The organism is Verrucomicrobium sp. BvORR106 (genome assembly GCF_000739655.1).
GTDB lineage: Bacteria > Verrucomicrobiota > Verrucomicrobiia > Verrucomicrobiales > Verrucomicrobiaceae > Verrucomicrobium.
Genome location: NZ_BATR01000020.1, coordinates 1 through 57161, shown reverse-complemented (window position 1 = coordinate 57161; position 57161 = coordinate 1). Strand labels below are relative to the sequence as shown.

The window sequence follows — 57161 nt, the reverse complement described above, 5'->3', positions numbered from 1 at the left end:
GCGGAATACTTGGGGACCACCCGAGACGGTCACGGCCAGCCATTTGCCATCGGGGGTGAGATCCAAAGCGGTCTTGGCAGGGGTCTGGCTCGAGGCGACGGTCGTGGAAGTCAGGATCCCGGTTTGCAGGTCCCATTCACAGAAGAGTCCCTGGCGGGAGATGCCCAACAACGCTCTAGGATCATCGGTGAACCGGATCCAACGAATCCCGCCCGGCGCGGTGAGCGGTGGGCCGGCAGGCTGCTGGGTTTCGCAGGACCAGAGCTGCGCGGTTCCATCCCCTTTGAGCACGGCCACCCGGCTCCCGTCGGGGCTGAATTCACCCGATATCGTTCCTGGCCAGAGCGTCAGCAACTGGGGGCCGCTCTGCATGGCGCAGCGGAACCGCTGTCGGTGCAGGATCTCCTTGGCTGGATCCCCCTTATCGAGACGGAGGGCTTCGAGGTACCACAACAGCGCGCCGAAGGCATCGCCATCCTCCACCATTTCATCGCCGGTCACCACGTCCAGCTGGACCAGCTGGCGGCGAGTCTCGGCCTCCTGGCGGGTGGTTTCCTGGCGGGCTGAGGCCTCAGCGGCCAGCGCCTTTCGGGTGACGGTCTCGGCCCGAGTGGCCCGCAGTGTGAGCCAGATGAGGATGGCGGTCGAGACACCAAGGACCAGAGCCAGTGCGCCGACAAACCGGAGCAGGATGGTGTTGCGCCTGGCAAACCTGGCCACCCGGTAGCGGGCAGTCGGGGCCTTGGCCTGGACGGGCTCCTGTTTGAGGAATCGCTCCAGATCCTCCATCAGCGCGGACACAGAGGGGTAGCGGCGTGCCCTTTCCTTCTCCAGGGCCTTCATCACGATCCAGTCCAGATCTCCGCGGAGCGTGGCCGGGGTGACTCCTTCTTCCTCCCATTCCGTGCCAACCGGAGGGGCAGGACTTTGCGTGCGGGCCGTCTTGTAGGCCTTGTCCAGCTCCTGGCTGGGACGCACTGGGGTTTCATCGCGCACGGCCCGGAGGATCTCCGCCAGATCATTGCCGCTGGCCCGCTCGGCGGCCAGGGGGGTGACCCCCGTCAGCATCTCGTAGAGCAGTACCCCCAGGGAGTACACGTCGCTCCGTGTGTCCACATCCATCCCCGCAGAGAGCGCCTGTTCCGGGCTCATGTATTGCAGGGTGCCCATCACCTGCCCTTGGGCGGTGTAGATGGTTTTTTCAGCCAGCGGCTGCTCCAGAGCCTTGGCGATGCCGAAGTCGATGACCTTGGCCACGGAGATGATGCCTTCGCCCATCACCAGCACGTTGGAAGGCTTGATGTCCCGGTGGATCACCCCTTTTTGGTGGGCATGCTGCACACCGCGGCACGCCTGAATGAAAAGGCGGATCCGCTGCTCCAGCGGCAGGTGGCGGGAGAACTCCGTGATGGGCTTGCCCTTGACCAGCTCCATCACGAAGTAGGGGCAGCCGGAAAACGTCGCCCCTGCATCATAAACTCGGGCGATGTTGGGGTGGTCCATCATCGCCAGCGCCTGCCGTTCCCCTTCGAACCGGGCGACGATATCGCGAGAGGCCATCCGGGGCTTCAACACCTTGAGTGCGACTTCCCGGTGGATGGGTTCCAGTTGGATGGCCCGGTAAACGATGCCGAACCCGCCCTCCCCGAGCAGTTCCTCCAGCTGGTAGCGGTCGATCTTGTCGCCCGGCTCCCACTCCTCCAGGGAGGACAGGGTGCGGGAGCTTTCCTCACTCTGGTCCAGCCAGTTCTTGGCAGGGGAGAGGAGGCAACTCAGGCAAAACGCCCCGGCAGCGGTCGGACCGAGAGGCCGACCACAACTGGCACAGGTGGCTGCTGGGGCTGTTGACTCCACAATTGAATCCGGTTGCTGGAAATCACCCCTGTCCCCATGGCGCGGCCCCCGCCGCTTATCGGCCGGCGAGGCCCAGAAGGTATTCTACCTCGTCGTTGAGAGAGTCGGAGTTGGAAAGCGTGTCGGTGATGTGCTTCAGCAGCAGTTCCCGGTAGCGGCCCCGGAGTCGGTGCACGGCCACTTTCACTGCGCCTTCGCTGATGCCCAGTTCCGTGGCCACTTTGGTGTAGCCGCCCGTTTCGGTGGCACCGCTCAGCAAGTAGGGTTGGAGCGCCAGAAAGGTCTTCTCTTTGCCGCTGGACTCCATCTCATCCTGCAGGCGTTTGATCACGGCAGAGACCAGGGTGGAGACCCACATCCGGTCATAGAGATGCTCGGGAGTCAACTCATCCACCAGCATGGCTTCATAGCGCTGCTCGGCTTCAGCCGCGTCCAGGGAGAACCGCTCCACACCACCCCCGCGCTTCAGACGGTTGCCATCACGCAGCACCCGTCCCACATAGCGCTTCAGCCCGCCCAGAAGAAAGGACCGCAGCCGCCCGCGCTGGGGATCGGCCCGGACGAGACTCTCATCCTGAATCAGGGAAAGGAGGAAACCTTGGATGTAGTCCTCGGCATCGTGCGTGGAGTATCCGCTTCGGCGAAGATAGGCGTACAGGGGGGGCCAGTAGGTCCGGCAGAGCTCCTCCAGCGCGGCGGAGGCATCCAGATCCCCATCTTCACGGGCGTTGGCCACCAGGGACCACCGCGTGGCCGGGAATACCTGTCCTCCCGTATGAACGTTGGCAGAGTCGGTCATGTAGTGGATGGGTACAGATCCAAGTCCAGATAGAGCGGGGGGTAAGCCATAATGCCAGTTACCACCTAAACGTGCAAGGAGCGCGCCAAAGTTTTGCCGCACTGAATATGTATCAGGGCTGCCACATTTTGCGGGTGTTGAATACCCAGATCCAGTTGACCGCCAACAGGAGCCATGCCCACAGCTGTGGCAACCACAAACCCGCAAAGGCCAGGAAAGCGAAGGGGAGGGCGCTGGACCACGCCTGCCAGGCGGATGTTCCGGACGCCAACGGCCCACCGCCGGCGATGAGGGCGGTCACCCGCATGGCAAACCCCACCGAAAAAATGATGCCGAGGCCTTTTTGCCACCATCCCGCGCTGGGCGGAGCCACCAAGAACACCAGGGCCACACTGGCAGAACAAAGAACGATCCCCAACAGTTGCGCGATCGAGGCAGACTTCACGACCGCACAGAAAGGAGCAATCGTGGAAAAAGCAAGTTCTCAGGTGAAGCGGTTGTGACAGAAAGGCGGTGGATCGCCTCGACCTTTTGCCGGATGTCACCGTCTCCCAGAAAATCTGCCTTTTTTCGTAACCAGGGCGGAATGGCGGGCAGATGCATGATGGAAACCCCTCTCCCTCCCCTGCTCGCGGTGGACATGCTCGCTGACCACAACCGCCCTAGATTCTCACGACGCTTCCGGCTCGGAAGCGGGCGCGTCGTCTTCCTTGCGGACGCCAGAAAGGGGCGCCACGTAGGTGAGCAGGTTTCCGGCAACCCATTCGATGCCGTTTTCCACCCGGAGCTGATTGGCGGCGAGGTAGCGCTTGTAGAAAGTCACGATCTGCTCATCGGCCAGACTGTCCTCGGGGCGTCCTTTGAGCGCCTCCACATGACCCTCGATGGTGTGGATGGGGACCCCGCTGCGTTTCACAGACGAGATGAAGCGGACAAAATCCGCAAACGGGCTGCGCAGCCCTTTGCGATCGCCCAGTCGTTCAAAGAGGACAATGAGCAACACCCCGGGCTTGTCCTCCGGCAGCCGGTACACAAACGAAGACTGGCCGATGAAAATCTTCCAGCCGACAGGCGAACCTCCGAAACGGGCTGCCGGTTGGTACAAGGTCGGCTGAGTGCCATGGGCCTCCAGCCACAGGGTGAAATCGTCTTTGGGAAAGAGCGGCATGGCGTGACACTTGGGCAGGACTGCTCCAGTATCCATACGGGACTGTTTCGAGGCAAACTTTGAATTCCATCCATTCATGATTTCACTCTCCGTCAATGATACCACCAAGGCTGCCGCTCTGGATTCGGCCCTGGCTTTTTCCGTGGTGTTCGAAGAGCACCGCCTCCTGGTTTCCCAGTCGGTCTCGTCCGGGTTCAAGGGGCTGGTCAATTCTCTGGATCAGCTCTCTGCCTACTCCCGGACGGTCGAAAGCCTCCAGGCGAGCATGGAGTCCATTGAAACGGCGAGGCAGAAGGCGCTGCTGAATCCCTTCTCCACCACGGGCACGACGGCCAACACCTCGACCGTGACAGCGGTCAACAGCGGGCTCAACACCCAGGCGGCCCCGTATTCCACCACCACGGGCAATGCGGTGACCAGCATCACCACCGCTCTCAATGGCACGACGGCGGGCACGCCGGAGAAAACGGCGGCAGAGGAGGCCAAAGCTGCGGCGGACAAGGCGAAAGCCGCCGTGGACAAAATCCGGGCGGGCAACGCCACCGGTGGCTTTGCCGATGCGGAGCAGGCGCTCACCGACGCCAAGGCCGCCAAGATCAAGGCGGATGCGGCCCTGGTCGATGCCAACAACGTCAAGTCCGCGGCCCAGACTACCTACAACACGGCGCAGTCGGCCCTGACCAGCGCCCAGAGCGCACTGGCAGCGGCACAGGCGGCCAATCCACAAGTCCCTGCCACCATCGCCGCAGCCCAGACGGCGGTGAACACCGCGCAGACCAACTTCAACAATGCCCAAACGGCGTTGAACGCGGCCAACGCCCGCGTCACTGCGGCCACGGCCGTTGTGACCGCTGCTGCGGCTGTGGTGACGGCGGCGCAGGGAGTGGTGGACTTCAAGGCCGAGCCCATCTGCCAGATCAAGCTTACCACCGCCCAGAAGTCCTATGACTTGGGAGATGGCAACACCCTGACCTCATGGGGGACGACCGGCTACATGACGCTGACGGGAGCGGATGGCAAAGGCATCTTGATCCAGCCCGATGGCTCCGTGGATCCCTTGGATGGGGCCGGCAACGGCTGGAAGTTCTCCAACACGAGCACGTTTGTGCTGCCGAACGAGACCAAGATCACCATCACGCCCAGCGCAGCGGGAGCGGTCATCTCGGCGACGAAAGGGCGCAATCACCTCGAACTCACGAACATCAAGGCCGGGTCCACGCCGGACGGCGTGATCACCCAGGATGGCCGCAAGTACGATGCCACAACCAATGACGGGTATCGGATCAACATGGGGGCCACCACGGCGAACTGGACGCTGGGGGCGAACACGCTGGGAGACGCGGGCAGCCGCGAGCAGGTGGCGGCCACGGCTTCCAACAACAAGTTTGTCCTGGATGCCTCCGATGTGGAGGTCCCGTCTGATCTGAAAGCTTTCCTGGATGAGATCGGATTCGATATCAGCCAGTATGACTCCGACGGGGACGGCAAGTTGAACGAGGAGGAGTTCTTCCAGGTGGCGAGCCTCCTGAATACGCTCGTCACGGAGATGCAGACCTCGTTCCAGCAGGTGCTGGTGGAGACGGCCAAGGCCAGTGAGGCGCTGATGGAGTTGAATCAGTTTCTTGAGCAGATTCAAAAGCAGGGATCGGATGACCAGTCCGACAGATCCGAAGCCTCTGCGGCGGAGAAGGATGTGCTGGCCTCGATCCAGAAACGTCTGGAATCCGCCCTCACGAATTTGCAAGCCTTGCAGGGCGGTGGATCTGGCGGGGTGGGCTTCAACGATGCCCAGCAGCTCCTGATCAACCTGGGCAAGGCGGCCCTTGGGCAAAGCTATGAGACGACGGGCACCAGCGCCCTGCCTCAGGTGGCAACGCCCTCGCCCTCCAGCACTCAAACCGATGAAACAACTCCCTCGGTCGATCCTGTCACCCAGGCCATGCGCCGGGCGAGCCTGCTCATCGGCGGATTGAAGATCGATGAAAGCCTTTTCCCCTCAGCGCCGGCCTCCCTCCCCGCGCTGAATGCAGAGGATGTGGACCTGCTGGCCACGCTGGCATCACTCGGACTGCCGATCAGCGGCGTGGATACCGAGGCACTGCTCACTCTGGTGGGCAAGCTGAAGGCAGAGCTGGCAGCGGGCGGTTTGGCCACCCTCAACGGGGAAGGCCTGCAGTTGTTGGAGTCGGTGAAAGCCAGCCTCGCGGATGTCGGGTTGATCGGGCTGACCGAGGAGAATTCCCAGTTCCTCAGCGATCTGGCGGCGCAGCTCCGGGGCCTGGGCATCGGGCTGGGGGACACCTTTGAACTGGAAGAGCTGTTAGGACGCCTGCGGAGTGGGCCGGAGATCTCGGAAAACAGCTCTGCCGGCACCGGACTCTCGACGGATGTGCGCAAGCTGACCGTGGCGGACGCGCAGCGTCTCGCCGCGATTCTCGGGCGTCTGCAAAACCGCGAGCTGGGCCTTTCCTCCGATGACCTCCGGCGGATCGAGACGCTTCAGCGTCTTCTTCTGAATGAGCTCCAGACGGAATCCAGCCCGGCGGCGGGCGGAGGAGAGTTTGGGGGTCGCGTGCTCACCCGTGCTGACATCCAGCTGTTTGAAGAATTGATGTTCAAGCTGCGGGGCGAGGATCCCGACGTGGTGCCGACGCCGTCCTCTTCGTCACCTTCTGTCGGAGGCAATCCCTTCCTGCAGAACCTGGATCTGCTGAAGACCATCGCGGGCAACTTCGAGACCGATCCCAAACTGCTGGAGACGTTGAAAGAGAACGTCAGCAAGTCGATCAAGACCTACACCGAACATCTCAACCGTGCGCGTGGCCTCTTTGTTGAAGCGCAGGAGAACGTTCAGGAGTTTGTGAAGATCGTCGCTGAGGATGACTCGCTGAAGGAGATCGTTCAGGACGACCGCCTCTCCGATGAGCAGCAGGAAGGTTTTGCCGACAAAATGCGTGACCTGCATCAGAAGTGGGGCATGGATTGGGGTTCCGATGCCAGTACTCCTACCGAGGAAGGCAAGCTGGTGACCCGCATGGCCCAGTCTGGCATGATGATCTGAACCCGAGGAAACAACCCCACCCACCACCCCTCCAAGTCATATGACGCCCGACGACCCACCTGCCACCGCAGAAGATCTTGCCGACCTGGCAAGACTGAGAGAGCAGACCGCCGCCCTGGTGGAGCAGATGGACGTCCTCCTGGCGGCTGGCACCATGGCCAACGCTGTTGCGGACGATCTCTACGAAGGTCTTGGTGTCAGGCCCGGAGTTGGCAAGCGCGTGCTGCTCGGCAACGGCATCCCTCCTGACGACCAGTACATTTACAGCACGTTTTTGACGGAGTTCGAGAACATCGAAGACACCGTCCGCAATTTTGAAAAACGAGTCAACGCACCGGTGACCCAAGCCGCTGGCCCCCGGGCCGTCGGCAGCCGCTATCGCATCTGACCGTCCGCGTTGCCACTTCAATCCAGAAATCCCACCCCAGCCCCCCCAAGATCATGGCTTACAGCACCTCCGCCTTCACAGATCTCACGCTGCACAATTTTTACATCAATGCCAATTCCGACGTAACGGCACTGCGCACGGAACTGACCAATGCTGTGGCGAAGTTCACGGCCGCGGGAATGCCCAGCCCGGAGGACATGTTGGAGGCCATTGATGCCCGCATCTCCAAGTTTGAAAAGGCGATTGTGGATGACCAGCCCGCCACCGTCGATCCGAACAAACCCTATGATCGGAACGCCCTGATCCGGGAGTTTCTTGAAGAAGTCTATTCCGTCATTCTCTATTGCCGGAACGGGGTCGTAGGTGCCGGCACCACTGCGGACCCTTACCACGAGAACAACAAGTACACCAACACGGTGCCGGACCCGGATGTCGCCCACAACCCCACTTTCGCCCTTCAGGGGATTTTTGCCGACAACGACACGGGATTCACGGGGCAATCCGAGGCCAATGCGGAGCAGAAGATCCTGAAGTTCTACTACGAGCTGATCACCCAGACGTTTGCGAAAGGGGACGCGCTGAAGACCAGGGCGAATCCGGACAACGTCTGGACTGTAGTGACCATTTCGCCGTACACGTCTCCGACAAATAACATGGTCTACGACCGGATCACGTCTGAATACATCGGCAAAGATTCCAATGGGGAAAACATCTACAAGACCTATCTGGTCCAGCAGGGGATAGATCTTTCTGTGGTGCAGAAGAGAGAGGTCAAGAATCAGGCAGGAATTGTGACGGACTTTGAGTTTATCTTCAAGGAAGGCGTCATTTTTGACGGGTCTGGCGGGGTGACGGCCCCAACCTTGCAAGAGGTTCAGATCATCACCGGCATCGATTCCAATGGTGCGAAGTACTACTATTATCAGGAGGGCGACGTCAAAACCGTCTCCAACTTCAAAGCTCTCTCCCCGACTGAGTACCTCTACTATTGGAACGAAGCCCGCATCCAGGTGCTCAAGGCCAAGCTCGCCTACAAGCAGGCCCTGGTGGAAGAGGTGCAGGAGGATCTGCGGCAAGCCAATGCCGCCTTGGCTGAACTGGAGAAGGTGGCGAACATCCGCAACCTGGACAAGGACGGCAACTACACCGGGGACCTGAGCGCTGAGACCATCCAGATGATGCTGTTCAACTCCCGGGCCAGCCTTCGCGGGGACTCTCTCTTTGACCGCGATGGCAATGACTATCTCCAAAACTGGGGCACGTGGCAGGAGTGCCGGATTAACCTCAAAAACTATATCGACCGCAAGTCCGCCCAGTCTCAGGACATGATGCTGGACTACCAGCAGGTCCTGAACCGCTACAACAGCGCCCTGGAGGTGCTGAGCAAGCTCCAGGAAAAACTGGACGGCTTGCTCAAGTCACAACTTCGCAACTTGTAATGTAACCCTCAAGGCCCCAAGGCCAGATTGTTTTTAGAAGACCCAACCACTTCAACCGAGCCAGCCAAATGAGCAACGCAACCACCGACTTTGACGACATCGAAATTCCAGACGCACCCATGCCGACCGGTCTGCCCTACGAGACCGCTGAGGAGTGGGAGGAGATGTTGACGAATTTTGGTGCCAACGGCCGGACCATGAGGGACTTCACCAATCTCACCCCTGAGAGCATGGAAGTCTTTTACATGGTGGCCTACAATCAGTACAACGCCGGCCAGTACGAGGAATCCTCCAAGGTGTTCCAGCTTCTGGCTGCTCTGGACCACTTCGACAAGCGCTATTGGATGGGTCTGGGTTCCAGCCGGGCGATGGAAGGAAATCACAAGGACGCCATCAAGGCCTTTGGATACCTGGGGTTCCTTGACGTTTCCGACCCTGTTCCTTCATTCCACTGCGCCCGGTCGTTTATCGCGACCGGCAAGATCAAGGAGGCGGAGGCGGCGCTGCGCGCCACCATCGCAAACTCCGAGGGCAAGGCGGAACACGCCGAGATCAAACAGCAGGCCGAGCACACTCTTGAACTGCTGCAGCAGGGGAACAAAGAGATCACCACCGCACCTTCTGAGTCATGAATATCTCCAACAATCCCAACATTCCGTTCATCAATCCCCAGGAACTTCTGGGTGGGGCGGACCTCAATGACATCAAGAAGGCTGCCAAGGACTCGGTGCTGAAGGCGCTGGAGATGCTTGGCACCGTCATTGCCGGCGTCGGCACCAAGGAGGGGGCTCCGGGGCTTGAGGCACCCAAGGCGACGCTCATGCAAAAGGTCACCGATCTGACGCTGAGAATTGCCCTGCTCCAGCAGGCCTTGGATGAACTCCAGACCCAGGTTTCCAGGACCGTTATCGACGGTCGCATGAAGGAGGTGGACCAGGCCCACAAGGAACAACTCCAGAACCTTGAGACACAGCTCAAGGAGATGAAGGAGGCGGTCGAGAAGCAGCAGGAGGCCAACAAAAAAGGCAATGTCTTCCAGGCGATCGCAAGCTGGGTGATGGCGGCTGTGGATATTATCTCTGCCGTCTTCAGCATCGTGGCCGCTGCCGCCAACTTTGTGGCGGGCAACTGGGCGGGTACGGTGGGCATGATTGCGGCTGCTGGGGCGCAGCTCTGTTCTGCAGGGTGTAACATTGCTCTGGCCATTGACGCCACGGACAAAGCCATGGGCGGGGACGGCGTGCTGAGTGAAGCTCAGAAGCAAGCCATCAACGGTGTCATGATCGGGTGCGCCGTGGTGGCTGGCATCGGCGGCCTCATTGGCGGCCTGGGCGGCATCACCATGGGCCTGAAGGAAGGCATGAAGGCAGCCCTCAAGGAAATCGGCAAGTCCGGCGTCCATCAGAGCATTGCTCAGACGCTGAAGGCTGCCTCCATCATGGCCAAGCAGGCTATGACGACCGCCATGCAAAACCTGGCCAACCCCCTCATCAGCAAGCTGGGCGGCACCATTGGCAAGCAGATGCTGGAAAACAGCATGAAGGAAATGGTGAAGAGCAGCATGAAGGAAATGGCCAAACAAGGCATCGAGGGCATGACCGAGGCCGTGGTCAAGGAAGCTCTCAAGGCGACCTACAAGGCCTGTGTGCAGGCGTTCCAAGCCACTGCGACCTGGGCCATTCACATGGCCGCCACGCAGGGGTTGGTCAAAGGGATCACCAAGATCACTGAAGGCGTCGTCAAGCTGGAGATTCAGGATCTGATGCAGCAGGCGGCCGATGCCATGAAAGAAGCTGAGCTGGCGGAAGCAGCAGCCAAGGCCCTGGAGGCCATGATCACGCTGCTCAAGAAGACGATCGAGGACCTGCAGGCCCAGCTCGAAGAGATGCTCAACGCTGCGATGGACACCATGTCCATCCTTTTCCAGGCCATCGATGACAGTGCGCAAACGATGACCCAACTCCACCAGACTCAGGCGGCCTGATTCGGAACCCAAGACCCCTAACCTGCCCAGATCATGAGTGTCAGCATTACCAGCACCAACTCCCACGTCTCCAGCACCTCGTTCAACCCGCAGCTTGATATCAACGATCCGTCGCCCACCAAAAAGGGTGACGAGTCGCTGACCGTGAGCTTTACCGTCGGCAAGGAAAATGGGGCATTGGGCGAAGGTTTCCGCATCACCCTGGAGCTCCCTCTGACGGGGGAGATCCCGATCAATGAGCTGGAGCAGGCTTGCAAGGATCTGGGTATGACCCCCTTGGAACTCTATGCTGCCCTTGGCGGCCTGTTCCAGGCGGGGAAAATGGCCAGCCATGTGGGGGATCTTGTCTCCCGGCTGGGTGTGGATGGAGCAGAGGCAAACATCGGGGCGGTGGCCAATCTGTTTGACCATGTGGCAGAGGCGGCGGACACCGCCGCCAAAAGCCTCTATGCGATCATCGAAGGCGGCAATTATCCTGACTTCACCGATTTCTTGAAGCTGATGCTTCAAACGGCGATGGAGTTGCGGGAGTTTGCCTCCGAAGCAAAGACCAACGCCCTCAATGGTGAGTACGATCTCATGATGACGCAGGCCAGCAACATGCGGGACATTGCCCAGAAGAATTACGATGCGGCGTTGAAGCAGATTGCTGCGGAGAAACAGCAGGCGATCTTTAGCATCGTGGGTGGTTGCCTCAGCTTCATCGGGGCGATTGGCGGCTTCGCCGTTGGCCCGGCGGCCAGCCAGGCGGGCAGCAGCCTGAGCCAGATTCTGGAAGGGGCTGGCAACATTCACACGGAACAACTGAAGCTGGACGGTGCTCTGCTGAAAAAGCAGGCCGAGCTTCTGGAAGCCGCAAACAAGGCTCTCGATGGAGAGTGCAAAAAGCTCCAGAACCAGCAGTCCATTGCCGAAGAACTGAGGGACATTGCCAAGTCTCTCCAAGACATGGTGCTGAAGCTCTACCAGGATTTCATGAACGCCCAGATGCAGGTGTTGCAACACTCCAACATCTAAGGGGTTACCTGCTCTGATTTAGTTCACATCCTGACTTCGGACCATGAACGTCAATGCCGACATCCGGGGGCTCGTCGGAGCCTTCTCCTCCAAACAGGGAGCTTCCGAGTCCGTCTCCGAAGGCATGCGGCAGGAAGGTTTGTTCCGGGGTCAGGAAGTGGTGCAGCAGGATGCCACCTCTGCCCTGGCCGACGCGGCGGAGGAGATGAGTTTTGCCGCCGCCGAGAAGGTGGAGAAAAAACTGTCGGAGCGCAAAGCCGGCTCGAAAGAGGCGATGAAGCTCACGACGACGGACTTGGCAGACAAGTACGTCAACATGATGAGCCAGTCCGGCTCGTCACACAAGTTGCACGAGTTCCTGGACTCCCTGAAAAAGATGGGGGGCCGGGCCACGGAGGAGCAGATCCGCCAGATGGCCAAGGAGCACTTTGGCGATGTCAGTGAACAATACGCCGCGCTTTCCTTTGCCGAAGAGGCGCTTGAAGCCGAGGGCGTAGAGGATGAGCTGCGCGCCAAGATCGGCAACGTCAAAGCTGCCCTCATGAAGGAGGCGGGACCGGCCATCCGAGCGGGTCTGAACATCGCGGCGGATGTCATGTCCTTCGCCAAGCAGGGGCTGGAACAGGTGGAGCGACTGCGCGATCTCTACCGCTATGCCGTGCTGGGGCGCGACACCGCATCCTCCATGTACCAGTCCATCATGCAGCGCTATGGTGAAAAGCGGTTTGACCAGGCGATGGAATTCCTGATCCGGGCCGCTGCCAGTGATTTGGATTCACACGGGATGGGACCCTCCATGGAGCGGGCGCACCTCGAAACGGCCGTCAACAACGTCAATCACGTGCAGCATCTCGGTAATCTCTACCGGACCATGTCGGACCTGCTGGATCGGGTACGCAACCCCATGCCTTTCCGATTTGGCTATGCCCGATGAGACCTATACGGCGCACGACTTAATGCGGGAAATCTTGGAGATGACCACCCAGCGATGGGTGGATCCCGCGCGCATCAGCCAGATCGCCACCCGGGTGGGACTGAAGAAACCCGAGATCCGGATCTTTTTTGTCACCCAGTTGCGAGAGAAAGTAAGACAGATTCCCTTGAAACTATTCCCAACCCCGGATATCCGGGAGAAAATGCTCGATGCGATGCAACAGGCTCTGGATGCCGAAATCGCCAAGGAGGAGGCCTCTTAACCCAAGATGACTCCCATAGACCAAACCGTGTCTGAGTTCGGCCAGAGCATGGGCATGGCGCATCTGCAACCCAATGAACATGGGGCGGTGATTCTGGATATCAGTGGCATTGGCACCTTGTCGATTGAGCTGGTGGGTGATCGCCAGGAGATCGTGGCCATCAGCCTGTCCCGCAAGATCGAACCACCGGATGCCGCCGCCTGCCAGACGGCTCTGGAAATGACCCACCCCCGGCAACCGGGAAGCTGGCCTGTGCGTGCTGCCCTTGCTGGTGGACGCGGGGTGCTGGTTTTCTCTGCGAGAATGGAGACTTACGAATTTAACCTTCCAGCCTTGCACGAGGCCATCGGTCAGCTGGAGGCCCTGCAAGACGCTTTGTCCACAGTGGTGCGGCCCGCTTGATCATCGCCGTCACGGTCTGACTGACTTCCGTTTTCATGCCCCGCCTCCTTCCAGAATCCTTTCAAACCAAGCTGGGTCTCGCCTCCATCGAGATCGCAGACCAGCAGGTGGCACCGTTGCTGCCGGAGGATTCCCGCCTGCAACCCATCGATGCCTCCGTGGAGGCGAAGATGGAGGCTATTCTTCAGGCCAACACCTTCGAGCGCGTCATGCTCGATGCGATTCGCCCCCGGGTGGAGGATCAGTCCATGCTGCGTCCTGGCGTGTTTCATCTCATGCGGGAAGAAATTCTGAAGGCGCTGGTGACGGCTCTTCAAGACACGGCAGATCCCCAGCAGCAGGAGGAGATTCAAGGGGTCATCGGCCTCTTGAGCGGCCTCGGCGCAGACCATGAGCTGGGCGAACAGTACCGCTATGCCCTGCTGAAAGGGTAAGCCTGAACTCCGGTGGAAAGTTGGCGGGATTTTCCTGTAACTGATCCGGCCCTTCAGGCAGATGCAAACCGACCATTACTTTCGTTGACTCCCAACACCCACCAGCCCCCCATCCGAATGAACGGAGAGCCCCCCGGCGCTCCGTTGGGGAAATCTGCGCGAGTGGGGCAATGGACGCTCACTCCAGCCCAGCGGGACTGGATGATGCTGCAGGCGTATCTCCATCTGGAGCAGCACAAACCGGCTGCGGCCTGCGCGATGCTGCGGCTCCTGTTTCGCCTGTTCCCGGACGACGTGGAGGTCCAGCGGTGCCTGGCCTTGGGCGAGTTGATGAATGGCCGACCCGTGGACGCCGCCAGGGTGGCCACGCGCGCCCTGCAAAAAAGTTCCAATGACCTCCGCATGCCGGTGGGGCTGGTGTTTGCCAAGGCTCTCTGGGAGCAGGGTAAACACGAAGCTGCGCGCGAGTTCCTTACCAGCCTTCTCACCACTACAACAGACTGACCTGACACGATCGCATGGCCGGAAAAATGCTTCAGCTCCAAGGCGCGATCCTTCGCGGTTCCCGCTATTACGACGTGCTGCTTGCAGTCGTGGTGGTGGCCATCCTGTCCCTGATGATCCTGCCGGTGCCACCGGCCGTGCTGGATCTGCTGCTCGCCATCAACCTGGCGATCTCCATGCTGCTCCTCATGCTCTCCATGTATGTGCCGGGCATCCTGGAGTTCTCGACGTTTCCGTCGCTGTTGCTCATCACGACCCTCTTTCGATTATCGCTCAACATCACGACCACCCGTCTGATCTTGTTGCACGCCCACGCCGGGGAGATCGTGTACACCTTCGGGAACTTCGTGGTCGGCGGCAACTTCGTCGTCGGGGTCGTGATCTTCCTCATCATCACGTTGATTCAGTTCATCGTGATCACCAAAGGGGCGGAACGTGTCGCGGAAGTGGGCGCCCGATTCACCCTGGACGCCATGCCGGGCAAGCAGATGGCCATTGACGCCGACTTGCGTGCCGGAGCCATCACCCAGGAGGAGGCCACTGCCCGACGACACAAGGTGGAGAAAGAAAACCAGCTCCACGGTGCCATGGACGGTGCCATGAAGTTCGTGAAGGGGGACGCCATTGCCGGCCTCATCATTACGGCCATCAATATCACCGCCGGGATCTGTATCGGCGTGATGCAGAAAGGCTGGGACATTGGCAAAGCCGTCACCACCTACTCCATCCTCACCATTGGTGACGGTCTGGTCTCGCAGATTCCGGCGCTGCTCATCTCCATCACCGCGGGCATGATCGTGACCCGCGTGTCGGCTTCAGAAGACGGAGGTGCTCTCGGGAGTGACGTGGGCAACCAGCTTCTTTCCCAGCCCAAGGCGCTCATGATCGCGGCCGGTTTCATGGTGGGTTTTGCGATGATTCCCGGATTTCCCAAGATTCCGTTCCTGATCCTGGCCGTGGTGGCCGGGGTGGGTGGCTTTGCGTTGAGCCGCAAACTGGCTCCCGAGTCGGTGCTGGCCACGCAGGACAAACGTGACCTGCCCGCCATGGCCGCTACGGGGGCCAAGCCACAGGTCAAAAAGAAAGATTCAAATGATGAGTTCTCCATCACCGTGCCGCTCCTGATGGACGTCTCTGCGGCCAGCCAGAATGCCATCGATGCGGCATCGATGAACGATGAGCTGATCCGGGTGCGACAGGCGTTGTACCACGACCTGGGCGTGCCGTTCCCGGGGATTCACCTGCGTTTCAACGAGTCGCTGCCAGCAGGGGCCTACAAGATTATGCTCCATGAGGTGCCGATTGCCGAGGGGAGCTTCAAGGCCGGGCACGTTCTGGCGAGGGAGAAGGCGGAGTCGCTCAAGATGCTGAACATCCCGTTTGTGGAGGAGAAGTCCTTCCTGAAAGGCCTGCCACCGCTGTGGGTTCCGATTGATCGCAAGGGGGACCTGGACAAAACCAACGTACCGTATCTTGCCCCCACCCAGGTGCTAACCTACCACCTCTCAGTCATCCTCAAGCGGTATGCCGCAGACTTTGTGGGACTGCAGGAAACGAAATACCTTCTGGAAAAAATGGAGGGGCAGTTTGCCGAGGTGGTGCGGGAAGTGCAGCGTGTCCTCCCGGTGCAAAAGATCACCGAGGTCTTCCAGCGGCTGGTGCAGGAGGAGATTTCCATCCGCAACCTGCGCACCATCCTGCAGTCATTGATTGAGTGGGGCCAGAAGGAGAAGGAGGCCGTGCTGCTGACCGAGTACGTGCGTTCCAGCTTGCGCCGCTACATCAGTTACAAGTTCAGCCGCGGGCAGAACCTCCTGGCGGTGTATCTGCTGGAGCCGAGCCTGGAGGAGAGCATTCGCAAGGCAGTGCGCCAGACCTCCGCAGGGGCCTATCTCGCCCTCGACCCCAGCACCGTCAAAGCGCTCCTCCAATCGGTGCGCAAGCAGGTCGGCAATATCTGGGAGAGCAACCAGCGGCCGGTGCTGCTCACCTCCCTGGATGTCCGCCGGTACACCCGGAAGCTTATCGAACAAGAATTTTACGAACTTCCCGTTCTCTCCCACCAGGAACTCACCGAAGAGATCACCATCCAGCCGTTGGGACGCATTGCGGCCTGATCGACTACTGAACCATGACTGATTCGCTCTCAGAAACTGTGGACGCCGTCTGTGAAGAGGTGGGGCTGAGCCGCCCTGCTCCAGACGGTGCGGGCAACTTCGCCTTTGAGGTGGATGGCGTGCCGCTGCGTCTCTCCCGGATTCAGGATGGAAAAATCGTTTTCGCTGGGATCATTGGTTTGGCGGATGATTTGGCACAGATCAGGCGGCAGCCGCTCGGGGTCTTGCTTTCGGATTGTCTGGTTCTTTCGGGAGCCCGCTTCAGCAAGCTGGCCACCGCGGAATCCCTCTGTTTCGAGCCGGGCACCCGTGAACTGTTCCTCTGGCGGCGCTTTGACGGCGAACTTCGATCCGTTTCCGACGGGCTGGCCGCCATCGAATCGCTTTTGAATGAAACCAGCTTCTGGCGGCAATGGCTGGGTGCCAACTAACCACACGCATGCGCTCCTTCTCTTCAAGTCTCCTTCTGTGTGCGGTCGTGACGGCCTTTGCCGCACCTGTGGCCCACGCAGACATTCCATGGAAAACTGCCCGGGTGAGTTTGCAGGCGGTGCAGCAACGCACCGTGGCGGATCTTCTCCAGGAGCTGGCCTCCAAACAAGGCCTGCAGGCCATCATCAGTCCGCAGGTGAAGGCGGTGGTCAGCGGAGACTTCCAGTCTGTCGCCACCAGTTCCATGCTGGACACTCTGTGTGAGGTGGGCAACTGCACCTGGTTCTACGACGGGGGCAAGATCTATGTGGATGCTGCTGACGAAGTGCTCACACGCACCTTGGTGGTCAACGCCCTGACTCGGAAGAGCCTCGAAGACGCGCTGCAGTCCGTGGGATTTGCCAGTGGACCTGCTGGGCGGGAGAGCCTGATCAAGGGGGCTGACCGTCCGGGATTGCTGCTGCTGGCCGGTGGTCCCCGTTACATCCAGGCGACCGAGATCGTCGCCCGGGAGCTGGATGCGCAGATGTCCATCAAGGTGGAGCAGTCTGGCTCCGAGTACACGGTGCGTACCTATCGTCTGAAGTATGCCACGGCCCAAGACTCCACAGTGGGTTCAGGCTCCGGCTCTTCCGTCCGCATTCCTGGGGTGGCCACGACGTTGCAGAATCTTATGAACCCCAAGGGATCGGGGACGTCGTCGAACGGGCCTGTCTACACCGAGCGTCTGCGGTCCCGGGACGGACTGCGTGGCGCGGGTTTGTCCTCTATCGGGCAGCCCCCGGCAGGCAGCGGGAGCAACGGTGCTCCGCGGGGCGCACAGGGGCCTGGCAACGCCCCCCAACCCGGGGACCCCATCGAGCCCATCATTGTGGTGGACGGTCGCTTGAACGCCATTGTGGTGCGTGACCTTGGCTCTCGCATGCCTCTCTATGATGAGCTAATCCAGATGCTCGATGTGCCCACCAACGCCATCGAAATCACGGCGGCCATTGTGGATGTGGACACCACCAACGGGAAAGACTTTGGCATGGAATTCCTTGGGAACTACACGGCCAAGGATGGCAACAAGTACCGTTTCGGATTTGAAGCGGATCGCAGCCAGTTCGACGGCGGAGAAGCTCCTCCTGAGACCACGCCATCGTTTGTGGACGGCACCAATCTCGTTCGTGGTGGCGGCCTGAATGTTGCAGCTCTCATTGGTGGTGAAGGGTTTGATTTGCTGACTCGTCTGCGTGCGCTTGAGACAAAAGGGGGCGCAGACATCGTTTCCAGCCCATCGGTTCTGACCATGGAGAACGTCGAGGCCGTGGTGCGCACGGAGGAGACTTTCTATGTGCGGGTAGCCGGTGATCAAGAGGTGGATCTCTTCGACGTGACGGCCGGAGTGCAGTTCCGCGTGACTCCCAACTTGGTGGTGGAAGATGGCAAACGTTCCTTCCGCCTGCATCTGGACATCACGGATGGCAACTTCGAAGACACTTCCGTAGATGATATCCCCGGCACGCGGGAGAGTGCCATCACCACCCAGGCAGTTGTCCCGGAGAGCAAGACCCTGCTGGTGGGAGGTTATTTCATTGAGCGCAAGACCAAGAACACCCGGCAGGTGCCTTTCCTCGGCGACATCCCGTTGGTGGGCTATGCCTTCAAGCGCAAGGAGGTCTTGAACGAGCGCAAGCAGCGCTTCTTCTTCATCACTCCCAAGGTGGTGGACGTGCAACAGCACTCAACTCCTGCGGTGCGTGATGACGTTCACCCCGCCTCCATCCGGGCTCGTGAGGTGGCCAATGAAGCCTGGAAGGCGAGCAACCCCAATCCTACGATGCTGGATCCCATCCTGTTGCCCGCTCCCGGCGTGCCTGCGGGCGTGACCTCGGCTCCTGTGGTGGAGCCTGCCGTAGCTCCCCGTGGGGCGGCGGTCCGCCAATCTTCCGAATATGACGCGCCCCCTGTGCTTCCCCGCATCAAGATCAATCCCAAATGAGTGATACCCGTTCCCAGTGGCTGCTGAAGGTGATCGCGGGCCCCCATCAGGGCGCGGAGATCGACCTTGCACCCGGCAAGAGCCTCATCGGCAGCGATGAAGGCTGCGATGTGGTGCTGCATGATGTCCTGATCGCCCCCCAGCACGTGGCCATCGACGCCGGTCCGAAGGCGTTGTTTGTCGAGCCGCTGGGCGGTCGCGTGTATCTGGCGGGCAAGCGTGTCAAAGATACCCGCCAGAAGGTCGAGCCCTTTGTCTTCATCACGCTGGGTGGCACACACCTGGTGATTGGCCCGGTGGATGGCAAGTGGCCTCTGCTCTCGGCAGGGGATGCGCCAGAACTGGAAAAAGAGGCTCCCGAACCGCCACCTGGCGAGGAAGGCAAACCAGCGGACAATGCTGCCGCTGCGGCCGGTGCGACGGCAGGGAATGGGGGAGGCAGCGCTGCGGCAGCTGCCACAGATGGTGAGAGCCCGCCACCGCCGAAGCGGGCGGTGGCTATCTTTGGGGTGGCCTTTGGCCTGCTCCTGCTGACCGCGTGGCTGATCCTGTTCAATATCTGGAAGGGGAACAATCCGCTTCCCGGTGGGGATGGAGACAATGACTTAAAGTCCCGGGCCGAAGCGGTACTCAAGGTGCATGGTGCCTCTGAAGATGTGCGCGTGGAATCCGACGGCGGACGACTCTATGCCCGTGGGTATGTGCCCAAATCGGACCAGTTGAGAGACATTGAGGTGGATCTCCGCACCAAAGCCTCCGGCGTAGTGCCCCGGATCTGGAGTCTCGAATCACTCGGGGAAAGTGCCCGGTCGATCCTCCGCCAGCAACGTCTGCCTTTGGACGTCATTGCAAATGCCGAAGGCCGGCTGGTGGTGAGTGGCAGTGTCACGGATCGCGATTTGTGGAACCGGGTGAAGCAGCAACTCACGGACGAGATTCCTGGGGTCACTGGCGTGGAGGCACAAGTGACCGTGCCTTCCATCATGAAGCCCACCGAAAGGACGGTCATTGTGACGCTTCCTGCCCACGCTGCCGCGCAAAAACCGAGTGGGACGGAGACCACAGGAGCACCGGCTAAGGGAGCTGGGAACGGAGTAGCGGCCGCCGCAACGATCACCCCTGCGGCAGGGCTGGCGGCCGCTTCGGCAGAGCACCGTGCCAGTCAATCGCAGCGGGAACCGGCGATGACCTCGGGTCGTGGCAGCATGGGCATCACTTCCGCCCCCCAAGAAGAGAAGGAGAAGGGTGTGGGGGCGACCGGATCAGGGTCCGTGAATGCTGCCGCCTCGGCTACAGGGCTTTTCCAAGCCCCCCCTCCCGTGCCTCGCGCATTGTTCCCAACCATCGACAAGCCTGACGCCACGGTGGAATCCATTCAGAATCGTCCGGGTGGCTTGGGATCCATGCGCCTCAGCAGTGGGGGCATTTACTTTGCTGGAGCCAGACTGCCCTTTGGCGGAGTGATCAAGCAGGTCAGTGAGGGGCGCATCGTCATCCAGGAAGGCGAGAGCGAGCGGGTGGTGGGCATTGGTGACATGGTCATTCTGGGGGCTCCTTCAGGGGCAGCTTCGAAAGAGGCCGTCGTGGACATCGCCACGGTATCGGACGCCCTTCGGGACAGTGGCGTGACGGCAGAGGCGGTATCAGTCCGACGCGCCTTGCCTGCCGAGGCTCCGGTCCTTCCAGCCATCGCCCCTCAGGAGCCCGTGAAAGAGGCCGCTCCCTCAGCGATCGAGCCTCCGCTGCCGGTGATTGGCAGCCCGCCGACTGGAGAGCCCGCTCCTGGGCCAGTACAGACAAAAGCCGTCTCTTCACCCCCGCCGGCAGATTTTCAGAAACCCGTGTCCTCAGAAAGGCAGAAGGCTATTCAGGAGGCATTGGAGGCCGCAGTGGCCAGCGAGTCGGCCAAGCCTCACTCCAACAAATCACCCGTCGCCTCGTCCGGGCAGAAGCAATCCAAACCATGACCGAAATCGACACCCCAGATCTTGCGGATGCCCTGGCCAATGACACGGACGGGACTTTCCGCGCCCAGCTTACCGAGTATCTCGGCACCTGGCGGGACAAGGTGAACCAGGCCCGCAGTGCGGGGCTCGCCCCTGGGGATTTTGAGGCCGCCAATCGGCTCGCCCACAGCATTGATCAGGCTGAAAAACTGATCCGATTTTTTGCCACGCTCAAGGTGCTCGCCACCGGCGGGGGCAAATAAGACGACCGAGTCATTCAAAACTCCACACCGGAAACCCACAAACAAACAAGCAATAAAGAAAGGCAAACAAACACCATGCCCATTGACTTCAATCCCCCGTTGTTCGGCAGCAACTCAGATGTTTGGAACACCGTGACCACGATGGCCAACACGCTGAACCAAGAGACCACGCAGGTGATGACCGACGCCTCGCAAACGGACTTCTCCGACCCCGGCGCTGTGGTGCTGCTGCAGATGCGCGTGAACCAGGTGACGAACGCAGCCACGGCTGTTTCCAACCTTGTGAAAGCGATTCAGGAGCCCGCGAAGAACGCTGTCAGCAACCTTCGTTAGGTTCTGGCCCATCAACGTTAGAACCACGTCTGCCAGTGCATGATCCCCATCGATTCTGAGCTCGTCCGTCTTTTGATGCGTATAGGCTACCTGGCCGCATGGAATGGTCTCTACAAAGAGGCCGTCGCCGTCTTTGACGGTGTCCAAGCTGTGCGACCCGAGAGCGAGATTCCCATCATTGGAGGGGCGGTTGTCGCCATCCTCTCGGGCAACCCCGAGGTGGCCATCAAATCGCTGAAGGAAGGTGCATTGACCCTGAATCCCGGCTCTGACCTCGCCCGCGCCCATCTGGGCTGCGCGTTGAGACTTCAGGGCCGGGAGGAGGAGGGGCAGGCTATCTTGCAGGAGGTCGCCAGCACTTCCTCGCAACCTGACGCCCGGGCGATGGCGGCCAACTTGTTGACCCTGTCCTCCGATCATCTGGCACCCAAACGCAACTTTCTATGAGCGTACCTCTTGTCGCCCTTCCCGTCCAAGCGCAGACTGCCGTCGCAGCCACTGCGGCCGTGCCTGCTCCGCTGGGGGTGTCCTCTCCCCAAGATTTGGAGCAACTGCGGGCCATGATTGCCAGCACGTCGGCACCAGTCGTCGCTCCTGCCCAGGCTCCCGCTGCCCCCACCGCAGCAGGTGCGGTGGAACCGACGAAATTCAACACCTTGGGAGACTCCATTCTCGATGGCATTTCCCATTTCAATACCGGCTATCATGACTCGATGAGCGCCATCAACTCCCGTTTGGAGCACATCTCCAGCAATGGTCCGCTCAAGCTCGGGACCGATTTCGGTGAGATCATGGCTCTTCAAATTGAAGTCGCCCGATGGAGCATGTCGGTGATGGGCGTGGACAACGCCTCCAAAGCCGGCACCAACACCATCAAGGAACTCAGCCGCGGTGGTTGAGCCAGCCAGGTGTACCTGACGGATGAGGTCGCGGCATCCACGCGTCCTCGTCCGCGGCACCTGTCATCTGTTTGATTTTTGCATTTCCTCTTTCGCCCTATTTCATGGCTCCCCTCTCTCGAATCACTCTTTGTCTTTGCGGCCTGCTGCTGGTGAGCTGTGCCAAGCAGGTGCCCCTCTTCAGCGATCTGCGTGAGGAAGAAGCCAACGAGGTCATGGCCGCCCTGATGGAACGTGAGGTCGCCTGCACCAAGACTCCCGGCAAGGAAGACAAATGGGCCCTCCAGGTGAAGTCCGAGGACTTTCCCTTTGCCATGCAGACGCTGCAGGCGATGGGCCTGCCACGGCAGAGCTTCCAGCGCATGGGGGAAATTTTCCAGAAGTCCGGGCTGGTCAGCTCCCCGACGGAGGAACGTGTCCGTTTTATCTATGCTCTGAGCCAGGAGCTTTCGGAGACTTTCATGAAGATCGACGGCGTGGTCGCGGCTCGTGTCCACATCGCCCTGCCAGACACGGATCCGTTGGCAGAGGAGACCAATCCCGCTTCGGCGGCGGTCTTCATCAAGTGCCGTCCCGGCTACAATCTGGCGAACAATACCCAGGACTTGAAAAATCTGGTGACTCGCAGTGTGGAAGGACTGAAGCCGGAAAACGTGGAGCTCGTGATCACTTCCGCAGAGGCCATGGAACCGGTGCGTCGCAAGGAAAAGCCGGAGGCGACCAAGGCCGCTGGTCTGCTGGCAACCCTGCCACCGTGGGGTGTGCCCGTGGCGGCAGCGGCGGGCGGATTCCTTCTCGCCACGGCTGTCTTCCTCATGTTCCGCAAGGGCAACCCCAAGTCTGCATCATGAATCTGCCGCAATGGTATGCAGAACTTGCCCTCCGTCAGCCGGACCTCTTCCGGTTGATTGGTGACTTTCAAGGGAAGCCCCAGCACTGGGCGCACCCTGACCGGCTTGCTGCGTTGCCACATGCTGATGTTCTGGCTTTCCTGGCAAACTCGGCGGTGGGGCAGAAGCATGCCTCCCGCTGGGCGACGACTCAACTGGGGCTGGATCACGTGCCGGGCTGGTGGGATTTCTCCCCTCCGCGTCGTCGGCTGGTTTTGATGAGCTGGATGACGTTGGAGAAACTGGCCTGCTATTGCGGGGCCGCCATCCACGCGACCAAGATCGCGGCGACGATTGCCCGGGTGCAGACTATGGAGCTGAAGGCCGCCATTGGCGCGGCGGCTCACGCCTTCGCCTTGCGGCGTGGCCGGATGATGACGGCACCGGCGCTGCCCCAACTGACCGCCGGGATTCAGGGCAGCCTCGGCCAGCAGGTGCTGGCCACTGGCTGGGCTACCGTCTTGGGCATGCTTTCAGACGAGCCCTCGGAGCTGCTGCGGCGGTTCTGGGTAAAACTGCCGCCATCACTGCAGCAGCAGGGCACCCCCAAGCTGGCCACAGAGGAGTGCGACCAGATCTGGACGTTCGTCCGCAAGATTGGCAATGAAGTTTTTACCAAGGAGGAGATGGCATGCTTTGCCTGAATGCAACGGGAGTGGCCATTGAGCCCAGCGCGAAAGTGGTCAAGGCGGAAGACTATGCCGTGGTCGCGGGTGCGAAGGCGATTGTGGACGCGGCAGTGAGCGAATCCATCCGGCTGCGAAAGGCCGGTCAGATGGACGCGGACCAGAAGCGTGCCGAGGCGCAGACCGAGTACGAACGCCGCCGTGAGGAGGGGTTCAAGGAAGGTCAGGAGGAGGGCAAGGCGGAGATTGCCGGGCAGATCATGGAATGCATGACCCAGAGCGCTGCTTACTTTTCCAAGGTGGAAGGTGTGATGATCGATCTGGTGATGCGGGCCTTGCGTCGTGTGCTGGGCACCTTTGAGCAGAAGGAGATCGTCGAGCAGGCCGTGCGTCATGCGCTGGAAACCACCCGGAACGAGGGGCATGTGACCGTTCGCGTGGCCCCGGCCCAGGCCGAGTGGCTCCAGTCCCGCGTGCAGTCCATGCTGGAGTCCTGCCCCAAGGTCCAGTTCCTGGAAGTGCTGCCTGACGAGCGCCTGGCCGAAGACGGCTGTGTGCTGGAGACGGAGATCGGCGTCGTGGACGCGAGCATCCAGACCCAGCTGCGGGCCATTGAGAAGGCGCTGATCAACTCCCTGAAGTAATTTCTATTATCCCAATCCCCAGCCAAGCCAGACCCGACATGACGATGCGACCCACCATGGACTTTGAAGCCCTCAACCGGCGCCTGATGCGCGGGGTGGAGACGGCGCGTCCCCTGGTGCCGCGTGGCCGGGTGGTGCAGGTGGTGGGCACCATCATCCAGGCGTACGCCCCCGGTGTGAAAATCGGGGAACTCTGCCATCTGCGGAATCCCTGGCAGGAGGATGGTCTGATGGCCGAGGTGGTGGGGTTTGCCAAGAACCTCGTGCTGCTGACACCGCTGGGCGAACTGGAGGGCATTTCCTCCTCCACAGAGGTGACCCCTACCGGAGAGGTGCACCGCGTGCCTGTGGGGCCGGCGATGCTGGGCCGGGTGCTCGATGGCCTGGGCAACCCCTCTGACGGGAAAGGCCCGATTGAGATCGAGGAATACTATGCTGTGACGGCGGATCCGCCGAACGCCATGACCCGCCAGCTCATCTCTACGCCCATCCATCTGGGCGTGCGGGCACTGGATGGTCTGCTTACCTGCGGCGAAGGGCAGCGTATGGGCATCTTCGCGGCGGCAGGTGGTGGCAAGAGCACCCTGTTGAGCCAGATCATCCGCAATACGGAAGCAGACATCGTGGTGCTTTCCCTGATCGGTGAACGTGGCCGTGAGGTGCGCGAGTTCCTGGAGCGTGACCTGGGTGAAGATGGCGTGAAGCGTGCGGTGACGGTCATTGCGACCTCCGACCGTCCGGCCATGGAGCGCCTCAAGTGCGCATATGTGGCCACGGCCATCGCCGAGTACTTTCGTGACAAAGGCCGGAAGGTGTTGCTGCTCATGGATTCCGTGACGCGCTTTGCCCGTGCCTTGCGCGAGATCGGTCTGGCCGCAGGTGAGCCGCCCACCCGTCGTGGTTTCCCGCCTTCCGTTTTCGCCACTCTGCCGAAGATGATGGAGCGCGCCGGCTGCTCCGCGAATGGCTCCATCACCGCCCTGTACACCGTGCTGGTGGAGGGGGACGACATGACGGAACCAGTGGCGGATGAAACCCGCTCCATTCTGGACGGTCACATCATCCTTTCCCGCAAGCTTGGCTCCGCGAACCATTATCCTGCGATCGACGTCCTCGCGAGCGTGAGCCGCTTGATGACGGCGATCGCGACCCCCGATCACCAACGGGCGGCGGGCAAGCTCCGCAACCTGTTGGCCAAGTATCAAGAAGTGGAGCTTCTGGTGCGCATCGGTGAGTACAAGAAGGGCAGTGATGCCTCTTCCGACGAGGCCATTGCCAAGGTCGATGCGATCAATAATTTCTTGAAACAGGGACTGCGTGAGCAGAGCACCTTCGAACAAACCCTTCAGGCGATGATGCAACTGGCCCGCTAGCGCGGGCATTCCATCCTCTTTCACCGTAACCCCATGGCCCGCTACCTCCTGCAGGATCTCATCTTTGTCCGCGAACATCGCGAGGACAAGGCGAGCAAGGCTGTGACTGCGGCCCGGCGGGTCGTGGTGGAGGCGGAGCAGCTGGTGGAAAAGCGCCAGCAGGAGCTGGAGGACTACAAGGTGTGGCGCGTGGTTGAGGAACGGCGGTTGATGGATTCCATCATGCTGAAGCCGGTGAAGCTGGGCGACATCACCGACCTGCGTCTTGAGATCGCTGGCATGCGCGAGAAGGAGCTGGACTATATGGATTTGCTCCGCAAGGCCGAGGCCGATCTCGATCGTGCGAGAGAACTTCTGGAAGAAGCCCGCAAGGCCCACATCAAAGCCACCCAGGAACTGGAAAAACTGGTGGAACACCGCCAGCTCTGGCGGCGCGAGCAGGCGCTGGAAGAGGAGCGTCTTGCTGACCTGGAAATGGAAGATTTCACATCCCCCAAATCAGCTCTCTTCAATTTAACCGGGAGTCAAAACCATGAATACAATTAACTCCGCGTCCAATTCCAACCCGGTGACGGAAAGTCCGACGGGTGAGGTGGTGACTGAGACGAGTGATCCGTCTGCCCTGGAAATCTTGAAGGCGCTTCTGGAAAAGCCTTCTGGTTCCGGCAGTGGCACCGACGATGGATTTGGCGACGACGACCAGAAAGGGCCTGACTGGTCCATGCTGGAAGGCATGGCCACCCCGGGCGTGCCTCAGCCTGCAACGGTGGTGAGCACTGATGACAAAGGCGGGCAGGCATCCGTTGCCGACACGGGTGGGCGTTCGCAGTTTTCTGCTGCCGTTCTTCCTGGAACCGTTCCTGAAGGCGGGAAGGTGGGAGAGCTCGCCGCACAAGCATTGAAGTCTCTGGCGACGACCGGGGGCTCCTCGCTTCCTGGCGTGGGTACGGAGGTTCAACCGGAAACGGTCGCTGCCGAGGTCAAACCTGACACGCTCGGGTCGGCCATTCTGGACAGCTTCTTCTCACAATCCAGCGTGGTGTCTGCTCCGGCCCCAGCCGCCGCGGCGGAGGGAGCCAGCCCGATGGCTGAACGGGTGGCCCAGATTGAAAACCTCATGCACACCATGGCGGATCGCGTGCTGGTGACGGACCCGCTCTCGGGCCAGAACCAAGAGGTACGGATCAAGTTCCAGGAGGGCGTCCTGCCCGGCACCGAGGCTCGCGTCTGGAGAGAAGACGGCCGGGTGATGGTGGAGTTTGTTTCCACGAGGGCGGATTCGGTGCGCTGGTTGGAAGGCAGCATCGCCATGCTCTCGCAGCGGCTGGATGAGCGGCTGCACCAAACTGCGCCGTCAGTGGTCACGGTGAACTCTTCAGGCGACGCCCCCTCCGACGGCCGCTCCCGCGAGCGCAATACTCCGTGGGATCAGGCCCGCCAGCAGCAGCAACAGCAGGAGGAGGCAACCGCCTGACCTGAGGCAGCAGGTGTTTTTCACTCCCCGCCTGCTTCCGCCCGCCTTCCTCAACACTCTCTTGATTGATGTCCGCCCGAATGCCTTTGGAAATAACCGGCACTGAAGTTGACCTTCAGCCCCTGGCCCTGGAAAAAGTCCGCCCCTTGTTCGCGCGGACCGTTCAGGCCATTGCCGGGAGCAACCGGCCTGTGGCCTTTGCCTGGAACGGGCAACCGGCCACGCTGAAGTTTTCTGCTGTCAGGAGTCTGAACCCCGCCAGCCGGGTCGCCCGGGTGACGGTGGACGGGCATGAGTTCCAGGTGCAACTGGAGCGCTTGCCGGATGTGTCGGCGCTCTCCGCCGCCCTGGCCGGACTGGATCTGGAAGTGCTGCCCGCGGAGCTGGCCTGCGGCGTGCTCGCGGCAGCCTTCGAGACGGGGCTGACTCAGCTCAAGGGCAAAGGGGTGGACGTGGGGCTGGCAGAGCTGCTGCCCGCGGGCTCTCCTGTCAAAGCGGAGGCGGAATCCCTGACCTTCGCGGTGGAAAAGGACGGCGACCCCGGTTGGATTCGCGGCACCTTGAAAGGGGATGACGCCGCTCTGGAGCACCTGGCCCAGATCATGGCCCGGGTGCCGGCTCAGCCGGTGCGGAGCCTGAATGCGCTGCCCCTGCTGCTGTCTTTCGTTGCCGGGCGCGTCACGCTTTCGCAACAGGAGTTCCGCGAACTGCGCCAGGCGGATGCCGTGCTGGCGGACCTGCAGGCCTGGCGCGTGCAAGGTGCCTGTGAGGTGCTGATCGCTGGCCGCCGCCACGCCGCTGCCATCTGGCAGGACAAAACGCTGACCATTCAACAATTCATCATGAGCGAACCCGCCCCAACTCCCGCCGCCACCGAGCCCCTGGCCTTGGTGGACCAGCTTGAAGTCGAACTCACCTTCCTGGTGGGGACGCACGCCGCCACGCTCGAGCAACTGCGCAGCCTGGCTCCGGGTGCTTGCATCGAACTCCCCACACCTGCCAACCAGGCGGTGACGATCTGCGCCAACGGGCGCGCCATTGGCAAGGGTGAGCTGCTGGACATCGGCAACCGCATCGGAGTGCGCATCACGGAACTGGCCAAAGCATGAACAACCTGCAGCTGCCAGATCCGCTGACGCTGATCGTGCTGGCCTCTGTGCTGGCGCTGATCCCCTTCCTGGCGGTGATGGTCACCTCCTACGTGAAGCTGGTGGTCGTGCTCAGCCTGGTGCGCAACGCCCTGGGTGTGCAGCAGATCCCGCCCAACATGGTGCTCAACGGCATCGCGGTGATCCTCACGATCTACATCATGGCCCCTATTGGCCAGCAAACCTTTGCCAACCTGGAAAAGGAGGATCTGAAGAATTTAAGTGTGGAGAGCATCAAGGGCATCATGGACCGGAGCAGCACGCCCATCCGGAAGTTCCTGGCCTACCACACGGCAGACCGGGAGAAGGCGTTCTTCCTCGATACCGCCCGCCGGCTCTGGGGCGACAAGGCCCAGGTGAAGATCGACAAGGATGACTTCTTTGTCCTCATCCCCGCCTTCACCGTCAGTGAGCTGACGGCAGCCTTCCAGATCGGGTTCCTGCTCTACCTGCCTTTCATTGCCATTGACCTTATCGTCTCCAACATTTTGCTGGCCATGGGGATGATGATGGTGTCACCCATGACCATCTCCCTTCCGTTCAAGCTGCTGCTCTTCGTCCTGGTGGACGGTTGGGCCCGGTTGATCCACGGACTGGTCATCACCTACGCCATGCCCGGCGGGTGAGAGGCGCACACCCCTGCTTGTCATGAATCAAGCCTACATTATCGACATCACCAACAAGGCGCTGATTCTGGTGCTGATCCTTTCCCTCCCTCCCATCGTGGTCGCCACGGTGGTGGGGGTGGTCGTGAGCCTTTTCCAGGCCCTCACCCAGGTGCAGGAGCAGACGTTGTCCTTTGCGGTGAAGCTCATTGTCGTGACGGTGGTCATCATTGCCACGGCCTCCTGGACGGGCGCAGAGGTGATCAACTTCACCACGCACATTTTTGACACCTTTCCGACTCTCCGAAGGTGACCTTCGACCTCATAGCGCACCGGGACATCATGTTGACGGTCGCCTTCACCCTGCCCCGGATGATGGCGGCGCTTTCGGTGTCGCCGTTTTTTGCCCAGCAGTTCATCACCGGGATCGCCCGGCAGGTCGTCATCATCAGCCTGACGACGCTGGCCATCCCCATGGTGCACGTGTCCGGTATCCCGCAGGATCCTGACATGCTGTTCTTGATCGGAGTGCTGACCAAGGAGGTGGCCATCGGCATGCTGCTGGGGTTTGTGACGGGGATGGCCTTCTGGATTGCCGAAGGAACGGGCTTCTTCATCGACAACCAGCGAGGCAGCTCCATGGCGGAGATGTTTGACCCCATGTCAGGTGAGAGCACCTCGCCCTTTGGTCTGTTGTTTGCCCGCATCATCGGTGTCTTCTTCTTTGTGGGAGGGGGATTCATGGCCTTCCTCACCATCATGTACGACAGTTATGTGCACTGGCCGGTGTTCTCCTGGTTCCCCAAGATGGAGCCGGCCTTCCCCATCGTGTTCCTGCATGTGCTGGATAAGATGATGGGAATGATCGTCACCTTTGCGGCGCCTCTGGTCATCGCCATGTTCATTGCGGAGTTCGGCATGGGGTTGATGAACCGGTTCAGCCCCCAGTTGAATGTGTTCTTCCTGGCCATGCCGGTGAAGAGCGGTATTGCTGCCGTGTTGATCATCTTCTACCTCGTGTTTCTGGTGGGCTTCCTGCGTAATGAGTTCCCGACGCCGGGCCAGATTCGGGTGTTCTATAACAAGATCTTTGAGTGAGCGAGAAGAACGAGCCACCAACCCCGAAGAAGCTTCGCGACGCCCGCAAAAAGGGTCAGGTCGCGAAGAGTCAGGATGTGGGCACCGCGGCCCTGACCATTGCGAGCTTTGTCACGATCGGGATCATGTGGCCTTCCATGGTGGAGCAGGCGAAGGAGCTCATCCTGCTACCAGTCCAGTATTACCACAAGCCCTTCGCGCAGGGCTCCATGGAGTTGATGCTGGCGATTGGGCGGAAGATTCTCCTCATGTCCATGCCCATCCTCATGGTGGTGATGGTGGTGGGCCTGGCGGCGGGTTTTGGCCAAATTGGGTTCATGCTCACGTTTGAGCCTCTCAAGCCTGAGTTGAAGAAGCTCAACCCGATGGACAAAGCCAAGCAGATCTTTTCGATGAAGAGCCTGGTGGAGCTGCTCAAATCCACCATCAAGGTGGGGGTGATCGGGATCATCATCTACTACGTCACGAAGGCGAGCCTGGACCCGTTGACGCGGCTGCCCTATGGCGGGGAGGAGTCGGTGCTCACGGCGTTGCAGCCGATGATCAAGGCGCTAACGATGAATGTGGTCATGGCGTATATCATCATCGCGGCGGCCGACTTCTTTTTCCAAAAATATCAGCACATCAAGCAGCTGAAGATGTCGAAGGATGAGGTCAAGCGCGAGTACAAGGAGAGCGAAGGCAATCCTGAAATCAAAGGCAAGCGCAAACAACTCGCCCAGGAGGCGGCTCAAAGCGACACCATGGGACGCACCCGCAAAGCTTCAGTGGTGGTGACAAACCCCACGCACCTAGCCATCGCCATCTACTACGACGAGAACGATGACAAGATGCCGCGCGTGCTGGCGAAGGGTGAAGACCACATCGCGAGACGCATGGTGGAAGTGGCGCGCGAGGAGGGCATCCCCGTGATGCAGCACATCCCGCTGGCGAGGGCACTGTACGAGAATGTGGACATCGACCGCTTCGTGCCCAGTGACCTCATTGAGCCCATGGCGGAGGTGCTGCGCTGGCTGCAGGAGTGGAAACAGAACAACTGAGTTACAGCAAGCCGGTCGCGCAACGCAATTGTCACATCGCGGCGTGTAAGCGTGGAGGAGAGCCGGGCATAGTTTGGTGGAACCACCAGCTGTTGCCATGGACCAAACCTCTACGATCTCCAGACAGTCCTCTGTACAATCACTGCCGCATTTGGCACCCCCTGACCAGTCCAGCGGAGGATTGCAGCAGGTGGATCCACCCAAGCCCAAGGGGCAGGTGCCGCCCACGGACATGCAGCGGACGGCTCCCTCGTCCTTCAAGACGCAGGGATTGAAGGTGTCTGACAAGGTGCGAGGTCGCGTCCAGCAGACTGTGGACGCCCGCGCCGCCAAGCAGGCCAAGTTTGACAGCCCTCCTCCCAGTGGGCCGGAGCGCGACAAGGTGCTGAAGGAGAAGAGCAAGGACACACAGTCGCGTTTTCAGAAGTTCCTCAAGGAGTTCAAGTCCGTCTTCAAGAACACCGGCAAGGCCATCAAAGCCGGTGGGGACGGGGCGAAGTACATCGGTGGCAGTGGACATGACGTGTCCAAGATCACTGGCGGGATCGGCGCGGGAGCCCAGATCGTGGAGACCGTCTCCGACATCTATCTGGCGAAGGTGAAGATCGACAAGGCCAAGAGCGATTTGGAAATCGTGAAGGAGTTCTCGCCTGAGAAGATGAAGCAGGAGGAGGCGAACCTGCGGAGCACCCGCAGTGATCTGCTGAAGGCCAAGAGCAAGATCGAAGGGCATGTGGACAAGGCCAAGAGCCTGGTCAAGTCCGCCACGAAGGAGCTCAAGAGCCTCGACCGCGGTCTTCAACTCAAGGATGCGGAGATCGGCATCATCAAAGGCAAGCTCAAGGGCATCCATGAAAATATCCAGTTGATGCGTGCCCGCGGCTACGGGGAGGACTTCCTGGTGGAGCAGGGGGTCGAGCTGCAAGGCATGCTCGATGATCTTCAAGGACAGCGCGATGACCTGGCGGCCAAAAGGGAGGCGTGCAGCAAGAAGTTGGATACCCGGCAGACCAAGCTGGATGGGTTGCAGGAAAAACTCACCGAATGCAATGAAGTGCTGAAGTCAGTGGATGACGCGCTCGCCAAGAACACCACCACCGGACGCATGAAGGGCCGGGTGGCGGAGAAGGATCTCAACAGCTTCAACGACAACGTGGGCCTGGAGCGGGCCAAGATGGTGAAGTCCCTCTGGGATGGCCAAAAGGCGGTGCTCGACATCGGGACCATCAGCTCTGCCGGCACGCAGGTGGTGAGTGAAGGGTTCAAGCTCGCCGGCGGCGTCACAGGCGTGGTGGTGGGGCCGCTCACCGTGGCGGTGAACAGCTACGAGTTCTACAATGATGTGACGGACAACCGGGCGTTTCTGGCTCTGAAGAAAAAGTCCACCGATGCGCTCAGCCGCACGGATGTGATCAAACAGGATGATGTGGAACTGCTGGCGATCGCCGAGCGCCTGCGTCTGAAGCAGAAGAAGCAGTCCGTGGACAAGGGACTGAGCGCCACGAAGAACTTCTTTGGCGCGCTGGGCGGTGTCGGTACGGCCACGGCGGGAGCAGTGGCCATTGCCGTGACGGCGGGGGCTGTTTCTGCGACCGCAGCGGGCGTGGTGATCGCCACACCCATTGGCTGGGCGCTGGCAGGCGGTGCGGCGCTGGCGGCCATCGGATACGGCATCTACAAGCTGGCGCGACACATCAACAGCAAGGGCATCAAGGAGGCACTCCAAACCACGCTGAAGAACCTGGATGGCCAGGACGGCACCAAGAAGATCTCCGACCTGGGGCTGGAAGGCAAGGATGCCAAGGCCATGACGCGGGTCACGGACAAGATGGTGAAGGCGCTCAAGGCGCAGGGCATCACGGCCAAGGCTTCCGACTTCACGGTCGCGGACGTGCAGGCCTACGCCTCCAGCAAGCTCCTCGCGCGCGACAGCGGTGTGGCCACGGCCTCGCTCTACCATCGGTTCAAGGAAGAACTGACGGACCACTTCGCGCAGAAGGGCATCACCGACCCCACCGAGCAGGACATGGAAGACTATATCAATGCGAAGAAAGACGAGCGTCCTGTGAGCACGGCGGTGGGGCTTATGAGCACCCTGGGGCTGAGCCTCAACAAGGCCGAGGCGCTGGACATGTTCCGCGACAGCAGTTCCTCGGACTCCATCAAGTTCCTCACCAAGAAGCTGAAGCTCGCCTGATGGCGGACCTGGACGGCACGGCACTCACGCAACGAATCCACAAATCACGAATCCATCAACCTGACCCCATACCATGACTGAGCAAACGCAATCCCCGCTGGCCATCCTGGCTGGCCCGCTGGAAGACCTGGAATACTACGTGGACCTGAAGCCGGTCCAGGAGGACGGGCTCTATGAACGGCTCTATCTCACCCTGGATGTGGATGAAGAGCGTCCAGAGCTGGAGTACGGACTTGAGATCTACTTCATCAATGACGTGATGGAGGCATTCGGCAGTGACACGGATGCGGAGGAGGCGGTGGTCACGCAGTTCATGCTGGTCCTGCCCTTTAGCTTCCTGGCGGAAACGCTGCTGGAGGCCATGCGCCTGTGCAACTATGTGAACCGGTTGCTTCCGATGGGGGCCTTTGGTGTGAGCGAGGAAGATGGGGCGGTGTTTCTCCGGTACTGCCTGGCGTCTGAATCTCGTGCGGTGCCGGAGAGCGTCGTGATCGAGGTGGTGCAGGCGCTGGAGTTTGCCTGCCGGGAGTACGGCCCGCACTTTGAGAAGATCTCGCTGGGACAGTCTGCGGTGAAGGAGTTCCTCGGCACGTTCGAGGAGAGCGGCCACCAGATCCCGAGTGTGGGGAGTCCGGAGTTGTTCCGCGCAGGTTGAGCCCGGCTGAGGCGAGTCATGAGGGAGGTCCGGCTGCCGGGCCTCCCTTTCTATTTGTCTGAATGGTCAGATGCGCATGCCGAACGAGAGCATGCTTTCAGGCTCGACGTGCGTGACCGCGACCTGCGACGGGCCGCGGACGGTGTCCAGATCACTCCGGACGTTGAGTGCGGTATCGAGGAAATTTTCCATCACCGTGGAGAAGGTGGCGGGATCCAGGGAGTCGACTGGTTGGTTGAAGCAGAGGACGACCTGGTTCTCCCGCGCATCCACCGCCAGGGTGGCACCATTGGTCTGGGCGCAGAGGAGGTTGCGCTCCAGCAATTCCGTCAGGAAGGCTTCGCGCTCTCCGGCGGGCAGCTCGCAGAGAGGGCTGTAGAAGTGGAGCGTGGCTCCGTCAGAAGACAGCTCCAGCACCATGTCCAGCAGTTCCTGGTATTCGAAGGCGCAAACGCCCGAGTCATCCAGCCTTGCTCCCATCAAGCCTCGTGAGGCGCCAAACTCCGACAGAAGGTCATTCACCCGATCCCGTGCCTTGGTGTTCATGGTCCGGGATTGTACTGGATCAACCGGCGGGTGCATGTCACGATTCCGCCACACCGGCTTGTGAAATCAGAACGGGCGATGTCTGCCTGAAGTGTAACTCACGCCAGCCGGTGGTCAGAGAGTCAATGAGGCAGAGGATGCAAAGGTTGATGCGCCTTGCTGCCCGTGACTTTCCCCAACAACCATTTCCATGAATGTAAACAAGAACATCAACGTCTCCACCTCACAAGGGATGGGAGCCACCAGTTCCACGGGGGACGTGGGCCAGCTGGATGGAATGACCCTGACCCAGGGGCCCACGGCACCCAAGAAGAGCTTCAAGTCCCAGGTGAAGGAGTTCTTCCGTGAGATCGGCCAGTTCTTCAAATCACTGACCCAGCGCAAGGCCACGGTGGGTGATCCCAAGACGGCCAAAAGCGGCAAGAAGGATGACGGAGCGCCCTTGCTGGGAACTGGGCTCAAGGAGACGGACTTCAGCAAGGCCAAGGCCTTCAAGCCCGTGTCTTCGGGCAATGGGGGGGCCTGCTTTGTGAAGCTGGAGGATTCTACAGTGGTGATCAAAGGGGGCTCCCAGACCGGGGCCTGCCGTGAAGTGTATGGCGCGCAACTGGCCCGTGAACTGGGGCTGCCCGCTCCGGAGACCCGCCTGCTGAGCTCCCATGAGAGGGCGCAAATCGCCCAGGGCATGCGTGAGCAGGGTGTGAGCATGCCTGACCGCAATGGCGGGGATGACGCTCCCATCATCGTGATGGAACACGTGAACGGCAAGACGGTGGATGAGGCTGGCAAGGCAGGAAAAACCAGCAGTCAGGATCTGGCCAAATCGTTCGGCAAATGGCTGGCTTTTGCGGCCTTCATCAAGGAGCCGGACACCTTCCATGGACTCGTGTCGGGACGTGAATACAGCTCCGGCGGCGGGATCAACTCGTCCAACTTCATGATTGATCCCAAGCGCCCTGAACTGGGGATCGTGGGGATTGACCAGAATGTGGGTGGATCGGACGAAAGCGGGGCGCTGGACGACATCTTGTCTGGCGACGAGTCCTTCTTTGCCCGGGCGGCGCAACACGTCACCCGTGCGGCAGGGGACGATGCGGATCCAGAATCTATTGTCGATCTGGTAAAAGAGGGGGCCAAAGAGACGCTGGATGCGATTTCCAGAATGAGTCCTGATCGCATTGAGGAGATGGGCCATGAGCTCGGGATCGACGCCCAGACGATCCTGGCGCTCAAGGCGCGTCAGTCCCAGGTGGCGCGGGAAGGCCATTGATTTCCTGAGGATTGCAAAAATTTCGTCAAACCGTGTAACCGTATGTGGGATGGTGGACAGAGTAGGGGCAGGAAAGGAGCCGCGATTCAGGCCAGTCAGATGGCCCCGGAGGCGCGTATCCAGACCCGGACCAGTTCTTCCGCCTCTCTTCTTCAACCCAGCGTCATGAGCGTCACCAAGGTTACTCCTCCGAAAACGGTTGATACCGTGGCTCGGACGGCGGCTCCTGAGGGGCGGCTGGAAGGGATGAGCGTGACCATGGCCCCCGCGCCCCCGCCTAAAAAGACGGTGAAGGCGCAAATTGCCTCCAAATTTCAGGGGGTGCGGCGTCTTTTCAGCGGCTTGGGCAAGCGGGCGGAGTCGGCGGAGTTGTCCTCCGTCGGGCCGGGACGGCATCCCATGCCTCTGCCCCGCATGCCGGACGGCACGGTGAATGTGGAGGCAATCTTTGACCAGACAACTCTGGTGAAGCGCCTCAAGCGCATCGCGGACGAGTTTGGCAAGGCCGAGGGGCAGGCGGTGAGATTTCTGGAGATGACCCAGCAGCTGCCTGAGGTGGACTCGGCCGTGGCGGCGCAGGTCTTTGTAGACGCAGTGCGGTCCGAATTCACGACCGGGCACGTGGAGCACTGGCTGCACACCGGCAGTGATGTGCCCGACCTCGATGCTCGTCTGAGTGCCATCAAGGAAAAGGCACAACGGCCGAATGCGGACTCACGTGAACTGAAGGAGGAGATCAATGCGCTGGTGGATCCGCTCAAGGCGGTGCAGATCCAGCTCGTGACCTCCATCCTGCTGCCTGCCCTACAGGCAGAGTGCCGCTAAGGGGCCTGTCGGGCGGATTAAGGAGCGGTTACGTCCTTGAGTTTCACGCCCTCGAACCGGTTGTTCTCCAGCGTCTGTCCCGGACTGCCTAGGACGATCCCGTTCTTCCCGGCTTGATCGATCTGGTTGTCCGCGATCACATTGGCTCCGGTGTCTTTGCCAATCTGGATGGCGTTGCCTGCCGTGTTGGCGAAGAGGTTGTCGAGAATGCGATTGCGCTCGTTGAGGCCGGGCTGACGGCACCAGCGCCAAAGATTCAGGCCCGTGCCGCAGGAGCGGATGTCGTTGCCTGAGACCTGGCAGTCCGTGGCGTCATTGAGCTCGATGCCCGTCAGGCTACGGGCAATGTGATTGTGCCGGGCGATGCAGCCGACGGCGAAGTGGTCAAAATCGATCGCTTCGTCGTTGGTGTCCATGATCGTACTGCGTTCCACGATGCTGCCTCCGACCGCATAGAAGGCCACTCCGCGGCCGAAGCAGTTCTGAATGATGCAGCGGGAGACGGTGACGCCTTTGACGTGGGAGGTTGGGCCTTTCTCGTAGTCGTACGCCCCGCTGGCAAAGATGCCGCAGAGCTGGGCGTGGCCTCGCACGGCGGGATCGGTGGCGGTGCGACCACCATCGATCGTGAGGTTTTCAATGAGGACCTGTTCACTGGCTCCGCGAATCTCAATCAGATTGGGGGCATCGGCATGTCGGAGCTGGGTGCCTGCGGGAACGGGATGCTTGAGCGGTGCAGCGAGTTCCAATCGGTCGGCGCTGACGCTCTTGATGATCGCCAGATGGTGGGGCTTGGGCTTCTTCGTGAAGCTGTCGAGATCGCCCGGTGCCTCGATATGAAGTTGCATGCCAGGGCGGAAATTTTGAGACTTCTTGACGGGCAGTTCGCTGACCCCGGCGGGCGTGTCAGAGGCTGCCTCCGCATAGGCGATGGGGGCGAGTTTCAGGATGGTGCGCTCCCGGTCGAGGCCGCTGAGTTTGATCTTTTTGGCATCTTTGAGCACGAGGCCTTTTTCAATGACATAGGTGCCAGGTGGAATGACCACGCTGCCCCCGCCGGCCTTGATGGCCTCATTGATGAACTGCTGAATGGCCGCTTCTGACTGTGCCGGAAGGACTGGCGCGGAAACGAGCAGGAGTGCCAGCAGGACAAGGGAGCGAGAGAGGAAAGACATGAGGCTGATGGTGCTCCTGATCTGGGTGCCAGGGAATTGTGAAATTATTGCCACCCACCCGGTATGGAGCAATGCCGGACAATCTTTCACGATTGGGGTATGGATTCCACGCCGACCTCATCGCCCATTGCCCCCATTTCCTCCCGCCGTCAGTTTATGCAGTATCTCGGCGCGGGTGCGGTTTGCGCCGCTGCCAACCGGATTACGCCCAACTGGCTGACCGCCCAGCCCGTGCAGACGCAGGCTTCCCAGGCCACGCCGATATTTGATGATTTCTCATTCCAGGAAGTCGGCAAAACACTTGAGGATGCCGTGACGCTGCCGCCGGGGTACAAGTACGAGGTCATCCTGAAACACGGCGACAAGATCCACCCGAACGGTCTCCAGTTTGGGGATCAGGCGGACTATTTGGCCTTCCATCTGGAGAACGATGAAGCGGGCTGGTTGTGGATCAATCACGAGAACAGCTTCTTCCTCAAGGGCAAGGAACTGCTCAGCGATGTGGGTGGCTCCTGCATCCGTCTGCGCAAGGAGGCGGGTTCAGGGAAATGGCGTCCCGATCTGACCTCGCAGGACAACCTGCGCGTGAATGGCCTGGATACGAAGATCAAACTGTTGGGGCCGGCGGCGGGCAGCAAGGCCATGGACGGCGCTCACGAGGTGATCGGCAGCGTGGGGAACTGCGGCGGTGCCGTGTCGCCTTGGGGCACCTTCTTCAGCGGCGAGGAGAACTTCTTCCACTTCTGGGGTGACTTCGACAACCCGAAGTCGATGGACGCGCCCTTGCACGGACTGCCGGATGACCTGCAACGCAATCCCCGTCACTACGGCTGGATGGTGGAGGTTGACCCGCAGACCAAGGAGATCTTCAAGCACACGGCGCTGGGCCGGTTTGGACATGAGAACATCGCCTTCGGCTACACCACGGATGGCCGTCTGGTGGGCTACATGGGGGATGACCGCAATGCGATGGGGTTCTACAAGTTCATCTCCCGTGAGAAGTATGATGCGGCGGCAGGCAAGGGGAATCGCCGTCTGCTTTCCGACGGCACGCTCTATGTGGCGGATACGGTGAACGGCCGCTGGATCCCGCTGGATCCGGAACAGACGCCGGTGCTGAAGGAGAAGGGTTTTGATCTGGCGGAAATCTGTGTGCGCACCCGGGTGGCCGTGGAGTTTGCGGGTGGCACCCCGTTGGCGCGTCCTGAGGACGTGGAGATCCATCCAGAGACGGGTGAGATCTATGTGTGCCTTACGGCCTATGACAATGGCACAGACAATGTGGGCGCGATCATGGTGGTGCGCGAGAAAGAGGGCGACCACGGTGCGCTGGCATTTGAACACCAGGTCTTTGTGCTGGGTGGTAAGGAGGCCGGGCTGGCCTGGCCGGACAACATTGGCTTTGGGCCTGACAACGCGCTGATGGTGACGACGGACTACGAAGTGGTGGAGCCTCCGGCGAACTCGCCGCATGAGTGGTTCGGCAACAACAACCTGCTCATCGTGCCGACCAAAGGCGAGCATCGGGGGCAGGTGCGCCGCTTCATGAGCGGGCCCTGGGGCGCAGAGCTGTGCTCGCCCACGCTGTCTCCGTGCCGCACGGAGCTCTGGGTGAACGTGCAGCATCCGGGAGACGGTGGCAAAGGCCACTGGCCGGAGGGCGGCACCGCGCAGCCGCGCAGTGCGATGATCGCGATCCGCCGGGCTTAAAAAAAACGGCGAGGAGCGGAAACCGGAAAATTTGTCTGGAGCCTAGACAAATTTTCCGGTGGGGTGCGTCGTAGCGGGGAAATCGAGATCCCTCCGCTGCGACCGCCATGAAAGACGAAGAACTGGAACGCCTCTATGATGCTCATGCATCGGGTCTGTTCCGCTACTTTGCCGCCATCGTGAAGTGCGAGGCGGACGCACGGGATCTCTTGCAGGAACTCTTCATCAAGCTGGCCCGCGAGAAGGCGTTGCTGGCTGAGAGTGAAAAAGCCTGGATCTATCGCATGGGGCACAATCTGGCGGTGGACTGGCTCCGGAGGAGGAAGACGCGGGCGGACTATGAACTGCGGTCTGCTGACGAGGTGGGGACGATGTTCAGTGCGGCGGAGGATCCAGACGCGAAGGTGCTGGCGAGCCAGCTGGAACAGGCCCTGGCATCCCTGCCGGAGGACCAGCGCACGGTCACAGAGCTGAAGCTGTGGCAGGGGATGACGTTCGAGGAAATAGCGGAGACCCAGCGCATCCCGGCGAACACGGCGGCAAGCCGCTACCGCTATGCGGTGGACAAGCTCCGCAGCCTGTTGCGGCCGTTGTATCAGGAGCTGAAGCAGGAAACCTGAAACCCTTTCTGAGTGATGAACCACGACGATGACTTTGAACAAGAGCTGCGTGACCGCCTGGTGGCGGCACGAGGGCAGCGGCAAGATCCCACGCCTGCCTGGAAGCAGGAGATTCTGGCGCGGGCGTCAGAGTCGCGCGATCAGGCCACAAAGGCGGTGGGACCTCGCTGGCTGCTGGTGACTCTGGGAGGGGCCTGGTGCGTGATTTTTGTCCTCAAACTGACCACACCAGAGACTCGCGATGAGGTGGCACCATCGATGGCCGCAACGCTGAACCAACCGGGTGATGCGGATGGAGATGCCTCCCGGGGAAAGCTGCCTCTCACCGCTCTGGATGCTCTCCTGGCGATCAATTCACAAAATCAAGCTGTTGAAGTTCCATGAAAGTACCTGCTTTTATCCAATCCTGCTGGCGTCGCCGGTGGTTCCGCGCCCTGACCTGGCTGGTGGCCTCCCTGGTCACGCTGCTGGTCCTGATCTACCAATGCTACAACTGGGCTGGAGCCCGCTCCTGGGCGAAGGTGCGGGCCGAGGTGGCGGCGACGGGAGAGTCGCTGGAGTATCGTGCCGTAGTGCCAGAGCCCGTGCCTGATGAAAGCAATTTTGGCGCGCTCCCCGTCTTTAAGAACCTGACTCTCGGGAACCGCCAGGCGGGAGCAGCGGAGGCGGAAGCCGTGCGCCAGGCTCTGCGCGTGCTCACGCTGCCGGACGCGGAAGGGCCACCCCGGCCCAAGCTGGGAAACGGCCTGACCATGGGGCAGAAGACGGATCTGGCCGCGTGGACGGCGTGGATGAAGAACGCGAAAGTGAAGGAGCCGATCCTGCTGGAGGATTCTGGAGACCCGGCCCGGGACATCCTGAAGTGGATGGCTGTGCGTGACGCCATGGTTCAGGAAATAGCAAAAGGGCTGGACCGTCCTGAGGCGCAGTGGACCCCTGCCTGGAAGACACGCGATTTCCCTGCCATGATGTACTCCCTGGAAGTGCCCCACTATGACGTGCTGAACAAGATGGGCACTTGGTTTGCCCTGAGGGCGGTGGCTGCGGCGCAAGTGGGCGATGCCAAGGTGGCTCACGAATCGCTTTTGATTCTGACCCGGCTGGCGGAAGCCACCCAGCAGGATCCCATCTTGATTGGCACCCTGGTGAGCATAGCTCAGACGACCATGCTGGCGCAGGCCCTCTGGGAGGTGTGTGAGGCCCGGGTGGGGACGGTGGAAGACTTTCAGCGTCTGGGGCGTGCGTTGGGCAAGTTGAAGCCGTCCGAGTCGCTCTTGGTGGGGGAACGTGCGGAGATGACCATGGCGGTGACCTCCGTGCAAGCGTTGAAGGGACAGGAGGATGAAGAAATCATGATCGCCCTGTTGGGGCACTCGCGGGGGAAGGACATGGCTCCGGCGGTCCGGCTCATTCCGGACGGCTGGTTCGACGCCAACCTGGCCAACCTGATCACGCTGCACATCAAATATTTCATCCAACCCCTTCGCGACGAGGGGCTGGCCAGTTGTATCGACCGGCAGCCGGAGCTGGAAGCCCTGCTCACGGATGCCCGGGCCAATTACCTGTGGAACCCCAACACCATTCTGGCGCAACTGGCTCTACCAGCCCTGCGGGGCGTCATCATCCGGACTGCTTATGTAGAGACTCTGGTGATGCAGATGAAGGCGGCTTGCGCCCTGGAATCGCACTTCCTGCAGAGTCAGAGTTATCCCACGAACCTGGAGGAACTGAAGGCTGAAGGTTACGCGGTTCCCCTGGACCCTCTGAACCGCCAGCCTCTCCGCTACCAGAAGCTGGAGAATGGGCAGTACCGGCTCTGGACCGCGGGTGTCGACCGGAAGGATGACGAAGGGAAGCGTGTGTTGGATGCGAAGAATCCAGAGTCCACCAAGTACTCGGATGAGAAGTATCAGGGGGACTGGGTGTGGGAGAGGGGTGGCAAGTGAACTCGGCTGGGTGAGTCTCCGTGTCAAAAAAGGGTGCAGTGCAGGGTTTTCTCCGTCATCAAGGCGGGGTATAAGACGGAGAATCCCCGCCCGACATGATCCTGCTGAAAGCCCTCAAGAGATTCTTCCGCCCGCTCTGGTTTCGCATCGTGCTGGGGCTTGCCCTTGTCTGTGTGTTGTTGGTGGTTGGAACTTACTGGCTGCTGAACTGGAAAGGCCGGCAGATGCTGCTCCACGCGGAGCAGCAGATTGCCAAGGAAGGGGAGACGCTGGATTTCAAATCCCTGCTGCCTGAGCCACCGCCAGACAGTGAGAATCTGGGTGGCTTGCCCGCTTTCAAGAACATCACGTTGCCGGGAGCGGAGGGGGACGGGGTGCGAAAACGACTCGCATTGTTAACCATTCCGGCTCCTGCCGAAGGCAAATATACGAAACGTCCCCCCACGAATCTCTGGGCACAATTGAGCAAGCCAGTAGACCTTGCTGCCCAGGCCAGATGGCTCAGAGAGGAAGGCAGCCTCACGATGCCGGCTGACTCAGGCGATGCGGCGAGCGACATCCTTGCGGCATTGTCCGCTTCCGAACAGGACCCATTGGTTCAGGAAATGATGGCGGGCATGAATCGGCCTCATGCCATGTGGATTCCTTCGTTGAAGACCCGCGAGCTGCAAGGGAATATGTTCGGCCTTGAGGTGCCTCACTACAAGCACATCCAGGAGATGAGCAATTATCTTGCGCTCAGGGCTGTCGCAGCGCTACAGGCTGGGCAGGCTCGCGCAGCGCAGGATGCCATCCTGCTGCAATTGCACCTCACTCAGGCCACGGAAAAAGAGAGCATGGTTATCGGATCGCTGATTGCGGTAACGCAGACGGGTATCGTGGCGCAACCCATGTGGGAAATTTGCCGTGCCAGAGCGGGAACCGCGGCTGACTTTCACCGGCTTCGTCGAAAGCTTGACCAGATCAGTCTCCGCACGACACTCTTGCAGGCCTTTCGGGGCGAACTGGCAACCAGCGTAAGTAGCATCTGTTGGATACGGGATGATCCCGAGCAGAGGGCGTTGGGTGAGTTGGCGGTCGGGGAATCGAGAGAGTGGTGGAAAGACCCGCTGGTCAAAGTGGTCCCGACCGGAGCCTATGATGCCAACACGGCCATGGTGGCAATGATCTACCTTAACCACTTCATCAAGCCTCTGCGGGATGAGGGTTTCACGACGATGGAAATGCACCAGGAAGAAGTGAATGCCCTGATGGCAAAATCCAAGTCCAGCCTATTGCTGTATCCGGAACTCTTCGCGAGCCGAGTGATTTTCCCTGTCATGGAAAAGATAGTCCAACGTACGGCCTACGCTGAAGGGGTGGTGCAAATGATGCGTGCTGCCTGCTCGCTAGAGGCATTTTACCTGGTTCATGGAAGGTACCCAGAGAAGTTGACGGAGCTCACGGATGAGCATGGTAGACCGGTGTTGGCGGCGGTGGATCCGATGACAAATGGTGATGTCAACTATCAGCGTACTGATGATGGCAGATACCGACTTTGGATGACCGGGGCAGACAAAGAGGATGATGGAGGCAAGCGCGTGCTTGCTTCTAAGAATCCCGAGAGAACCAAGCTGCCTGGGCCTGACTACGAAGGAGACTGGGTATGGGATTATGTGGAGGTCAAAACTGAGCAATCTAAAGATTGAACTGCGAACAGCTTCCATGAACTGGGAGTGTCCTGGGCACGAAAAAGCCCAGGGCGGCATGAGGCCGGACCCTGGGCTTGAGAGGGAGGTTCAGGAGTGAACGAACTTACTTCTGAGTGTGGACGTAGGCGCCTTTCTTGTTGCCCACCACCACGTCAGGTTTGCCGTCGCCGTTGACGTCGGCCACCGTGAACTGGGTGCCCACGCCGGAGTCGCCGTCGATGAAGTGAGGCTCCCAGGTGACCTTGCCACCGTCACGTTTGAGCTCGAACCACCAGAGGACGGCGGGGGCATTGGGCTCGGGGTCGCCCTTGGCACCGTGGGCCCAGAAGCGCTTGCCGGTGACGATGTCCTTCACGCCGTCGCCGTTCATGTCCACCAGCTCAATGGCGTGAAGCTGGGAGAAGATGAGGCCGGTGGTGCCGGCTTCGGCAGGGGTGCCGACGATGAGGTGCTGCTTGAAGGTGCCGTCGGCATTCTGCTCGAACCAGGCGAGACCGTATTCGTGGGCGGCGAGGCTGCTGATCACGTCGTTGCGACCGTCGCCGTTCACGTCGTACACGTACATCTGCGCTCCGCCTTTGGTGGCGAAGGTGGCGTCGTGTTTCTTCCAGGCGGGCTTGCCTTCCAGCGAGGCGGGTTGTTCCCACCAGCCGCTGCCTTCCAGGAGGTCCACTTTTCCATCGCCGTTCACATCACCATAGCCAATGCCGTGGGTGTACTTCTGCCAGGCCATGCGGGGCGTGACGCCGTACCAGGACCAGGTTTGGGTGGGGGCCTTGGCATCGTAGGTGGCGAAGCCGAGGTGGCCGTTGCTCATGCAGAGCAGATCCGGCAGACCGTCGCCATTGATGTCCGTGAGCAGGGGGCTTTCGTTGTCGGTGGGGGTCCACACCACATGTTTGGCCCACTCGCCCTGGCCGCCCTTCGGGTTCTCGAACCAGAAGGTTTCCTTGCCGGGGAAGCTGACCACCACGTAGTCGGCCCAGCCGTCGTTGTTCACGTCGTGGGCAAAGGACTGGAAGTTGTTGCTGTAACCATTCTCCTGGGTCTTTGCACCCTTGAACCCTTCCAACTCCGTCTCGGAGCCATCGGCGGCTTTCACCTTAAACCGGTCGGCATCGGAGTAGATCTTGGTCTTGGTTTTGAACTCCGGACCTGCATACCAGTAGGGCCCGTAGAGGACGTCGGCCTTGCCGTCCTTGTTGACATCAGCCACGGCCACACCTTCCGCCCAGAAGACATCGGTGAGCTGCTGCTTGGCCCACTTGCCGGTGGCGGCGGGCGGTGGGGTGGACTGACCCAGAGCCGAGGCGGCAGCCAGGGAGAGCGTGAAGAGGGGGGCGAGATATGGTTTCATGAAGACAGGGAAAGCGGCGCGAAGCGCATCAGATCAGAACGGATGGGCAAAGCCCGGACAAGACAAACTTGGCGACAATGGGAGTTCTTGCGGGGTGAGGAGTTTTCCGTTTCAAGTTTTCAGTTTTCAGGGGCGGGTTCATTGGCCTCCACATGGAACGCCTGGCGGTTGGCGATGATCCTTGGATCGTTCATGAGGGCTTGGGTGATTGTGGCGGGCAAAGGATGGGGGAGAATCAGATCCAGCCCGAGGCGCAACACGAGGGCATTGGGCACGGCATGTGGGTTGAGCTCCAGCAACTTGCCGATGGCGGCCTTGATCAGAGGAAGGCTCTCAAACCCGGCTTCCCAGAGCTCTTGGACGATGAGGGTGAGGGCGACTGCGGTGCTGCGGGAGCGGCCCGCCCAGCAGTGGATGAGGACGGGTGCCTGCCGCAGGGGTTTGACCGCGCGGAGAATGCTCTCCAGATGAGCCGCCCTGGGACCATGGCCATGCTGGCCTTGCGGCGTGAGCACGTCTTCGAAGGTGGCGACGTGGACGCTGAGGGCGTCCGCCAGATCGGGCGCGGGATTTCCTGGCTCGCGAATGCTGACCACATGCCAGCGGCCCGGCTGTTCACGAAGGAGAATCTCAGCACGCTTCTGGCTTGCGACAGCCAGTTCGCGAAGTTTTGGGGGCGGAAGCATCATGACCTTTCCACCGTGGGCGGCCAAGAACCCCCGGCAAAGTTTTTTCGAAGTCTTCAATTTCGTGCTTGTCGATCGATTACACTTGTGATCGAATTGCGATTACGCGTGTAATCCAATCCCGAAATTCGTTTTCAGCGCATGCCTGCCGCCAAGCCCACTCCCCGAAGTGCCGACGACAACGAAGCGATCCCGCCGATCTCCGATGCGGAGTGGGTGGTGATGACGGAGTTCTGGAGACTGGGGGAAGCGACCGCCAAAGATGTGGTGCAGGCTCTGGAAGGGCGGCAGGCGTGGAAGCCGAAGACGGTGCAGTCCTTGATCAACCGGCTGGTGCAGAAGGGAGCCTTGGGGTTCCGTCAGCAGGGGCGGGAGTACGTGTACCTCCCCCGGGTGGAGGAGGACCGGTGCATGCATGAGGCCAGCCGGACCTTTGTGGACCGTGTCTTTGGCGGGAAGCTCGCTCCTTTGCTGGCCTGTTTTCTGGAGCGGCAGGAGTGCACGCCCGCAGAGCTGGAGGAGATGCGCAAGCTCCTGGAACTGCAACAGAAGCAACTGAGCCAGCAGAATAAACCCGCACCGGAGAGCCAGTCATGAATGTAGATCTCATACTTCCGATGCTGGAAAAGGCCGGGACCTGGGCGGGGCATACCTCTCTGGTGATGCTGCCGGCGCTGGCCCTGCTGGTGGCGTTGGGCTGGTGGGGGAGGTTTCCGGCACGCGTGCGGTTGCTGCTGGGCGCCCTCTTCCTCGTGCGGTTGTTGTTGCCCGCGGTGCCGTCGCTGGCCAGTCACCCTCTCGGCTGGCTGGAGCGTTCGCGGGTGTTGGCTGTGAGTCAGGAACCGGTGCGGCCGGATGCCCTGGCACGATCTCTCAGAGAGGAAACAGAAGGACAGGTTGTTTCATCAATACAACCACCGGTGGAAGGGCGCGATGCCAGCCATTGGCCGACTGCGGCTACGATTTTGACGGGCCTGTGGGCTGCCGGGGTGGTGAGTGTGGTTGCCTGGGCGGGCTTCTCGCATGTCATGTTGTGGCGTCTGGTGCGCCTGCGGAGCCGGGCGGTTGACCCGGAGTTGGAACCCATGCTGGACTGGGCCGCTCGCCGACTGGGTGTGGCGCGCCGTCCGGCGTTGCTTGAGGTGCCCGGGCTGCCCACGGTGGCCCTCTGGGGCTGGGTGCGGCCCTGCATCCTGGTGCCTTCACAGCTTGCAGGAAACTACACGGAAGATGAGATCCGCGGCATGTTCCTGCATGAGCTGGCCCATGTAAAGCGGCAGGATGTGCTGTGGGGCTGGGTGGGGCTGGCAGTGGCGGCGCTGCACTGGTGCAACCCGCTCGTGTGGCTGATGCTGCGACGCTTGCGCGCGGACCGGGAGCTGGAGTGCGACCGCGTGGCGCTGGCAGCGATGAACGGGGAGCAGCGGGTGTCCTATGGCATGGCCCTGCTCAAGACGCTGGAGAATCACCTCGCCACAGTGCGCCTGCCTGCGACCGCCGGGGCGGCGCTCATGTCTTTCGGCAAAAGACAACCTGAGATCCAAAAACGCATCCTTATGATCGCATCTCCGCTTCCCTCTCCGTGGTGGCATCGCGCCGCCCTTGCCCTGGTGCCCTTGCTGGCGCTGGTGACCTTCACCACCGCCCAGGCTGATGGCGAAGCCCCTAAGGAACCGGCCGCCAAAGAGGATGGTGCTCCGCGAGAAGGCGGAGTCAAAGAAGGGGATAAAGGAAACAAGGAAGCCGTCCGTGACGGAGAGGGTGTCCCCAAAGGACCCCGCGACGGCGAGGGCGTGAAGAAGGGGCCAAGAGACGGTGACGGTGGCAAGCAGGGACTGCGCGATGGCGATGGCGTGAAGAAGGCAGGCGTTCGCGATGGCGACGGAGTGAAGAAGGGGCCTCACGATGGGGAAGGCGGCAAGCAAGGGGCGCGCGACGGTGAAGGCAAAAAGGTGGGACCCCGTGACGGCGAAATGAAAAAGGCCGGACTCAAGGATGGTGACCAACCGCGCAAAGAGGGCGACCGTGATGGAAAAGCAGGCACCGCCGAGGGCAAGAAGGGCGCAGCTGATGGTGAGGCCGTGCGTGGCAAGGCGGCCAAGAAGGACCGGATCGATCTCTTGGTGGGGATTCAGGCAGACGGATCCTTCACCGCCAACGGTCAGGACGTGACGGAGGAGGTTTTGCTGGCCAAGCTGAAACAGCAGGCCGCCAACGGGAGAGATCAGGTGGTGAAGCTGCAGGCCACGCCGGATACCGCCTACAAGCATGTGACGCGGGCGCTGGAACTGTGTCAGCAGGCCCAAGTGGTCAATGTGGGGTTCGTATCGGCAAGGCCCGGAGAGGAAGCCGGCGCAGGTTCAAGGTAACCGCCACCCTACGCCCTGATATGAAAAGGCTCCTCACTACCGGTTCCATCTGGGGGCTGGGCTTGCTGCTTCTGGCCCCGCTGGCAGGTCCCTTGTCGGCAGCACCCCCGGCCTCACCCGCCACGGCAAAGGCCGCGCTGCTGAAGGCGGTGGCGTTTTATCACGGCAAGGCGTCTGCGCACGGCGGGTATGTGTACCGCTACAGTGCGGATTTCTCCCTGCGGGAGGCGGAGGGCATCCCTGGCCCGGACACCATCTGGATCCAGCCTCCGGGCACTCCGGCCGTGGGGCTTGCGTTTCTGGATGCCTATGAAACAACCGGTGACCCCGCATGCCTGAAGGCGGCGGTGGATGCGGCGCGTGCGCTGAGCCGGACGCAACTCAGCTCGGGAGGCTGGTATTACTCCGGCGGATTCAGCAGTGCTGACCGGCAGAAGTGGCTCTATCGGCGGGACGCGCAAGGCAAGCTGAACGCAGGGCAGACCGGACCCACAGGGGAAGCGGGATGGCATCTATGGAAGGTTGGCAAGCACAAGGGTGACAACCAGACCACTCTGGACGATGATGTGACGCAGAGCGCCATCCGCCTGTTGGTGCGTGCTGACAAGGCCACGGGCTTCAAAGATGAGGAGATCCACGAGGCGGCTCAGTTCGCTCTGGAGACCCTGTTGAAGGTGCAGTATCCCGCAGGAGGCTGGTCCACCAATCACGAGACCTATCCCGAAGCTCCTCCGTCGGCGTCGCGTTATCCCCTGAAGCAGGCGTCATTTCCTGAATCCTGGTCCCGCACCTGGACGAAGGATTTCACGGGATGCTATGTGACCAACGACAACCTCCATGCCACGGCGATGGATGCTCTCATCCTGGCCTCACAGGTGTACAAGGAGCCGAAGTATCTGGAGGCCGCGAAGCGCGCGGGTGACTTCCTCCTGCTGGCGCAGCTTCCCCAGCCGCAGCCGGCCTGGGCCCAGCAGTATGACGAGAACATGCAGCCAGTGTGGAGCAGGGCCTTTGAATGTCCCGCCGTGAGTGGACGGGAGTCCCAGAGCATGATGTGGGCGCTGTTGCGCCTGGCCGCGGTGACGGGAGACAAGAAGTATCTGCAACCGATCCCACCGGCAGTGGTGTATTTGCGCAAGTCCATCTTGCCCTCCGGCAAGCTGGCCAGGTTCTATGAATTGGAGACCAACAAGCCGCTCTACTTCAAGCGGGGGCCGGGAGGCAAAGGGCACGAGCTGACGTATGAAGACGACCGCACGGCCTCCAACTACGGCTGGCTCTGGGAGCCGGAGCTGGATCTGATCCAGGCGGCCTGGCAACGGATCAATCAAGGCACGCCGGTGCCAGGTTTCGTCCAATCCAAGGCTCCCGCCAAGCTACCCACGGATGCGGAGGTCGCCGACATCGTGGCGGCCCTGGATAGCCAGGGGGCATGGACGGAGAAGGAGGGGGACCGTGGCATCATGCGTGATGCGAACGGGAAAAAGACGACTCCGCCCGGAGGCGTGATCTACAGCGAGACCTTTGTGAAGAATGTGCAGACGCTCTGTGCCTGGCTGGGCAAGCAGCGCTGAGCTCTCCTGGCTTTGGTCAATGAACGCAATACCAACTGCTGCCTGATATGAATGCATGGCTGATCCGGCTCGGAATGACCTTCGGGGTGACATTGGCAGCACCGGGTGGGATGGCCTTGGCCAAGGAAAAGGAGATCCCTTGGTCTTTCCGCCCCTTGTACCGGCCTGCGGTGCCGGCGCCCCAGGCGGTGAATTGGGTGAAGGGCGATCTGGACCGCTTCATTTTGTTGCGCCTGGAGGCCAAAGGCATTCAACCCAATCCGGATGCTGGCCGCGAGCTGCTGCTGCGTCGTGCGACTTATGATCTGACCGGTCTCCCGCCCACGGAACGGGAGATGGATGAGTTTCTTCAAGATCGGTCGCCGGACGATGTGGCTTTTGCCAAGGTGGTGGACCGCTTGCTGCAGTCACCCCGGTTTGGTGAACGGTGGGGGCGTCACTGGCTGGATGTAGTGCGGTACTCCGACAGCGTGGGGCGCACGATGAATGCCGCTTTTCCGTTTGCCCGTCGTTACCGCGACTACGTCATTGATGCCTTCAACCAGGACAAGCCGTATCAACGCTTCATTGCGGAGCAGGTGGCGGGGGATCTGCTGCCGGCCTCAACGCCAGCCCAACGCTCTGAACAACTGATCGCCACGGGACTGCTCACCATGGCGTCGCTGGATTTGTCTGAAGGGGGCGAGTTGTTTCGATTGGATCGGGTGGACGACCAGATCGACGTGACGACTAGGGCCTTCATGGGGCTGACGATGAGCTGCGCGCGGTGCCATGACCACAAGACGGATCCGGTGACGCAGCGGGACTACTACGCCCTGGCGGGCATCTTCTACAGCACGCAGACCTGGTCAGGACAACGCCCCAAGGGCGATCTAGGAGCCAACGGGTATGTGGATGAGGAGGCGCTGCTGCGCGTGCCGGTGGTGAAGCAGGTGGCATCTGCGGTGGCGACCAGTGTGGATGGGAAGCCTGCATCCGGGCAAGCGGGCATGGAGGAGCAGGATGGTGGCTCCATGGCGGCCATGGAGATGAAGCAGCCATCGCGGGGTTATCCGGTGTACTTCCGCTACGATCCCACCCGGGCGATGGGGGTGGAGGAGGGTGAGATGGAAGATTGTCCCATTGCAATCAAAGGAGATGCCTATGATCGGGGAGAGGCACCGGCGCGAGGCACGTTGGCCATTCCCCAGTTGCCCAAGTTCCCTGCGGTGGATGCAAAGGCGAGCGGCAGGATGGAACTGGTCCGTTGGTTGACCCAGCCCAATCACCCGCTCACCGCTCGCGTGATGGTGAACCGCATCTGGCAGCACCTCTTTGGTCGGGGCATCGTGAGATCGGTGGATGATTTCGGCCAGACAGGAGATGCGCCTACGCATCCGGAACTGCTGGACCATCTGGCTGTGCGGTTCGTGGAAAAAGGATGGTCGGTCAAAGGCATGATCCGCACCGTGATGCTGAGCCGCACCTATCGGATGAGCAGTCGCGGGGATGCGGCCCGGGAGCAGGTGGACGGGGCCAACGATCTCTTCTGGAGGATGAACTCCCGCCGACTGGAGGCGGAAGCCATTCGCGACAGCCTCTTCTTTGTGGCGGGCACGTTGGTGGAACTGAGGCCGACTGGGGTGCAGGTGGCAGGATTTGGTGGGAAGGGTCGCGAGGCCAGACTACGCAGTCTGGTGGAGGAGGACGAGCCGTATCGCAGTGTGTACCTGCCAGTGTTGCGGTCTCTGCTGAGCCCCATGCAGGAGACATTCGACTTCCCAGATCCCAGCCAGATCAAAGGCCAGCGGGAGGTGACCACGGTCTCTCCCCAGGCGCTGTTTCTGCTGAACAGTGATCTGGCGGTGCGGCTGGCTCAAGAGGCAGCGGACCGGCTGCTGAAAGATGAATCCCTCCGTGATGATGCCGCACGTGTACAGGCCGGGTGGCGGAGGGTGCTGGGGCGCAAACCGGACTCCCAGGAGGTGCAGGCAGCCATGGCCCTGATGAAGGACTTGTCCGGCAGCGGACTCGCAGAGCGGGAGGTCTGGGCCGCCTTTGTGCAGGGGCTGCTGTGCAGCGCAGAGTTCCGTTATGTGCTTTGACTTGAGTTTCATTGAACCAATCGTCTTTCTCCCGCCACCAGCATGAACTTCCGAACCTGCTCCAACACCGTCCTGACCCAGACCCGGCGGGGCTTCCTTCAGCAGACGAGCGCGGGATTTGGCTGGCTGGCGCTGGCGGCCATGGCCGGTCAGAGAGTCTATGGTCAGCAGGGCAGTGAGCCGGCTTCTCGCTATGTGAACCCTCTGGCCCCCAAGACGCCGCATTTCCCGGCCAAGGCGAAGCGGGTGATCTTTCTCTACATGCAGGGCGGTCCCAGTCACATGGAGACCTTTGACTGGAAACCAGGGATGGTAGGGAAGGAGGGGGGCAATCACGCCCTGCTCGGGCCGGTGCTGAAATTCAATCCTTCGGGCCAGAGCGGGCTCATGATTTCCGAGGCGTTTCCAGAGCTGGCAAAGCATGCGGATGAGCTTTGCCTGCTGAATGGATGTCAGACACGCACGCCCTCGCATTCCCAGGCCACGGTGGCGTTGCACACGGGCAATGACATGTTTGTCCGGCCCTCCATGGGAGCGTGGACTGTTTATGGTCTGGGCACGGAGGCGCAGGATCTGCCGGGCTACATCACTATCGATCCGCCGCACGATCAGGGAGGGGCGATGAACTATGGTTCGGCGTTTCTCCCGGCCACATTTCAGGGCACGCGCATCCGCACCGGCCAGCAGGCGCTGCCGAATCTGGACCCGCATCTTTCCCTGTCGGCCCAACGCAGGCAGGTGGACTTTGTGCAGAAGCTGAACCGTCGTCTGCTGCAGCAGCATGATCCTGCGAACCCGGAACTGGAAGGCGTGATCCAGTCCATGGAGCTGGCGTGCCAGATGCAGATCTCGGTGCCGGGCGTCTTGGACCTGGACAGGGAGCCGGAGTCCATGCGGGCCCTCTATGGATTAGGAAACAACGAAACCGCCAGGTTTGGCACCCAGTGCCTGATGGCAAGACGTCTGGCGGAGAAGGGCGTGCGCTTCATCCAGATCACGCATGGTGGATGGGATCATCACAACAACCTGCGCACCGGGACCCTGGGCCGGGCTGCCTCCATCGACCTGCCCATCGCCGGTCTGCTCACGGATCTCAAACAACGGGACATGCTAAAGGACACGCTGGTGTTGTGGGGTGGGGAGTTCGGTCGCGGTGCTTATGATGACAAAGGCAATGGCGACGGTCGCGGCCACAATGCCAAGGGTTTCAGCATGTGGATGGCAGGCGGCGGTGTGAAGGGCGGCATGCGGCACGGTGCCACGGATGAAACGGGTGCCGAGGCCGTCTCCGGCATCATCGGCACACATGATCTGCACGCCACGATGTTGCATCTGCTGGGCCTGGATCACGAGATCCTGACCTACAAGTATGCTGGGCGGGATTTCCGGCTGACGGATGTGTCGGGAAGGGTGGCGATGGAGGTGGTGGGGTGAGAGAGGGAAGAGGGGTAAGGAAAAAGGGATAAGGGAAATTCGAACCCGCAGGGTTCTACTGCGGAGTGGTAGGCCTGAGGGGACAAGCGGCGATGGGCGGGATGTCGTGGAAAGGCGTCAGGGGTGGGCAATGTGATGGGCCTACCGCTCCGCGGTAGATAGCCTGGTGTGAGCGTACCATGGGTTGCACTCGCTACGCTCGTTTCACCGCATGGCTATTCATGGTGAACCCTCCGGGTTCGAGCTTCGATGTGGCGACAAGAGTTGCGATTGCAAGGGCGTCGGTTTGGCCATCATCGGGCCATTAGCCATCTCAAGTCTTGGGTCTTGAATTTCTAGCGAAGCGCATGCGGGCGAGGTTATGGGGTCGGAGTTCTCTGACGCCAAGGGCGTCAAACATACTAGCCCAGGGTAAGGCGAGGTACGAGCCGCCACCCTGGGTTCATGGGCAGGCGCACCGGAACTCCGAAGTGAGTTCTACAGACCGTGACTATATCCCTGAGGTGTTCACCGCATGCAGGAGAGCCGTCTCCGGGTGATCTGGACGGTTGGTAGAACTCCCTTGGAGTTCCAGCGCTTTCGTGTGCGACCCGGGGTGGCGACCGCTTCGCGGTCTGATCCCGCGACTGCGGGACTGTTTTGTATCACGCCGTTGGCGTGGCGTTGCCTCTGTGCAAACCCAGGAGCAACCTCCGCTTGGGTTCTGTATTCTGTTAACCTGACGCGCTTCCGCAGAGCGGCTCACCCTCTTGGGTGAAACTTGCGGTGCGTATCCTTGAGCCGCTTCTGATCCACATGGGTGTAGATCTGGGTGGTGGCGATGTCGGCGTGGCCGAGCATCTCCTGGATGACCCGGAGGTCGGCACCATTGCCGAGCAGGTGGGTGGCGAAGGAGTGGCGCAGGAGGTGCGGGTAGATGCGATCGGCATCCATGCCGGCGGCAGTGGCGCGCTCTTTGACGATCTGCCACACGCGCGCTGTCGTGAGTTGGCCGCCATTGCGGTTTAGGAAGATGAAGCTCTTGGTTTTGGGCTTCACGAGATTGGGGCGGGCGGAGTCGAGGTAGCGGGATATCGCGTCTCGGGCCGCGGCGCCTACGGGCACGAGGCGGGTTTTGTTTCCTTTGCCCGTGACGCGCACCCAGCCTTCTTCCAGGCTGAGATTCTCCAGGCGTGAGCCTGTCACCTCACTGATACGCAAACCACTGGCGTAGAAAATCTCCAGGATGGCGCGGTCCCGAAGGTCGAGGGGCTCCTGACCGGTTACGGATTCCAGGAGGCGACGCACCTCGGGTTCATTGAGCGTGTCAGGCAGGGACTGCTCCACACGGGGTGGCAGCACTGGTTCGGCCGGGTCGCCCACGCGGCGACCTCGGGCGGCCAGCCAGCGGAAGAAAATCTTCACTGCGATCAGTTCCACGCGCAGGCTGGAGGGGATGAGCCCATCCCCCTTGCGATGACCCAGGAAACCGCTGATGTGCTGGGTGGTGACGCTGGCGATATCCTCCGACTCATGCTCACGACGATACCAAGACGCAAAGGTCTCCAGCACGCGCCTCACGAGCAGTTGGTAGTTCACCGACAGCCCGCGCTCTGTAGCAAGGTGGAGGAGGAAGGCGTCAATGTGAGGCGTCACGCCTCATGAATGGCCTAAGGGAAGCAACCCGGCAAGTGCGGTTGCGGACGCGAGGTATGCGCGAGCGTGACCTGCACGATCGGCGCCCTCACTAAGAAACTGCCGAAGGAGCCGAGTCTTGCCCGCCAGCCGTCTGGCTCACCGTGCGGACAAAACGCCGAGCGGATCCGGCCTTGGGCTGGGCCGTGGGAGCGAAACGACGATGGCGCAAGCAGGGAACTTCCTCCGTCTTGCGCTCCGGCATGGTGGCTGCGGCGCGAACACCTGCTGCGGTGGGAAGAGAACGGACGGCATCCAGCCAGCCCGTGGCCACCGCCGACGCTGATGCAGAAGGAACAGGGGACGCAGTCATGCACGATTAGCAGGTTGAATTTTAAGCAAGCATCGAAGCGCCTGCATACTTGGTATTAGTAGGGGTAATAAATGCGATAGCAAGCATTAATGTTTGGCGAATTGGTAAGCAAAACCAAAGCACCTCTCGGAAGGCTGAGCCTGAGGCTCGGGACCCGTTGTTCGGCGCCGCCACACGATGCCCAGGTTATCTGTGGCGAATTGTCGCGGATGACACCGCGATGTGGCCTCGCATAAATGGCTTTGGATCAACTCATTAAGTGAGAGCTCGGCGGCCGGGAAACGCTGTTTCTTTGCACACTGCAATAACTTGTCGTTGGCAAAATCAGTGGGTTGTTCCACTCTGTTCACACGCCAGAAACGATCACTGGCAAACCCCCAAGTGCCCCAGCTTTCCGCATCCCCCCCGCCCGCGGCTGCCGCAGCCGACAAGCAGATTGTTTTTCAGGCCCGGCAGCTCAAAAAAGTCTATCACACCGGCGAACTCGACGTTGTCGCCCTGCATGGAGTGAATCTGGACTTCTATTCCAGTGAACTGGTCGTTCTGCTCGGAGCCTCCGGCAGTGGCAAGTCCACCCTGCTCAACATCCTGGGAGGGCTGGATGTGCCGAGCTCAGGCTCCCTCCACTACAAAGGATGGGAACTGACCGATGCGGAGGAAAATACCCTCACCCTGTTCCGTCGGAACTGCGTGGGATTCGTGTTCCAGTTTTACAACCTTATCCCCAGCCTGACGGCGCGGGAGAATGTGGCGCTCATCACCGACATTGCCCGCGATCCCATGAAGCCGGAGGAAGCCTTGGATCTGGTGGGACTTTCGGCGCGCATGGACCACTTCCCCTCCCAGCTCTCCGGGGGCGAGCAGCAGCGTGTCGCCATTGCTCGGGCCATCGCGAAGCGGCCCGAGGTGCTGCTGTGCGACGAACCCACCGGAGCTCTGGACGTGCACACCGGCATCACCGTATTGGAGGCGGTGGAGCGCATCAACCGCGAACTGGGCACACTGACCGTGATCATCACCCACAACGCCGCCATGGCCGAGATGGCGGACCGCGTGCTCCACCTCTCTGACGGGCAGATTGTAAAGTCCCGCGTCAACGAGACCCGGATGCCGGTATCGAAGCTGGAATGGTAGTCCCCGCCACAGGCGGGAATTATAAATTAAGAATGATAAATTATAAATTAGGAAACAACCAAATGCTTCCCAGTAGGTTGCCGGTGGGAAGCTCCATTTATCATTCATAATTCATCATTTCTCATTTCCACCGATGCTCTCTCCTCTTGACCGCAAGCTGTTCCGCGACCTGAGCCGCATGAAGGGCCAGATGGTGGCGGTGAGCCTGGTCATGGCATGTGGTCTGGCGATGATGGTGATGACGCGGAGCCTCATCCTCACGCTGGACTCCACGAGGGAGGCCTACTATCAGCGCTACCGGATGGCGGATGTGTTTGGTTCGCTGAAACGGGCGCCGCTCGCCATGGCGGACCGGCTGGCGGCGATCCCGGGCGTGACGGCCGTGGAACCGCGCGTGGTGCTGGATGTGACGCTGGACCTGCCCGGCCTGGCGGAGCCGGCCACGGGGCACATTGTCTCCCTGCCAGAGGACAAGCCGCAGGTGTTGAACCAGCTCTTCCTCCGCATGGGGCGCATGCCCCGCCTGGATGAGCGGCGGGAGGTGGTGGTGAGCGAGGCCTTTGCGCAGGCGAATTTCCTGAAACCTGGGGATTCGGTCTCTGCGGTCATCAACGGACGGCGGGACACCCTGGTGATCACCGGCATTGCGTTGTCGCCAGAGTTTGTATTCGAAGCGCGAGCGGGTGAAACCCTGCCGGACAACAAGCGGTACGGCGTCTTCTGGATGAACTACCGCGCCGTGGCGGTGGCGTACAACATGGACGGCGCCTTCAATGATTTCTG

At 60.9% G+C, this 57161-nt stretch carries 56 protein-coding genes (1 of these 56 running past the window's edge); 46 read left to right on the top strand and 10 right to left on the bottom strand.

The genetic code is table 11. From position 1 onward, the window contains the following. From BV106_RS35000 to BV106_RS03710, 4 genes are all read right to left on the bottom strand, one after another. Nucleotides 1-1854: the 5' portion of a WD40 repeat domain-containing serine/threonine protein kinase gene (locus BV106_RS35000; RefSeq protein ID WP_051944971.1), read on the bottom strand. Its footprint begins 1833 nt before the window's first position; 1854 of the gene's 3687 nt are visible here — the first part of the coding sequence; it begins with the start codon at nt 1852-1854; the stop codon falls past the left edge of the window. A 55-nt stretch (nt 1855-1909) separates the two neighbouring features. After that, the gene (locus BV106_RS03720; RefSeq protein WP_051944968.1) at nt 1910-2653 is read right to left on the bottom strand and encodes a sigma-70 family RNA polymerase sigma factor; all 744 of its coding nucleotides are present in this window, start codon (nt 2651-2653) and stop codon (nt 1910-1912) included. A 112-nt stretch (nt 2654-2765) separates the two neighbouring features. Then, nucleotides 2766-3098, bottom strand: coding sequence for a hypothetical protein (locus BV106_RS03715; protein ID WP_038160663.1), 333 nt, complete (start codon nt 3096-3098; stop codon nt 2766-2768). Nucleotides 3099-3323: 225 nt separating this feature from the next. Continuing rightward, on the bottom strand, nt 3324-3821 hold the full coding sequence (locus tag BV106_RS03710) for a hypothetical protein (protein ID WP_265595305.1): 498 nt from the start codon (nt 3819-3821) through the stop codon (nt 3324-3326). A 76-nt stretch (nt 3822-3897) separates the two neighbouring features. Between BV106_RS03710 and BV106_RS03705 the strand changes: the two genes are divergently transcribed. From BV106_RS03705 to BV106_RS03550, 32 genes are all read left to right on the top strand, one after another. Then, nucleotides 3898-6882: a hypothetical protein gene (locus BV106_RS03705; protein ID WP_038160658.1), complete on the top strand. Its 2985-nt coding sequence runs from the start codon at nt 3898-3900 to the stop codon at nt 6880-6882. 40 nt (nt 6883-6922) lie between these two features. Further along, entirely contained in the window at nt 6923-7270 is a 348-nt protein-coding gene (locus BV106_RS03700; RefSeq protein WP_038160656.1) for a hypothetical protein, read from the top strand. 53 nt (nt 7271-7323) lie between these two features. Beyond that, nucleotides 7324-8709, top strand: a complete 1386-nt coding sequence (locus tag BV106_RS03695; protein WP_038160652.1) for a hypothetical protein — start codon at nt 7324-7326, stop codon at nt 8707-8709. Nucleotides 8710-8777: 68 nt separating this feature from the next. Next, the gene (locus tag BV106_RS03690) at nt 8778-9341 is read left to right on the top strand and encodes a SycD/LcrH family type III secretion system chaperone (protein WP_038160649.1); all 564 of its coding nucleotides are present in this window, start codon (nt 8778-8780) and stop codon (nt 9339-9341) included. Continuing rightward, nucleotides 9338-10693 (top strand): type III secretion system translocon subunit SctE, encoded by a 1356-nt coding sequence (gene sctE, locus BV106_RS03685; RefSeq protein WP_038160646.1) that lies wholly within the window; start codon nt 9338-9340, stop codon nt 10691-10693. The genes BV106_RS03690 and sctE overlap by 4 nt, the downstream gene beginning before the upstream one ends. 33 nt (nt 10694-10726) lie before the next feature. Then, nucleotides 10727-11710, top strand: coding sequence for a hypothetical protein (locus tag BV106_RS03680; RefSeq protein WP_038160643.1), 984 nt, complete (start codon nt 10727-10729; stop codon nt 11708-11710). Between the two features lie 43 nt (nt 11711-11753). Beyond that, complete coding sequence (gene sctW, locus BV106_RS03675; protein ID WP_038160641.1) at nt 11754-12644, top strand: type III secretion system gatekeeper subunit SctW; 891 nt, start codon at nt 11754-11756, stop codon at nt 12642-12644. Next, nucleotides 12634-12906 (top strand): TyeA family type III secretion system gatekeeper subunit, encoded by a 273-nt coding sequence (locus tag BV106_RS03670; protein ID WP_038160638.1) that lies wholly within the window; start codon nt 12634-12636, stop codon nt 12904-12906. Before sctW ends, BV106_RS03670 begins: the two co-directional genes overlap by 11 nt. 6 nt (nt 12907-12912) lie before the next feature. Next, nucleotides 12913-13308, top strand: a complete 396-nt coding sequence (locus BV106_RS03665) for a CesT family type III secretion system chaperone (protein WP_038160636.1) — start codon at nt 12913-12915, stop codon at nt 13306-13308. 35 nt (nt 13309-13343) lie between these two features. Further along, on the top strand, nt 13344-13742 hold the full coding sequence (locus tag BV106_RS03660; protein WP_038160633.1) for a hypothetical protein: 399 nt from the start codon (nt 13344-13346) through the stop codon (nt 13740-13742). A 117-nt stretch (nt 13743-13859) separates the two neighbouring features. Further along, nucleotides 13860-14246, top strand: coding sequence for a tetratricopeptide repeat protein (locus BV106_RS03655; protein ID WP_265595304.1), 387 nt, complete (start codon nt 13860-13862; stop codon nt 14244-14246). A gap of 26 nt (nt 14247-14272) precedes the next feature. Next, nucleotides 14273-16363 carry a type III secretion system export apparatus subunit SctV gene (sctV, locus tag BV106_RS03650; protein ID WP_304945253.1) on the top strand — a complete coding sequence of 697 codons (2091 nt, stop codon included), beginning with the start codon at nt 14273-14275 and terminating at the stop codon, nt 16361-16363. A gap of 14 nt (nt 16364-16377) precedes the next feature. Then, entirely contained in the window at nt 16378-16794 is a 417-nt protein-coding gene (locus tag BV106_RS03645) for a type III secretion system chaperone (protein WP_038160626.1), read from the top strand. Nucleotides 16795-16802: 8 nt separating this feature from the next. Next, complete coding sequence (gene sctC / locus BV106_RS03640; protein ID WP_265595303.1) at nt 16803-18779, top strand: type III secretion system outer membrane ring subunit SctC; 1977 nt, start codon at nt 16803-16805, stop codon at nt 18777-18779. Further along, nucleotides 18776-20746, top strand: a complete 1971-nt coding sequence (locus BV106_RS03635) for an FHA domain-containing protein (protein ID WP_038160618.1) — start codon at nt 18776-18778, stop codon at nt 20744-20746. Before sctC ends, BV106_RS03635 begins: the two co-directional genes overlap by 4 nt. After that, nucleotides 20743-20988 (top strand): hypothetical protein, encoded by a 246-nt coding sequence (locus BV106_RS03630; RefSeq protein ID WP_038160616.1) that lies wholly within the window; start codon nt 20743-20745, stop codon nt 20986-20988. Before BV106_RS03635 ends, BV106_RS03630 begins: the two co-directional genes overlap by 4 nt. 75 nt (nt 20989-21063) lie before the next feature. Beyond that, the gene (locus BV106_RS03625) at nt 21064-21321 is read left to right on the top strand and encodes a hypothetical protein (RefSeq protein ID WP_265592523.1); all 258 of its coding nucleotides are present in this window, start codon (nt 21064-21066) and stop codon (nt 21319-21321) included. 39 nt (nt 21322-21360) lie between these two features. Continuing rightward, a complete protein-coding gene (locus tag BV106_RS03620) occupies nt 21361-21768 on the top strand; it encodes a hypothetical protein (protein ID WP_038160610.1) in 408 nt (135 codons plus the stop codon). Beyond that, entirely contained in the window at nt 21765-22220 is a 456-nt protein-coding gene (locus BV106_RS03615) for a hypothetical protein (protein ID WP_038160607.1), read from the top strand. Before BV106_RS03620 ends, BV106_RS03615 begins: the two co-directional genes overlap by 4 nt. Nucleotides 22221-22324: 104 nt before the next feature. Further along, nucleotides 22325-23071, top strand: a complete 747-nt coding sequence (sctJ, locus tag BV106_RS03610; RefSeq protein ID WP_051944965.1) for a type III secretion inner membrane ring lipoprotein SctJ — start codon at nt 22325-22327, stop codon at nt 23069-23071. Further along, complete coding sequence (locus tag BV106_RS03605; RefSeq protein ID WP_038160604.1) at nt 23068-23754, top strand: SctK family type III secretion system sorting platform protein; 687 nt, start codon at nt 23068-23070, stop codon at nt 23752-23754. The genes sctJ and BV106_RS03605 overlap by 4 nt, the downstream gene beginning before the upstream one ends. Further along, on the top strand, nt 23742-24380 hold the full coding sequence (locus tag BV106_RS03600; RefSeq protein ID WP_038160601.1) for an HrpE/YscL family type III secretion apparatus protein: 639 nt from the start codon (nt 23742-23744) through the stop codon (nt 24378-24380). Before BV106_RS03605 ends, BV106_RS03600 begins: the two co-directional genes overlap by 13 nt. A gap of 38 nt (nt 24381-24418) precedes the next feature. Next, complete coding sequence (gene sctN, locus BV106_RS03595; RefSeq protein ID WP_304945252.1) at nt 24419-25753, top strand: type III secretion system ATPase SctN; 1335 nt, start codon at nt 24419-24421, stop codon at nt 25751-25753. Between the two features lie 33 nt (nt 25754-25786). Next, nucleotides 25787-26299: a type III secretion protein gene (locus BV106_RS03590; RefSeq protein WP_051944963.1), complete on the top strand. Its 513-nt coding sequence runs from the start codon at nt 25787-25789 to the stop codon at nt 26297-26299. After that, the gene (locus BV106_RS03585; protein ID WP_265595302.1) at nt 26286-27227 is read left to right on the top strand and encodes a hypothetical protein; all 942 of its coding nucleotides are present in this window, start codon (nt 26286-26288) and stop codon (nt 27225-27227) included. Before BV106_RS03590 ends, BV106_RS03585 begins: the two co-directional genes overlap by 14 nt. Nucleotides 27228-27295: 68 nt before the next feature. Next, entirely contained in the window at nt 27296-28336 is a 1041-nt protein-coding gene (gene sctQ / locus BV106_RS03580) for a type III secretion system cytoplasmic ring protein SctQ (RefSeq protein ID WP_081891494.1), read from the top strand. Next, nucleotides 28333-29001, top strand: coding sequence for a type III secretion system export apparatus subunit SctR (gene sctR / locus BV106_RS03575; RefSeq protein ID WP_038160593.1), 669 nt, complete (start codon nt 28333-28335; stop codon nt 28999-29001). The genes sctQ and sctR overlap by 4 nt, the downstream gene beginning before the upstream one ends. A 22-nt stretch (nt 29002-29023) precedes the next feature. After that, complete coding sequence (sctS, locus tag BV106_RS03570) at nt 29024-29293, top strand: type III secretion system export apparatus subunit SctS (RefSeq protein WP_009965797.1); 270 nt, start codon at nt 29024-29026, stop codon at nt 29291-29293. Beyond that, nucleotides 29290-30078 (top strand): type III secretion system export apparatus subunit SctT, encoded by a 789-nt coding sequence (gene sctT / locus BV106_RS03565; RefSeq protein WP_051944960.1) that lies wholly within the window; start codon nt 29290-29292, stop codon nt 30076-30078. The genes sctS and sctT overlap by 4 nt, the downstream gene beginning before the upstream one ends. Further along, entirely contained in the window at nt 30075-31118 is a 1044-nt protein-coding gene (sctU, locus tag BV106_RS03560; RefSeq protein ID WP_038160591.1) for a type III secretion system export apparatus subunit SctU, read from the top strand. The genes sctT and sctU overlap by 4 nt, the downstream gene beginning before the upstream one ends. 97 nt (nt 31119-31215) lie before the next feature. Next, nucleotides 31216-33315 (top strand): hypothetical protein, encoded by a 2100-nt coding sequence (locus BV106_RS03555; protein WP_265595301.1) that lies wholly within the window; start codon nt 31216-31218, stop codon nt 33313-33315. A 73-nt stretch (nt 33316-33388) separates the two neighbouring features. Next, the gene (locus tag BV106_RS03550; RefSeq protein WP_038160587.1) at nt 33389-33970 is read left to right on the top strand and encodes a YbjN domain-containing protein; all 582 of its coding nucleotides are present in this window, start codon (nt 33389-33391) and stop codon (nt 33968-33970) included. A gap of 66 nt (nt 33971-34036) precedes the next feature. Here BV106_RS03550 and BV106_RS03545 read toward each other — a convergent pair whose 3' ends face one another. Beyond that, nucleotides 34037-34516, bottom strand: a complete 480-nt coding sequence (locus BV106_RS03545; protein ID WP_265595300.1) for a CesT family type III secretion system chaperone — start codon at nt 34514-34516, stop codon at nt 34037-34039. Between the two features lie 190 nt (nt 34517-34706). On the opposite strand from BV106_RS03545, the gene BV106_RS03540 reads away from it, so the two are divergent. After that, on the top strand, nt 34707-35786 hold the full coding sequence (locus BV106_RS03540; RefSeq protein ID WP_038160582.1) for a hypothetical protein: 1080 nt from the start codon (nt 34707-34709) through the stop codon (nt 35784-35786). A gap of 165 nt (nt 35787-35951) precedes the next feature. After that, complete coding sequence (locus BV106_RS03535; RefSeq protein ID WP_265595299.1) at nt 35952-36611, top strand: hypothetical protein; 660 nt, start codon at nt 35952-35954, stop codon at nt 36609-36611. 17 nt (nt 36612-36628) lie between these two features. Here BV106_RS03535 and BV106_RS03530 read toward each other — a convergent pair whose 3' ends face one another. After that, nucleotides 36629-37786: a right-handed parallel beta-helix repeat-containing protein gene (locus tag BV106_RS03530; RefSeq protein WP_038160578.1), complete on the bottom strand. Its 1158-nt coding sequence runs from the start codon at nt 37784-37786 to the stop codon at nt 36629-36631. 99 nt (nt 37787-37885) lie between these two features. Here BV106_RS03530 and BV106_RS03525 point away from each other — a divergent pair, with 99 nt between their 5' ends. The 5 genes from BV106_RS03525 to BV106_RS03505 all read left to right on the top strand — a co-directional run bounded on the left by BV106_RS03525 (nt 37886) and on the right by BV106_RS03505 (nt 43750). Continuing rightward, nucleotides 37886-39496, top strand: a complete 1611-nt coding sequence (locus tag BV106_RS03525; protein WP_038160575.1) for an alkaline phosphatase PhoX — start codon at nt 37886-37888, stop codon at nt 39494-39496. Nucleotides 39497-39603: 107 nt separating this feature from the next. Next, the gene (locus BV106_RS03520; protein WP_038160572.1) at nt 39604-40116 is read left to right on the top strand and encodes a sigma-70 family RNA polymerase sigma factor; all 513 of its coding nucleotides are present in this window, start codon (nt 39604-39606) and stop codon (nt 40114-40116) included. Nucleotides 40117-40131: 15 nt separating this feature from the next. After that, nucleotides 40132-40500: a hypothetical protein gene (locus BV106_RS03515; RefSeq protein WP_038160570.1), complete on the top strand. Its 369-nt coding sequence runs from the start codon at nt 40132-40134 to the stop codon at nt 40498-40500. Continuing rightward, nucleotides 40497-42062 (top strand): hypothetical protein, encoded by a 1566-nt coding sequence (locus BV106_RS03510; protein ID WP_038160568.1) that lies wholly within the window; start codon nt 40497-40499, stop codon nt 42060-42062. The genes BV106_RS03515 and BV106_RS03510 overlap by 4 nt, the downstream gene beginning before the upstream one ends. A gap of 95 nt (nt 42063-42157) precedes the next feature. Next, a complete protein-coding gene (locus BV106_RS03505; protein WP_038160566.1) occupies nt 42158-43750 on the top strand; it encodes a hypothetical protein in 1593 nt (530 codons plus the stop codon). A gap of 106 nt (nt 43751-43856) precedes the next feature. Here the strand turns inward: BV106_RS03505 and BV106_RS03500 are convergent, their stop codons facing one another. Both BV106_RS03500 and BV106_RS03495 read right to left on the bottom strand, forming a co-directional pair. Further along, nucleotides 43857-45110 carry an FG-GAP-like repeat-containing protein gene (locus tag BV106_RS03500; protein ID WP_038160564.1) on the bottom strand — a complete coding sequence of 418 codons (1254 nt, stop codon included), beginning with the start codon at nt 45108-45110 and terminating at the stop codon, nt 43857-43859. Between the two features lie 119 nt (nt 45111-45229). Then, complete coding sequence (locus BV106_RS03495) at nt 45230-45799, bottom strand: hypothetical protein (RefSeq protein ID WP_038160562.1); 570 nt, start codon at nt 45797-45799, stop codon at nt 45230-45232. 138 nt (nt 45800-45937) lie between these two features. On the opposite strand from BV106_RS03495, the gene BV106_RS03490 reads away from it, so the two are divergent. Genes BV106_RS03490 through BV106_RS03470 form a run of 5 tightly spaced genes read left to right on the top strand, consistent with a single transcriptional unit; the run spans nt 45938 to nt 53257 of the window. Further along, a complete protein-coding gene (locus BV106_RS03490; protein WP_051944957.1) occupies nt 45938-46393 on the top strand; it encodes a BlaI/MecI/CopY family transcriptional regulator in 456 nt (151 codons plus the stop codon). After that, nucleotides 46390-48165: a M56 family metallopeptidase gene (locus BV106_RS03485; protein WP_081891492.1), complete on the top strand. Its 1776-nt coding sequence runs from the start codon at nt 46390-46392 to the stop codon at nt 48163-48165. The genes BV106_RS03490 and BV106_RS03485 overlap by 4 nt, the downstream gene beginning before the upstream one ends. A 20-nt stretch (nt 48166-48185) precedes the next feature. Further along, complete coding sequence (locus tag BV106_RS03480) at nt 48186-49739, top strand: pectate lyase (protein ID WP_051944955.1); 1554 nt, start codon at nt 48186-48188, stop codon at nt 49737-49739. A gap of 47 nt (nt 49740-49786) precedes the next feature. Next, entirely contained in the window at nt 49787-51823 is a 2037-nt protein-coding gene (locus BV106_RS03475) for a DUF1549 and DUF1553 domain-containing protein (RefSeq protein WP_051944951.1), read from the top strand. A 42-nt stretch (nt 51824-51865) separates the two neighbouring features. After that, entirely contained in the window at nt 51866-53257 is a 1392-nt protein-coding gene (locus BV106_RS03470; protein ID WP_051944949.1) for a DUF1501 domain-containing protein, read from the top strand. Between the two features lie 741 nt (nt 53258-53998). Here BV106_RS03470 and BV106_RS03465 read toward each other — a convergent pair. Both BV106_RS03465 and BV106_RS03460 read right to left on the bottom strand, forming a co-directional pair. Continuing rightward, complete coding sequence (locus tag BV106_RS03465; RefSeq protein ID WP_038160557.1) at nt 53999-54892, bottom strand: site-specific tyrosine recombinase; 894 nt, start codon at nt 54890-54892, stop codon at nt 53999-54001. A 91-nt stretch (nt 54893-54983) separates the two neighbouring features. Continuing rightward, a complete protein-coding gene (locus BV106_RS03460; RefSeq protein ID WP_265595298.1) occupies nt 54984-55244 on the bottom strand; it encodes a hypothetical protein in 261 nt (86 codons plus the stop codon). 381 nt (nt 55245-55625) lie between these two features. On the opposite strand from BV106_RS03460, the gene BV106_RS03455 reads away from it, so the two are divergent. Both BV106_RS03455 and BV106_RS03450 read left to right on the top strand, forming a co-directional pair. Next, nucleotides 55626-56378, top strand: a complete 753-nt coding sequence (locus tag BV106_RS03455; RefSeq protein ID WP_051944946.1) for an ABC transporter ATP-binding protein — start codon at nt 55626-55628, stop codon at nt 56376-56378. Nucleotides 56379-56511: 133 nt separating this feature from the next. After that, a partial coding sequence (locus BV106_RS03450) for an ABC transporter permease (RefSeq protein ID WP_038160553.1) occupies nt 56512-57161 on the top strand: 650 nt, incomplete at its 3' end.

Coding starts and splice junctions, on each gene's coding strand:
- BV106_RS03720 (WP_051944968.1), bottom strand. CDS start 2,653: ATGACCGACTCTGCCAACGTTCATACGGGAGGACAGGTATTCCCGGCC.
- BV106_RS03510 (WP_038160568.1), top strand. CDS start 40,497: ATGAAAGTACCTGCTTTTATCCAATCCTGCTGGCGTCGCCGGTGGTTC.
- BV106_RS03520 (WP_038160572.1), top strand. CDS start 39,604: ATGAAAGACGAAGAACTGGAACGCCTCTATGATGCTCATGCATCGGGT.
- BV106_RS03670 (WP_038160638.1), top strand. CDS start 12,634: ATGCCCGATGAGACCTATACGGCGCACGACTTAATGCGGGAAATCTTG.
- sctE (WP_038160646.1), top strand. CDS start 9,338: ATGAATATCTCCAACAATCCCAACATTCCGTTCATCAATCCCCAGGAA.
- sctW (WP_038160641.1), top strand. CDS start 11,754: ATGAACGTCAATGCCGACATCCGGGGGCTCGTCGGAGCCTTCTCCTCC.
- sctN (WP_304945252.1), top strand. CDS start 24,419: ATGACGATGCGACCCACCATGGACTTTGAAGCCCTCAACCGGCGCCTG.
- BV106_RS03680 (WP_038160643.1), top strand. CDS start 10,727: ATGAGTGTCAGCATTACCAGCACCAACTCCCACGTCTCCAGCACCTCG.
- sctJ (WP_051944965.1), top strand. CDS start 22,325: ATGGCTCCCCTCTCTCGAATCACTCTTTGTCTTTGCGGCCTGCTGCTG.
- BV106_RS03630 (WP_038160616.1), top strand. CDS start 20,743: ATGACCGAAATCGACACCCCAGATCTTGCGGATGCCCTGGCCAATGAC.
- BV106_RS03500 (WP_038160564.1), bottom strand. CDS start 45,110: ATGAAACCATATCTCGCCCCCCTCTTCACGCTCTCCCTGGCTGCCGCC.
- BV106_RS03540 (WP_038160582.1), top strand. CDS start 34,707: ATGAATGTAAACAAGAACATCAACGTCTCCACCTCACAAGGGATGGGA.
- BV106_RS03490 (WP_051944957.1), top strand. CDS start 45,938: ATGCCTGCCGCCAAGCCCACTCCCCGAAGTGCCGACGACAACGAAGCG.
- BV106_RS03710 (WP_265595305.1), bottom strand. CDS start 3,821: ATGCCGCTCTTTCCCAAAGACGATTTCACCCTGTGGCTGGAGGCCCAT.
- BV106_RS03525 (WP_038160575.1), top strand. CDS start 37,886: ATGGATTCCACGCCGACCTCATCGCCCATTGCCCCCATTTCCTCCCGC.
- BV106_RS03590 (WP_051944963.1), top strand. CDS start 25,787: ATGGCCCGCTACCTCCTGCAGGATCTCATCTTTGTCCGCGAACATCGC.
- BV106_RS03625 (WP_265592523.1), top strand. CDS start 21,064: ATGCCCATTGACTTCAATCCCCCGTTGTTCGGCAGCAACTCAGATGTT.
- BV106_RS03605 (WP_038160604.1), top strand. CDS start 23,068: ATGAATCTGCCGCAATGGTATGCAGAACTTGCCCTCCGTCAGCCGGAC.
- BV106_RS03555 (WP_265595301.1), top strand. CDS start 31,216: ATGGACCAAACCTCTACGATCTCCAGACAGTCCTCTGTACAATCACTG.
- BV106_RS03635 (WP_038160618.1), top strand. CDS start 18,776: ATGAGTGATACCCGTTCCCAGTGGCTGCTGAAGGTGATCGCGGGCCCC.
- BV106_RS03660 (WP_038160633.1), top strand. CDS start 13,344: ATGCCCCGCCTCCTTCCAGAATCCTTTCAAACCAAGCTGGGTCTCGCC.
- BV106_RS03700 (WP_038160656.1), top strand. CDS start 6,923: ATGACGCCCGACGACCCACCTGCCACCGCAGAAGATCTTGCCGACCTG.
- sctV (WP_304945253.1), top strand. CDS start 14,273: ATGCTTCAGCTCCAAGGCGCGATCCTTCGCGGTTCCCGCTATTACGAC.
- BV106_RS03530 (WP_038160578.1), bottom strand. CDS start 37,786: ATGTCTTTCCTCTCTCGCTCCCTTGTCCTGCTGGCACTCCTGCTCGTT.
- BV106_RS03585 (WP_265595302.1), top strand. CDS start 26,286: ATGAATACAATTAACTCCGCGTCCAATTCCAACCCGGTGACGGAAAGT.
- BV106_RS03620 (WP_038160610.1), top strand. CDS start 21,361: ATGATCCCCATCGATTCTGAGCTCGTCCGTCTTTTGATGCGTATAGGC.
- sctC (WP_265595303.1), top strand. CDS start 16,803: ATGCGCTCCTTCTCTTCAAGTCTCCTTCTGTGTGCGGTCGTGACGGCC.
- BV106_RS03495 (WP_038160562.1), bottom strand. CDS start 45,799: ATGATGCTTCCGCCCCCAAAACTTCGCGAACTGGCTGTCGCAAGCCAG.
- BV106_RS03690 (WP_038160649.1), top strand. CDS start 8,778: ATGAGCAACGCAACCACCGACTTTGACGACATCGAAATTCCAGACGCA.
- BV106_RS03550 (WP_038160587.1), top strand. CDS start 33,389: ATGACTGAGCAAACGCAATCCCCGCTGGCCATCCTGGCTGGCCCGCTG.
- sctQ (WP_081891494.1), top strand. CDS start 27,296: ATGTCCGCCCGAATGCCTTTGGAAATAACCGGCACTGAAGTTGACCTT.
- BV106_RS03695 (WP_038160652.1), top strand. CDS start 7,324: ATGGCTTACAGCACCTCCGCCTTCACAGATCTCACGCTGCACAATTTT.
- BV106_RS03475 (WP_051944951.1), top strand. CDS start 49,787: ATGAATGCATGGCTGATCCGGCTCGGAATGACCTTCGGGGTGACATTG.
- sctR (WP_038160593.1), top strand. CDS start 28,333: ATGAACAACCTGCAGCTGCCAGATCCGCTGACGCTGATCGTGCTGGCC.
- BV106_RS03505 (WP_038160566.1), top strand. CDS start 42,158: ATGATCCTGCTGAAAGCCCTCAAGAGATTCTTCCGCCCGCTCTGGTTT.
- BV106_RS03705 (WP_038160658.1), top strand. CDS start 3,898: ATGATTTCACTCTCCGTCAATGATACCACCAAGGCTGCCGCTCTGGAT.
- BV106_RS03480 (WP_051944955.1), top strand. CDS start 48,186: ATGAAAAGGCTCCTCACTACCGGTTCCATCTGGGGGCTGGGCTTGCTG.
- BV106_RS03600 (WP_038160601.1), top strand. CDS start 23,742: ATGCTTTGCCTGAATGCAACGGGAGTGGCCATTGAGCCCAGCGCGAAA.
- BV106_RS03460 (WP_265595298.1), bottom strand. CDS start 55,244: ATGACTGCGTCCCCTGTTCCTTCTGCATCAGCGTCGGCGGTGGCCACG.
- BV106_RS03485 (WP_081891492.1), top strand. CDS start 46,390: ATGAATGTAGATCTCATACTTCCGATGCTGGAAAAGGCCGGGACCTGG.
- BV106_RS03665 (WP_038160636.1), top strand. CDS start 12,913: ATGACTCCCATAGACCAAACCGTGTCTGAGTTCGGCCAGAGCATGGGC.
- BV106_RS03470 (WP_051944949.1), top strand. CDS start 51,866: ATGAACTTCCGAACCTGCTCCAACACCGTCCTGACCCAGACCCGGCGG.
- BV106_RS03645 (WP_038160626.1), top strand. CDS start 16,378: ATGACTGATTCGCTCTCAGAAACTGTGGACGCCGTCTGTGAAGAGGTG.
- sctS (WP_009965797.1), top strand. CDS start 29,024: ATGAATCAAGCCTACATTATCGACATCACCAACAAGGCGCTGATTCTG.
- BV106_RS03655 (WP_265595304.1), top strand. CDS start 13,860: ATGAACGGAGAGCCCCCCGGCGCTCCGTTGGGGAAATCTGCGCGAGTG.
- BV106_RS03615 (WP_038160607.1), top strand. CDS start 21,765: ATGAGCGTACCTCTTGTCGCCCTTCCCGTCCAAGCGCAGACTGCCGTC.
- BV106_RS03515 (WP_038160570.1), top strand. CDS start 40,132: ATGAACCACGACGATGACTTTGAACAAGAGCTGCGTGACCGCCTGGTG.
- BV106_RS03545 (WP_265595300.1), bottom strand. CDS start 34,516: ATGAACACCAAGGCACGGGATCGGGTGAATGACCTTCTGTCGGAGTTT.
- BV106_RS03535 (WP_265595299.1), top strand. CDS start 35,952: ATGAGCGTCACCAAGGTTACTCCTCCGAAAACGGTTGATACCGTGGCT.